The sequence below is a fragment of the Streptomyces sp. NPDC040589 genome, assembly GCF_055594445.1.
This window is the reverse complement of record NZ_JBVIWP010000001.1, coordinates 696,519-752,630: the sequence shown is the minus strand read 5'-3', so window position 1 is coordinate 752,630 and position 56,112 is coordinate 696,519. Positions and strand designations below refer to the sequence as shown.

General features: G+C 70.3%; 57 protein-coding genes (2 of these 57 running past the window's edge). 36 read left to right on the top strand and 21 right to left on the bottom strand.

The features are described 5' to 3' along the window. From ACZ58V_RS03390 to ACZ58V_RS03380, 3 genes are all read right to left on the bottom strand, one after another. A protein-coding gene (locus ACZ58V_RS03390; RefSeq protein ID WP_471288086.1) for an NACHT domain-containing protein crosses the window boundary here: on the bottom strand, nt 1-1,668 show its 5' portion. Its footprint begins 1,518 nt before the window's first position; the window shows 1,668 of its 3,186 coding nt (coding positions 1-1,668); it begins with the start codon at nt 1,666-1,668; the stop codon falls past the left edge of the window. Further along, nucleotides 1,631-2,014: a hypothetical protein gene (locus ACZ58V_RS03385; protein WP_423570171.1), complete on the bottom strand. Its 384-nt coding sequence runs from the start codon at nt 2,012-2,014 to the stop codon at nt 1,631-1,633. The genes ACZ58V_RS03390 and ACZ58V_RS03385 overlap by 38 nt, the downstream gene beginning before the upstream one ends. A gap of 239 nt (nt 2,015-2,253) precedes the next feature. Further along, nucleotides 2,254-3,921, bottom strand: a complete 1,668-nt coding sequence (locus ACZ58V_RS03380; RefSeq protein WP_471288084.1) for a fumarate hydratase — start codon at nt 3,919-3,921, stop codon at nt 2,254-2,256. A 213-nt stretch (nt 3,922-4,134) separates the two neighbouring features. Here ACZ58V_RS03380 and ACZ58V_RS03375 point away from each other — a divergent pair, with 213 nt between their 5' ends. Further along, complete coding sequence (locus ACZ58V_RS03375) at nt 4,135-4,815, top strand: DUF1707 SHOCT-like domain-containing protein (RefSeq protein WP_471288081.1); 681 nt, start codon at nt 4,135-4,137, stop codon at nt 4,813-4,815. 174 nt (nt 4,816-4,989) lie between these two features. Then, nucleotides 4,990-5,367: a WhiB family transcriptional regulator gene (locus ACZ58V_RS03370; protein WP_184590908.1), complete on the top strand. Its 378-nt coding sequence runs from the start codon at nt 4,990-4,992 to the stop codon at nt 5,365-5,367. Between the two features lie 86 nt (nt 5,368-5,453). Here ACZ58V_RS03370 and glpX read toward each other — a convergent pair whose 3' ends face one another. Further along, entirely contained in the window at nt 5,454-6,488 is a 1,035-nt protein-coding gene (gene glpX / locus ACZ58V_RS03365; RefSeq protein WP_382831521.1) for a class II fructose-bisphosphatase, read from the bottom strand. Between the two features lie 127 nt (nt 6,489-6,615). Between glpX and ACZ58V_RS03360 the strand changes: the two genes are divergently transcribed. Continuing rightward, on the top strand, nt 6,616-7,140 hold the full coding sequence (locus ACZ58V_RS03360) for a DUF4245 domain-containing protein (RefSeq protein WP_468187671.1): 525 nt from the start codon (nt 6,616-6,618) through the stop codon (nt 7,138-7,140). Nucleotides 7,141-7,212: 72 nt separating this feature from the next. Here the strand turns inward: ACZ58V_RS03360 and ACZ58V_RS03355 are convergent, their stop codons facing one another. The 3 genes from ACZ58V_RS03355 to xseA all read right to left on the bottom strand — a co-directional run bounded on the left by ACZ58V_RS03355 (nt 7,213) and on the right by xseA (nt 9,401). Further along, nucleotides 7,213-7,803, bottom strand: a complete 591-nt coding sequence (locus ACZ58V_RS03355; RefSeq protein WP_193481165.1) for a malonic semialdehyde reductase — start codon at nt 7,801-7,803, stop codon at nt 7,213-7,215. Nucleotides 7,804-7,937: 134 nt separating this feature from the next. Next, entirely contained in the window at nt 7,938-8,183 is a 246-nt protein-coding gene (locus tag ACZ58V_RS03350; RefSeq protein ID WP_468187673.1) for an exodeoxyribonuclease VII small subunit, read from the bottom strand. A 9-nt stretch (nt 8,184-8,192) separates the two neighbouring features. Next, nucleotides 8,193-9,401 (bottom strand): exodeoxyribonuclease VII large subunit, encoded by a 1,209-nt coding sequence (xseA, locus tag ACZ58V_RS03345; protein ID WP_468187675.1) that lies wholly within the window; start codon nt 9,399-9,401, stop codon nt 8,193-8,195. Between the two features lie 509 nt (nt 9,402-9,910). On the opposite strand from xseA, the gene ACZ58V_RS03340 reads away from it, so the two are divergent. Both ACZ58V_RS03340 and ppgK read left to right on the top strand, forming a co-directional pair. Continuing rightward, the gene (locus ACZ58V_RS03340; RefSeq protein WP_468187677.1) at nt 9,911-10,948 is read left to right on the top strand and encodes a 4-hydroxy-3-methylbut-2-enyl diphosphate reductase; all 1,038 of its coding nucleotides are present in this window, start codon (nt 9,911-9,913) and stop codon (nt 10,946-10,948) included. Nucleotides 10,949-11,039: 91 nt separating this feature from the next. Continuing rightward, nucleotides 11,040-11,786: a polyphosphate--glucose phosphotransferase gene (ppgK, locus tag ACZ58V_RS03335; RefSeq protein WP_471288079.1), complete on the top strand. Its 747-nt coding sequence runs from the start codon at nt 11,040-11,042 to the stop codon at nt 11,784-11,786. 58 nt (nt 11,787-11,844) lie between these two features. Here the strand turns inward: ppgK and ACZ58V_RS03330 are convergent, their stop codons facing one another. Further along, nucleotides 11,845-12,414, bottom strand: a complete 570-nt coding sequence (locus ACZ58V_RS03330) for a DUF6542 domain-containing protein (RefSeq protein WP_468187681.1) — start codon at nt 12,412-12,414, stop codon at nt 11,845-11,847. A 170-nt stretch (nt 12,415-12,584) separates the two neighbouring features. Between ACZ58V_RS03330 and ychF the strand changes: the two genes are divergently transcribed. Further along, nucleotides 12,585-13,673, top strand: a complete 1,089-nt coding sequence (gene ychF / locus ACZ58V_RS03325) for a redox-regulated ATPase YchF (RefSeq protein WP_468187683.1) — start codon at nt 12,585-12,587, stop codon at nt 13,671-13,673. A 125-nt stretch (nt 13,674-13,798) separates the two neighbouring features. Beyond that, nucleotides 13,799-15,238 carry an ATP-binding protein gene (locus ACZ58V_RS03320; RefSeq protein WP_471288075.1) on the top strand — a complete coding sequence of 480 codons (1,440 nt, stop codon included), beginning with the start codon at nt 13,799-13,801 and terminating at the stop codon, nt 15,236-15,238. A gap of 56 nt (nt 15,239-15,294) precedes the next feature. Here the strand turns inward: ACZ58V_RS03320 and ACZ58V_RS03315 are convergent, their stop codons facing one another. Both ACZ58V_RS03315 and ACZ58V_RS03310 read right to left on the bottom strand, forming a co-directional pair. Next, the gene (locus ACZ58V_RS03315) at nt 15,295-15,708 is read right to left on the bottom strand and encodes a (R)-mandelonitrile lyase (protein ID WP_468187687.1); all 414 of its coding nucleotides are present in this window, start codon (nt 15,706-15,708) and stop codon (nt 15,295-15,297) included. A gap of 44 nt (nt 15,709-15,752) precedes the next feature. Next, the gene (locus ACZ58V_RS03310) at nt 15,753-16,073 is read right to left on the bottom strand and encodes a carboxymuconolactone decarboxylase family protein (RefSeq protein ID WP_468187689.1); all 321 of its coding nucleotides are present in this window, start codon (nt 16,071-16,073) and stop codon (nt 15,753-15,755) included. Between the two features lie 152 nt (nt 16,074-16,225). Between ACZ58V_RS03310 and ACZ58V_RS03305 the strand changes: the two genes are divergently transcribed. Then, on the top strand, nt 16,226-17,128 hold the full coding sequence (locus tag ACZ58V_RS03305) for a helix-turn-helix transcriptional regulator (RefSeq protein ID WP_471288072.1): 903 nt from the start codon (nt 16,226-16,228) through the stop codon (nt 17,126-17,128). Nucleotides 17,129-17,158: 30 nt separating this feature from the next. Here ACZ58V_RS03305 and arsM read toward each other — a convergent pair whose 3' ends face one another. Further along, on the bottom strand, nt 17,159-17,908 hold the full coding sequence (gene arsM, locus ACZ58V_RS03300; RefSeq protein WP_468187693.1) for an arsenite methyltransferase: 750 nt from the start codon (nt 17,906-17,908) through the stop codon (nt 17,159-17,161). Between the two features lie 81 nt (nt 17,909-17,989). Between arsM and ACZ58V_RS03295 the strand changes: the two genes are divergently transcribed. The 3 genes from ACZ58V_RS03295 to ACZ58V_RS03285 are packed head-to-tail and all read left to right on the top strand — an operon-like array spanning nt 17,990 to nt 19,584. Beyond that, entirely contained in the window at nt 17,990-18,364 is a 375-nt protein-coding gene (locus ACZ58V_RS03295) for an ArsR/SmtB family transcription factor (protein ID WP_468187695.1), read from the top strand. Nucleotides 18,365-18,366: 2 nt separating this feature from the next. Continuing rightward, a complete protein-coding gene (locus tag ACZ58V_RS03290) occupies nt 18,367-19,125 on the top strand; it encodes an aquaporin (protein ID WP_471288730.1) in 759 nt (252 codons plus the stop codon). A gap of 30 nt (nt 19,126-19,155) precedes the next feature. Next, nucleotides 19,156-19,584, top strand: coding sequence for an arsenate reductase ArsC (locus ACZ58V_RS03285; protein ID WP_468187697.1), 429 nt, complete (start codon nt 19,156-19,158; stop codon nt 19,582-19,584). Between the two features lie 20 nt (nt 19,585-19,604). On the opposite strand, the gene ACZ58V_RS03280 is transcribed toward ACZ58V_RS03285, so the two are convergent. The 3 genes from ACZ58V_RS03280 to ACZ58V_RS03270 all read right to left on the bottom strand — a co-directional run bounded on the left by ACZ58V_RS03280 (nt 19,605) and on the right by ACZ58V_RS03270 (nt 22,772). Beyond that, complete coding sequence (locus ACZ58V_RS03280) at nt 19,605-21,194, bottom strand: S8 family peptidase (protein ID WP_471288070.1); 1,590 nt, start codon at nt 21,192-21,194, stop codon at nt 19,605-19,607. Between the two features lie 374 nt (nt 21,195-21,568). Then, nucleotides 21,569-21,793: a DUF2283 domain-containing protein gene (locus ACZ58V_RS03275; RefSeq protein WP_328343035.1), complete on the bottom strand. Its 225-nt coding sequence runs from the start codon at nt 21,791-21,793 to the stop codon at nt 21,569-21,571. Between the two features lie 94 nt (nt 21,794-21,887). After that, nucleotides 21,888-22,772, bottom strand: coding sequence for a DUF4258 domain-containing protein (locus ACZ58V_RS03270; protein WP_471288067.1), 885 nt, complete (start codon nt 22,770-22,772; stop codon nt 21,888-21,890). 240 nt (nt 22,773-23,012) lie between these two features. On the opposite strand from ACZ58V_RS03270, the gene ACZ58V_RS03265 reads away from it, so the two are divergent. The 9 genes from ACZ58V_RS03265 (at nt 23,013) to ACZ58V_RS03225 (ending at nt 32,242) form a co-directional block, all read left to right on the top strand. Then, a complete protein-coding gene (locus ACZ58V_RS03265; protein ID WP_471288066.1) occupies nt 23,013-23,687 on the top strand; it encodes a response regulator in 675 nt (224 codons plus the stop codon). 8 nt (nt 23,688-23,695) lie between these two features. Then, nucleotides 23,696-24,919: a sensor histidine kinase gene (locus tag ACZ58V_RS03260; RefSeq protein ID WP_471288064.1), complete on the top strand. Its 1,224-nt coding sequence runs from the start codon at nt 23,696-23,698 to the stop codon at nt 24,917-24,919. Between the two features lie 120 nt (nt 24,920-25,039). Continuing rightward, on the top strand, nt 25,040-26,158 hold the full coding sequence (locus tag ACZ58V_RS03255; RefSeq protein ID WP_471288062.1) for a DUF4190 domain-containing protein: 1,119 nt from the start codon (nt 25,040-25,042) through the stop codon (nt 26,156-26,158). A gap of 147 nt (nt 26,159-26,305) precedes the next feature. Further along, nucleotides 26,306-27,058 (top strand): GntR family transcriptional regulator, encoded by a 753-nt coding sequence (locus tag ACZ58V_RS03250; protein WP_382831459.1) that lies wholly within the window; start codon nt 26,306-26,308, stop codon nt 27,056-27,058. 341 nt (nt 27,059-27,399) lie between these two features. Further along, nucleotides 27,400-27,585: an SPOR domain-containing protein gene (locus ACZ58V_RS03245; protein WP_184590840.1), complete on the top strand. Its 186-nt coding sequence runs from the start codon at nt 27,400-27,402 to the stop codon at nt 27,583-27,585. Nucleotides 27,586-27,657: 72 nt separating this feature from the next. Beyond that, on the top strand, nt 27,658-28,110 hold the full coding sequence (locus ACZ58V_RS03240; RefSeq protein ID WP_471288060.1) for a (deoxy)nucleoside triphosphate pyrophosphohydrolase: 453 nt from the start codon (nt 27,658-27,660) through the stop codon (nt 28,108-28,110). Nucleotides 28,111-28,233: 123 nt separating this feature from the next. Further along, entirely contained in the window at nt 28,234-28,677 is a 444-nt protein-coding gene (locus tag ACZ58V_RS03235; RefSeq protein ID WP_468187714.1) for an ATP-binding protein, read from the top strand. Between the two features lie 252 nt (nt 28,678-28,929). Next, entirely contained in the window at nt 28,930-31,617 is a 2,688-nt protein-coding gene (locus ACZ58V_RS03230; protein WP_468187716.1) for a SpoIIE family protein phosphatase, read from the top strand. Between the two features lie 31 nt (nt 31,618-31,648). Next, nucleotides 31,649-32,242, top strand: coding sequence for a GNAT family N-acetyltransferase (locus ACZ58V_RS03225; RefSeq protein ID WP_471288057.1), 594 nt, complete (start codon nt 31,649-31,651; stop codon nt 32,240-32,242). Here the strand turns inward: ACZ58V_RS03225 and ACZ58V_RS03220 are convergent. From ACZ58V_RS03220 to ACZ58V_RS03205, 4 genes are read right to left on the bottom strand one after another with little or no spacing between them, the layout of a single operon-like run. Continuing rightward, nucleotides 32,231-33,007 carry a succinate dehydrogenase/fumarate reductase iron-sulfur subunit gene (locus ACZ58V_RS03220; RefSeq protein ID WP_471288055.1) on the bottom strand — a complete coding sequence of 259 codons (777 nt, stop codon included), beginning with the start codon at nt 33,005-33,007 and terminating at the stop codon, nt 32,231-32,233. The two genes, ACZ58V_RS03225 and ACZ58V_RS03220, sit on opposite strands and share 12 nt — an antisense overlap. Then, nucleotides 33,004-34,941, bottom strand: a complete 1,938-nt coding sequence (locus ACZ58V_RS03215) for a fumarate reductase/succinate dehydrogenase flavoprotein subunit (RefSeq protein ID WP_471288054.1) — start codon at nt 34,939-34,941, stop codon at nt 33,004-33,006. The genes ACZ58V_RS03220 and ACZ58V_RS03215 overlap by 4 nt, the downstream gene beginning before the upstream one ends. A gap of 16 nt (nt 34,942-34,957) precedes the next feature. Beyond that, nucleotides 34,958-35,794: a hypothetical protein gene (locus ACZ58V_RS03210; protein ID WP_468187724.1), complete on the bottom strand. Its 837-nt coding sequence runs from the start codon at nt 35,792-35,794 to the stop codon at nt 34,958-34,960. A gap of 55 nt (nt 35,795-35,849) precedes the next feature. Beyond that, on the bottom strand, nt 35,850-36,140 hold the full coding sequence (locus ACZ58V_RS03205) for a hypothetical protein (protein ID WP_189723040.1): 291 nt from the start codon (nt 36,138-36,140) through the stop codon (nt 35,850-35,852). Between the two features lie 290 nt (nt 36,141-36,430). On the opposite strand from ACZ58V_RS03205, the gene ACZ58V_RS03200 reads away from it, so the two are divergent. From ACZ58V_RS03200 to ACZ58V_RS03160, 9 genes are all read left to right on the top strand, one after another. After that, nucleotides 36,431-38,557, top strand: coding sequence for an ABC transporter family substrate-binding protein (locus ACZ58V_RS03200; protein ID WP_471288053.1), 2,127 nt, complete (start codon nt 36,431-36,433; stop codon nt 38,555-38,557). Between the two features lie 366 nt (nt 38,558-38,923). Further along, nucleotides 38,924-39,280: a hypothetical protein gene (locus ACZ58V_RS03195; protein ID WP_471288052.1), complete on the top strand. Its 357-nt coding sequence runs from the start codon at nt 38,924-38,926 to the stop codon at nt 39,278-39,280. A 152-nt stretch (nt 39,281-39,432) separates the two neighbouring features. Next, nucleotides 39,433-41,340, top strand: a complete 1,908-nt coding sequence (typA, locus tag ACZ58V_RS03190) for a translational GTPase TypA (protein WP_184590819.1) — start codon at nt 39,433-39,435, stop codon at nt 41,338-41,340. 609 nt (nt 41,341-41,949) lie between these two features. After that, nucleotides 41,950-43,563, top strand: a complete 1,614-nt coding sequence (locus ACZ58V_RS03185) for a peptide ABC transporter substrate-binding protein (RefSeq protein ID WP_471288050.1) — start codon at nt 41,950-41,952, stop codon at nt 43,561-43,563. A gap of 132 nt (nt 43,564-43,695) precedes the next feature. Next, nucleotides 43,696-44,625, top strand: a complete 930-nt coding sequence (locus ACZ58V_RS03180) for an ABC transporter permease (RefSeq protein WP_189723044.1) — start codon at nt 43,696-43,698, stop codon at nt 44,623-44,625. Beyond that, a complete protein-coding gene (locus ACZ58V_RS03175; RefSeq protein WP_471288047.1) occupies nt 44,618-45,580 on the top strand; it encodes an ABC transporter permease in 963 nt (320 codons plus the stop codon). Before ACZ58V_RS03180 ends, ACZ58V_RS03175 begins: the two co-directional genes overlap by 8 nt. 11 nt (nt 45,581-45,591) lie before the next feature. After that, nucleotides 45,592-46,650: an ABC transporter ATP-binding protein gene (locus ACZ58V_RS03170; RefSeq protein WP_468187736.1), complete on the top strand. Its 1,059-nt coding sequence runs from the start codon at nt 45,592-45,594 to the stop codon at nt 46,648-46,650. Further along, nucleotides 46,643-47,791: an ABC transporter ATP-binding protein gene (locus ACZ58V_RS03165; protein WP_468187738.1), complete on the top strand. Its 1,149-nt coding sequence runs from the start codon at nt 46,643-46,645 to the stop codon at nt 47,789-47,791. The genes ACZ58V_RS03170 and ACZ58V_RS03165 overlap by 8 nt, the downstream gene beginning before the upstream one ends. Before the next feature lie 83 nt (nt 47,792-47,874). Continuing rightward, a complete protein-coding gene (locus ACZ58V_RS03160; RefSeq protein ID WP_468187740.1) occupies nt 47,875-48,285 on the top strand; it encodes a VOC family protein in 411 nt (136 codons plus the stop codon). A 124-nt stretch (nt 48,286-48,409) separates the two neighbouring features. On the opposite strand, the gene ACZ58V_RS03155 is transcribed toward ACZ58V_RS03160, so the two are convergent. After that, nucleotides 48,410-50,530 carry a S9 family peptidase gene (locus tag ACZ58V_RS03155; protein WP_471288046.1) on the bottom strand — a complete coding sequence of 707 codons (2,121 nt, stop codon included), beginning with the start codon at nt 50,528-50,530 and terminating at the stop codon, nt 48,410-48,412. Between the two features lie 178 nt (nt 50,531-50,708). On the opposite strand from ACZ58V_RS03155, the gene ACZ58V_RS03150 reads away from it, so the two are divergent. Beyond that, complete coding sequence (locus ACZ58V_RS03150) at nt 50,709-50,903, top strand: hypothetical protein (protein WP_189190144.1); 195 nt, start codon at nt 50,709-50,711, stop codon at nt 50,901-50,903. Between the two features lie 22 nt (nt 50,904-50,925). On the opposite strand, the gene ACZ58V_RS03145 is transcribed toward ACZ58V_RS03150, so the two are convergent. Beyond that, nucleotides 50,926-51,135, bottom strand: a complete 210-nt coding sequence (locus tag ACZ58V_RS03145; RefSeq protein WP_468187745.1) for a DUF397 domain-containing protein — start codon at nt 51,133-51,135, stop codon at nt 50,926-50,928. Next, on the bottom strand, nt 51,132-51,995 hold the full coding sequence (locus ACZ58V_RS03140; RefSeq protein WP_468187747.1) for a helix-turn-helix domain-containing protein: 864 nt from the start codon (nt 51,993-51,995) through the stop codon (nt 51,132-51,134). Before ACZ58V_RS03140 ends, ACZ58V_RS03145 begins: the two co-directional genes overlap by 4 nt. A gap of 143 nt (nt 51,996-52,138) precedes the next feature. Between ACZ58V_RS03140 and ACZ58V_RS03135 the strand changes: the two genes are divergently transcribed. The 6 genes from ACZ58V_RS03135 to ACZ58V_RS03110 form a co-directional block, all read left to right on the top strand. Further along, nucleotides 52,139-52,621, top strand: coding sequence for an ATP-binding protein (locus ACZ58V_RS03135; RefSeq protein ID WP_471288045.1), 483 nt, complete (start codon nt 52,139-52,141; stop codon nt 52,619-52,621). 230 nt (nt 52,622-52,851) lie between these two features. Further along, nucleotides 52,852-53,775 (top strand): helix-turn-helix domain-containing protein, encoded by a 924-nt coding sequence (locus tag ACZ58V_RS03130; protein ID WP_471288043.1) that lies wholly within the window; start codon nt 52,852-52,854, stop codon nt 53,773-53,775. 52 nt (nt 53,776-53,827) lie between these two features. Next, the gene (locus ACZ58V_RS03125) at nt 53,828-54,448 is read left to right on the top strand and encodes a Uma2 family endonuclease (protein WP_471288041.1); all 621 of its coding nucleotides are present in this window, start codon (nt 53,828-53,830) and stop codon (nt 54,446-54,448) included. 50 nt (nt 54,449-54,498) lie between these two features. Further along, a complete protein-coding gene (mshB, locus tag ACZ58V_RS03120) occupies nt 54,499-55,359 on the top strand; it encodes an N-acetyl-1-D-myo-inositol-2-amino-2-deoxy-alpha-D-glucopyranoside deacetylase (RefSeq protein ID WP_471288040.1) in 861 nt (286 codons plus the stop codon). Beyond that, complete coding sequence (locus ACZ58V_RS03115; protein WP_471288039.1) at nt 55,356-55,766, top strand: DUF6113 family protein; 411 nt, start codon at nt 55,356-55,358, stop codon at nt 55,764-55,766. Before mshB ends, ACZ58V_RS03115 begins: the two co-directional genes overlap by 4 nt. A gap of 155 nt (nt 55,767-55,921) precedes the next feature. Next, nucleotides 55,922-56,112, top strand: partial view of a hypothetical protein gene (locus tag ACZ58V_RS03110; protein ID WP_471288037.1) — the 5' end (the start) only. 2,350 nt of this gene lie beyond the right edge of the window; only the first 191 of its 2,541 coding nucleotides appear in the window; its start codon is at nt 55,922-55,924; its stop codon lies off the right edge, out of view.

Genomic DNA, 56,112 nt, shown 5'->3' with positions numbered 1-56,112 from the left:
CTCCTCGCCCACCAGGGATCCGTACGACGACCAGCTCAGCTCAGTGACGACGGGCACGTGGGGACGTTCCGCGGCTGCCTGGGCCGTCTGGTACCGGACCAGCTCCCTCTCCAGGATCCCGGCGAGTTCCGCGAGGAGCGGAGCGACGACCTCCGGCAGGCCGTCCTGGAGCACGGTCACGGCCGTCTCGCGCCAGCGGCCGTGGGCGGCGAGGTCCTGGGCCGACAGGGCGGACGGATGCTCGGCGACATAGCGGCTCGCGAAGTACTCCTTGACGAGCCGGTGGCAGAAGAAGACCCGGCGTTCTCCGTACCCCTCACCCGAGGACGCCAGGAGCCTCGACCTGGACAAGGCGCCCGTCAGCGCCTCGGTCAGGGCCCGGTCGCCGCCCGCGTGCTCGGCGAGGGCCTCCCGGTACCTTCCCTCCGTCACCGACAGACCGCGGCCGGTGGACGTCAGCTGAAAGGCGAACCGCTCGAGGAAGCTCTCGGTCAGCCGTAGCTCGGCCACGGAACCGCCGTCGGCGTCGCCCGCCGGGTCGGCCTCCGCCCACGCCGCGCACAGCCGCTCGGTGACATGCTCCTTGAACAGGTCGCCAGGACGATCCGGCAGGGTTCTCCTGGTCCGTACGTAGGCGGCGAGCAGCTTGACGTTCAGCGGATTCTGCAGCTCCGTCACGAAGCCGTGCCGGGGGTCGGTCAGCAGGGGCTGGACGAGTGCGATGCCCTGCCGGTCGAGACCCAGCCGGCGCAGGAACGTCTCCTGCAGGAGCGGTGACAGGCCGAGGATCTTCAGCCTGGTCCAGCCGGCCGCCGAGGGGCCCTTGTACTCCCGGGAAGCGAGCACACAGCGGCCGCCTCCGCCGACGAGTTCGATGACCGTCTGCACGTAGGGGTTGACCGCCTCCTTAATGGTCGCGCTGCCGAGGACCGACGGGATCTCGTCGAAGGAGTCCAGCAGCAGGATCACCCGGCGCTCGCGGAGGTCCTCGGCGAAGTGGTGGGCGAAGTACGCCGTGACCTCGGGGCTGCCCTTGGGGCCGGTCTGCTGCTCGATGTACCGGCGCAGCACCGTCACGTTGATCTCGTTGGGCCTTGCCCGCAGCTCGCGCAGGTTGACGTAGATCGGCAGCGGCGCGTCCGGGGTCTTCCCGGCGGCGATCTGTTCCAGTGCGAGCCGGGCCTGCTGGCGCAGTGCCACGCTCTTGCCCGCTCCCGGCGCGCCTTGGAGCAGGACCAGATCCGACTGCGGACGGGCCAGGACCTCGGTGAGGGGCCGGGTGGCCTGCCGGCCGTACCGGCGCCGGAGCCCCCGACGGCCGGTGTTCTGGTACTGGTCCACGTCCTCGACGATGACGGACAGGTCGATCAGCCTGTGGTCGAGCCAGTGGATCTCGTCCATCGTCGACGTCAGCTTGCGCAGCAGGAGCGTGGCCAGATTCCTGCGGAACGCGCGGTCGTTCGCCGGCGCGGGCGGCACCGGCGGAGCCGCGAGGTCGGCGGCGGACCGGAGTGGTGCCCCGTCGACGTTGATCAGGTTGTTGATGACGTTCTTGACATTCCAGCCCGCCTGGTCGAACCCCGGCTCCGGCTGTCTCGCAGGTGAGCCCCACGTCTCGGCGCGGGGCGGATCAAAAGTGAGTACCGGCCCACTGCGCCAGCTGGTCAAGGGAGTTGCCCGCCTCGGCGACCGCGTTGGCCGATCCGCCCAGCGCCCGCAGCCGGTCGGCGATCCGGGTGAGACGCCCGGCGACGACGTCCCCGTCCTCATCGGCGTCGCCGTCCCCGTCGCCTTCCCCCTCTGCAGCGGGGTCGACCACCTGGGCCAACTCGGCGTCCACCCGCGCGAGTTCCTCGGCCGGGACGCCCTCCAGCTCCCGGATCCTCGACCGGAGCTCACCGAGCACCTCGGCGAACTCCCGCGGCCCGCTGGCTTCCGTCAGATGCAGGTCGCCCGCGATGGTGTAGATCCGGGCATTGCCGTGGAACTGCCACCCAGGCTGATTGATGGTCACCGACATTCCCCCCGATACGTCCCCCGACATGATCTGCCGTCAGAATAGGGTCGACAAACGCCCGTTGTCAGTAAATCGGACAGGACGGCTGTCAGTGGGAAGAATGTTACGGATGGCATCAGGTGCCCAGAGCAACCGAATCGGGGTGCATCCGGGCGGAATCGGCTCCGGCGGAGTCGGCTCCGGGGTGGAGCCGGCGGGCGGCGGAGACGAGGACCGCCTCCACCGCCCGAAGAGCACTACGCCAGCCCAGGGCCCCGTACGGGAATGGACGTGAACGTCGGCGCCGGGGCCGGGTCCTGGAAGAAGTCGTTGCCCTTGTCGTCCACGACGATGAACGCCGGGAAGTCCTCGACCTCGATCTTCCAGACGGCCTCCATGCCGAGCTCCTCGTACTCGACGACCTCGACCTTCTTGATGCAGTCCTGGGCGAGGCGGGCGGCCGGGCCGCCGATGGAGCCGAGGTAGAAGCCGCCGTGGCTGCCGCAGGCGTCCGTGACCTGCTTGCTGCGGTTGCCCTTGGCCAGCATCACCTTGGAGCCGCCCGCCGCCTGGAACTGCTCCACGTAGGAGTCCATACGGCCGGCCGTCGTCGGGCCGAAGGAGCCGGACGCGTACCCCTCCGGCGTCTTCGCGGGACCCGCGTAGTACACCGGGTGGTCCTTCAGGTACTGCGGCATCTCCTCGCCCGCGTCCAGCCGCTCCTTGATCTTGGCGTGCGCGATGTCACGGGCCACGACCAGCGGACCGGTGAGGGACAGGCGGGTCTTCACCGGATACTTGGTGAGCTCGGCCAGGATCTCGTCCATGGGCTGGTTCAGGTCGATCTTGACGACGTCGCTCTCATCGAGATGCTCGTCCGTCGTCTCCGGCAGGAACCGCGCCGGGTCCTTCTCCAGCTGCTCCAGGAAGACGCCCTCGGCCGTGATCTTCGCGACGGCCTGGCGGTCGGCGGAGCAGGACACCGCGATGGCGACCGGGCAGGACGCCCCGTGCCGCGGCAGCCGCACCACACGCACGTCGTGGCAGAAGTACTTGCCGCCGAACTGCGCCCCGATCCCGATCTTCTGCGTCAGCTCGAAGACCTTCTGCTCCAGGTCCTCGTCGCGGAAGCCGTGCCCGAGCTCCGAACCCTCCGACGGGATCTCGTCCAGGTAGTGCGCGGAGGCGTACTTCGCCGTCTTCAGCGCGTACTCGGCGGACGTGCCGCCGACCACGATCGCCAGGTGGTACGGCGGGCAGGCGGCCGTACCGAGCGAGCGGATCTTCTCCTCCAGGAACTTCATCATGGAGGCCTCGTTCAGGACGGCCTTCGTCTCCTGGTACAGGAACGACTTGTTGGCCGAGCCGCCGCCCTTGGCCATGAAGAGGAACTTGTAGGCGCCGCCGTCGGTCGCGTACAGCTCGATCTGCGCCGGGAGGTTGGAGCCGGTGTTCTTCTCGTCCCACATGGTCAGCGGGGCCATCTGCGAGTACCGCAGGTTCAGGTTCTGGTACGCGTCGTAGATGCCGCGCGAGAGGGCCGCCTCGTCGCCACCCTCCGTGAGCACGTTCTGCCCGCGCTTGCCCATGACGATCGCCGTGCCGGTGTCCTGGCACATGGGGAGGACGCCCGCTGCCGCGATGTTCGCGTTCTTCAGCAGGTCCAGCGCGACGAACTTGTCGTTGCCGGACGCCTCGGGGTCGTCGATGATGCGGCGCAGCTGCGTGAGGTGGGCCGGGCGCAGGTAGTGCTGGATGTCGTGGATGGCCTCCTCGGCGAGCTTGCGCAGCGCCTGAGGCTCCACCTTGAGGAAGGTCCGCCCGTCCGGCCCCTCGACCGTGGAGACACCCTCGGAGGTCACCAGCCGGTACGGCGTGGTGTCCTCCCCTTGGGGGAGCAGATCGGTGTACGCGAACTCAGGCATCTCGCCCATTCCTCACTCGACAGACGCGACCCGCCTCCTTTGGCGAGCGTCCACCAGCGTAGAACCTGCCTCTGACGGCGAGCTTGTGAGGTAAGGCTCAGTTCGTCACGGTCGGGGGCGAGGCCAGGGGCGAGGCCGGGGTCGGGGTCAGGCGGCCGCAAAGGACACCGGCGGAGGGTGTCGCGATCTATCGTGTTTCGGTACGCTGCTGCCGTGGACCTTCAGAAGCAGACCGCGCCCGCCGGCTCCGAGTTCCGCGCCTCCGACGCCGAGCGTGACCGTATCGCCGAGATCCTGCACGACGCCCTCGCCGAGGGCCGTCTCACCGCGGACGAGCATGCCGAGCGTGTCGACGGGGTGCTGCGCGCCAAGACGGTCGGCGAGCTGGAGGTGTTCATACGGGACCTGCCCGCCGCCCACCGCCAGGACCGGGCGCCGTCCCCCGCCCCGTACCGCCCGACCGCCGGTGCCATTCCCATGGACCCGGACGACAGCGTGGTCGCGATCTTCAGTGGAGCCGTCCGCAAGGGGCGTTGGCGCGCGGGCCGCCGTATCCACGCGTACGCGATCTTCGGCAGTGTCGAGATAGACCTCAGCGAGGCCCTCTTCGACCACCAGCAGGTCGTGATCAAGTCGTTCGCGGTCTTCGGCAGCGTCGACATCCGTGTCCCGGAGAACGTGTCGCTGCGCGGCATGGGCGGTGGCGTGCTCGGCAGCTTCGAGGTGGACACCCTCGACTCGGACGACCCGGAGGCCCCCGTCGTCTACGTGGACGGCTGGGCCGTCCTGGGCAGCGTCGAGGCGCGGCCCCGGCGCGGCACGTTCGTCGCGGACATCCTGGACCGGGTGCAGCGCAAGGTCGACAAGAGTTTGCGCAAGCACCTGGATCATTGACAGTCGCGAATCCGCCCCGGGGTTGGAGCAAACCGGTGCACCGGTGACGGGGGCCCACGGACCTTGCGAACGGGGCGAATCCAGCGGTTCGGAACTCAGTGCATAGGCGCGCGTACAGCGGGTAGGCCTTGCTGCATCGTCTCTCGCTCGCGAAGCCGTCGTCAGGAGTAGACCGTGCTGCAACCGCCGCATTCGTCCCTGCAGGTAGCTGCCGTTCCGGCCCCGCGGGTGCCAGCGCGAGACAGGGATCAAGACGCCCCGTGGCACACCGAGGCGGTGTGCCGGCGGGATGAAGCGGGCCTGTTCTTCGCACCCTCCAAGGAGCCCACCGCGGCCCGGCTCTCCCGCGAGGAGGCGGCGAAGCGGGTCTGTGCCCGCTGTCCGGTGATGGTCGAATGCCGCGAACACGCCCTGCTCCAGCCCGAACCGTACGGCGTCTGGGGTGGCCTGACCGCCGCGGAACGCCGCGTGGTCCTGGCCCGGCGTCGCCGCCGTGACCTGGAGCTGAAGAAGGCGGCCCGTTCGTCGGACCGCATAGCCGCGGCAGGCTGAGCGACAGCGGAAGAGGGCGCCCCCACCGCACCGGGGGCGCCCTCTTCTTCAGCGTTTCCTCGACCCTCGACTTTCGGGACGTGGGGCTACTTCCCCTTGTCGAAGTCGATCGCGCTGTACGCCCGCAGCTTGCTCAGCCGGTGCTCGGAATCGATTCTGCGGACCGTGCCCGACCGTGACCGCATCACGATCGAGTCGGTCGTGGCGGTCTCGGCACGGTAGCGAACCCCCCGCAGCAGCTCCCCGTCCGTGATCCCCGTCGCCACGAAGAACACGTTCTCGCCGGTGACCAGGTCCTCCGTGGTCAGCACCCGGTCCAGATCGTGCCCGGCGTCGAGCGCCCGCTGCCGCTCCTCGTCGTCCTTGGGCCACAGCTTGCCCTGGATCGTGCCGCCCAGGCACTTCACGGCGCAGGCCGAGATGATGCCCTCCGGCGTACCGCCGATGCCGAGCAGCAGGTCGACGCCCGTGCCCTCGCGCAGCGCCAGGATCGAGCCGGCCACGTCGCCGTCGGAGATCAGCCTGATCCGCGCACCGGCCTCACGGATCTCCTTGATGATGCCCTCGTGCCGCGGCCGGTCCAGGATCACCACCGTCACGTCCTCCGGAGCGGACCGCTTGGCCTTGGCGACCCGGCGGATGTTCACCGCCACCGGCGCGTTGATGTCGACGAAGTCGGCCGCCTCGGGGCCGGTGACGAGCTTGTCCATGTAGAAGACCGCCGACGGGTCGAACATGGAGCCGCGCTCGGCCGCGGCCAGTACCGCGATCGCGTTCGTCATGCCCTTCGCGGTCAGCGTGGTGCCGTCGATCGGGTCCACGGCGATGTCGCACTCGGGCCCGGTCCCGTCCCCGACGCGCTCCCCGTTGAACAGCATGGGGGCCTCGTCCTTCTCCCCCTCGCCGATGACGACGACGCCGTTCATCGAGACGGTGGAGACGAGGGTCCGCATGGCGCGCACCGCGGCGCCGTCGGCGCCGTTCTTGTCACCGCGTCCCACCCAACGGCCCGCGGCCATGGCCGCTGCCTCGGTCACCCGGACCAGTTCCAGGGCGAGGTTGCGGTCGGGGGCCTCGGAGGGCACATCCAGTTCGGACGGCAAGTGATGATGCTCGGTCATCGGAGCGCACCTTTCTGTACGACGACGGCCGGATGAGGGCTTTGTCGCCTGACTCTATCGCCGAGGCGGCAAAATGAGCAGGGGCCCCCACGGATGAGCGCTCCGGAGACCTGCGACGATAGGGGGCGTGGCAGGCACGAACGGCAAGCAGAAGACGGCACGGGACATGATCCTCTCCATGGGTGTCATCGTCCTCGTGGCGGGCTTCGTGTATCTCTTCATCCCGCACGACGACACCCCGCCCGAAACCAAGGTGGTCGACTACCGGGTCGAACTGCTGACGGCACGCCGCGCCGCCCCGTACCCCGTGGCCGCGCCCGAGGGCCTGACCGACTCGTGGAAGGCCACCTCCGTCCGCTATCAGGGCGACGAGTTCGACACCTGGCACCTCGGCTTCCGCGCTCCCGAGGGGGAGTACGTGGCGGTCGAGCAGTCCACTCAGCGGCGCCCCGTCTTCCTCGACGAGGCGACCCAGGGCGCGCGGGAGACCGGGAAGACCGAGAAGATCGCCGGCCGGACGTGGACCCGCTACGAGGGCGGCCGCTACGACGCGCTGGTACTCGAGGGCACCAAGGGCTCGACGACGGTCGTGACGGGCACCGCGTCGTTCGCGCAGCTGTCGAAGATGGCTGAGGCGCTGCAGACCAAGTGAGCCGCCTGCCCGCGTAGGCACGGCGAAGGCCCCCGGCGTGATGCCGGGGGCCTTCCGTTGTCCGGGAGGGGCTCAGACCGTGGTGACGACCTGGTCGAACTCCAGGCGCGGGGAGCGCGGGTACCAGGCGTCGGGGCCCGGACGGCCGATGTTGACGATCATCAGCGGGGTGTGGTCGTCGTCCAGGAACTCCTTGCGCACGCCCTCGAAGTCGAAGCCGGTCATCGGGCCGGCGGCGAGACCGGCGGCGCGGACGCCGACGATGAAGTACGCGGCCTGGAGTGCGGCGTTCAGGCCGGCGGCGTTCTCACGGACCGGGCGCTCGGTGAAGAAGACGTCCTTGATCTGCGGCGCGGCCGGGAACAGGTGCGGCAGCTCCTCGTGGAACTCGTTGTCCGCGGAGAGGATCGCGACCAGCGGGGCGCTCGCCGTCTTGGCGCGGTTGCCCTCGGCCAGGTGCGGCACGAGGCGCTCGCGGGCCTCGGGGGAACGGACCAGGGTGATGCGCAGCGGGGTCTGGTTGAAGGCCGTCGGACCGTACTTGACCAGGTCGTAGATCGCCTGCACCTGCTCATCGGTCACCGGCTCGTCGGTGAAGGCGTTGGCGGTGCGGGCCTCACGGAACAGCAGGTCCTGGGCGGCGGGGTCAAGAACGAGGGACATGGATGCACTTTCTCGCGACGGTCGGTCCGGAAGATCGGCTGACGTCTTCGACCGTACGCCAGTGAAGTTCAACGTTCAACTAACCTGAGGGTGTCGTGTGTCACGCCACACCGACCGGCCCGGTCCCGGTCGGTCTACTCGGTGTCCTCGTCCTCCGCGGTCTCCTCGGCCAGCGCCGCGTCCAGTCGTGCCCGCGCCCCGTCCAGCCAGCGCCGGCAGACCTTGGCCAGCTCCTCGCCGCGCTCCCAGAGCGCGAGGGACTCCTCCAGCGTCGTACCGCCCGCCTCCAGGCGCCGGACGACCTCGATCAGTTCGTCCCGCGCCTGCTCGTACCCGAGCGCCTCGGACGTGCCCGGCGTCTCATCAACCTCGCTGGTCATCCACCCACCCTATGTGTCCACTCGTACGGAGAACTCACCCTCGGAGACCCGGGCGCGCAGCGCCTCGCCGGCCTCCACCTCGCCCGGATCGCGGACGGCGTGCCCGTCCGCCTTCTGCAGCACGGCGTACCCGCGCTTCAGGGTCGCGGCGGGGGAGAGGGCCACCACGCGCGCGTGCGTGTGCGTCAGCTCCGAGTCGGCCCGGTCCAGCTGGTGCCGCAGACAGCGCCGGCCCCGGTCGAGCAGGTTCGCCACGTGGTCGGCGCGCTCGTCGATCATCCGGTGCGGGTCCTCTATCGACGGCCGCGCGAGGGCATGGGCGAGCCCGCGCTCCTCCCGCTCGACCAGCGCCGCCACGCACCGCCGCGCCCGGTCCCGCAGCAGCCGCACGCGCTCGTACTCCTCGCCGACGTCCGGTACGACCTTCTTGGCGGCGTCGGTCGGGGTGGAGGCGCGCAGGTCGGCGACGTGGTCGAGGAGCGGGTTGTCGGGCTCGTGCCCGATCGCGGACACCACGGGCGTACGGCACTGGGAGACCGTCCGGATCAGCTGCTCGTCGGAGAACGGCAGCAGGTCCTCCACACTGCCGCCGCCCCGCGCGACGATGATCACGTCGACGTCCTCGATCGCGTCGAGCTCCTTCACGGCCTGCACGACCTGCGGCACGGCGTGCACGCCCTGCACGGCGACGTTGCGCACCTCGAAGCGGACGGCGGGCCAGCGGTGCCGGGCATTCTCCAGGACGTCACGCTCGGCGGCCGAGGCCCGACCGCAGACCAGTCCCACGAGCTGCGGCAGGAAGGGCAGCGGCTTCTTCCGCTCCGGAGCGAACAGTCCCTCCCGCGCGAGGGCCTTCTTCAGCTGCTCCAGACGCGCGAGCAGCTCACCGACGCCGACGGGCCTTATCTCGGCGGCCCGCAGCGACAGCTGCCCACGCGGGGCGTACCACTCCGGCTTCGCGAGGACGACGACCCGGGCGCCCTCGCTCACCACGTCCGCGACGGCGTCGAACACCTGCCGGTAGCAGGTGACGCCGACGGAGATGTCGTGCGACGGGTCGCGCAGCGTCAGGAACACCACACCGGCGCCCGGCCGCCGCGACAACTGCGTGATCTGCCCCTCGACCCACACCGCCCCGAGCCGGTCGATCCATCCCCCGATGAGCCGCGACACCTCACCGACGGGGAGCGGGGATTCCGCAGACGTGTTCACAGCCATGCCGCGAGGGTAGTGGGCGCCGCTGACAACGAGGCTCAGCAACCGACGCCGCTCAGCCGCTCGGCGAGGTGTTCCTCAGGCTCAGGGCGGGGGCGCCCCGACCCGCCGGCTGCCCTGCGGGGGCAGCAGGGCCAGGCTGAGCGCCAGCCGCACCGCGCCTACGGCTTGCGGGGTCCGGGCGGGCTCCATGACCACGACCCTGCGGATCGCGGGGGGTCCTGTACAGCTGGCTCGGCAGCCCGAGCGCCTCCCACGCCGCCCCCACCGCCCGCGCGGACTCCGACGCCTCCGCGATCACTACGCCGCGTCCCGCCGGCTGCCCCGCACCTTCAGCACCACCGACCCGACGAGCGTGTTCCCCGTCGGCCGCGGGCCCGCCGTCGTCCCGGTCTCCGGCATCGTGTCCCCTCCGTATCCCCCTCCGCCCGCCTCACTCACCTCGCGTCCCGTCAGTCTTCCCGGGGACTCCACACCGACGCGATCTCTGACCCGCCGAACGCGGCCTTACGATGGGACGCATGTCTGCTTCGCCTGGCCGTCGTGTCCTGCTCGCCGCCCCCCGTGGCTACTGCGCGGGTGTGGACCGCGCCGTCATCGCCGTCGAGAAAGCGCTGGAGCAGTACGGGGCTCCGGTCTACGTCCGGCATGAGATCGTCCACAACAAGTACGTCGTGCAGACCCTGGAGAAGAAGGGCGCGATCTTCGTCGAGCAGACGGAGGAAGTGCCCCCGGGGAACATCGTCATGTTCTCCGCCCACGGCGTTGCCCCTGTCGTCCACGAGGAGGCCGAGCGCGGCCGCCTCGCCACCATCGACGCCACCTGCCCCCTCGTCACCAAGGTCCACAAGGAAGCCGTCCGGTTCGCCAACGAGGACTACGACATCCTCCTGATCGGCCACGAGGGCCACGAAGAGGTCATCGGCACCTCAGGCGAGGCCCCCGAGCACATCCAGCTGGTCGACGGGCCGGGCGATGTCGCGAAGGTCGAGGTCCGCGACCCGTCCAAGGTCGTCTGGCTCTCCCAGACCACGCTGTCCGTCGACGAGACCATGGAGACCGTCGACGCGCTGCAGGACAAGTTCCCGCAGCTCATCTCCCCGCCCAGCGACGACATCTGCTACGCCACGCAGAACCGTCAGCTGGCCGTGAAGCAGATGGGTGCCGAGTCGGAGCTGGTGATCGTGGTCGGCTCCCGCAACTCCTCCAACTCCGTGCGGCTCGTGGAGGTCGCCAAGCTCGCGGGTGCGCGCGAGGCGTACCTCGTTGACTTCGCCGACGAGATCGACGAGGCCTGGCTGGAGGGCGTCTCCACGATCGGTGTCACCTCGGGTGCCTCCGTCCCGGAGGTCCTGGTCGAGCAGGTCCTGGAGTGGCTCTCGCAGCGCGGCTTCGAGGACGTCGAACTGGTCAAGGCGGCCGAGGAGTCCATCACGTTCTCCCTGCCCAAGGAGCTTCGCCGCGACCTGCGCGAGGAGGCGGCGGCGCTGGCCGCCGAGCGCGGTGGGGCCGGGGCCGGGACCGCCACCGGTGAAAATTCCGGGGAGTGATCGCGAAGCGGCCGGGGAGTGCTCGGGGAGTCACTGCGTGAGGACCGCCATCCGGCCCGTGACTGTCAGTCCTACGTCGTAACGTAGGGCCATGCAGATCTTCGGTGTGGACATCGGCGGTTCCGGGATCAAGGGCGCCCCGGTGGACCTGGACAAGGGTGACCTGGCGCAGGAGCGCCACAAGGTCCTCACCCCGCACCCGGCCACGCCCGACGGGGTGGCCGACGGCGTCAAGGAGGTCGTCGACCACTTCGGCTGGACGGGCCCGATCGGGGTCACGTTCCCGGGCGTGGTCACCGACGGAGCCGTGATCCGTACGGCGGCCAACGTCGACGACAGCTGGATCGACACCGACGCCCGCGCGCTGCTCGGCGAGCGGCTGGGCGGCCTGCCGGTGACGGTGGTGAACGACGCGGACGCGGCGGGCGTCGCCGAGATGCACTTCGGCGCCGGCCGCGGCCGCCAGGGCACGGTGATCGTGCTCACTCTCGGCACGGGTATCGGCAGCGCGGTCTTCGTCGACGGCGTCCTCGTCCCCAACACCGAGCTGGGCCATCTGGAGCTGGACGGGCACGACGCGGAGAAGCGCGCCTCCAGCAAGGCCCGGGAGGACCACGACATGACGTGGGAGCACTGGGCGGCGCACCGCGTGCGCACGTACCTCGCCCATGTCGAGATGCTGTTCTCGCCGGAGCTGTTCATCATCGGCGGCGGCGTCAGCCGCAAGTCCCACAAGTTCCTGCCCCACATCGAGGGCATCAAGGCGGAGATCGTCCCGGCGCAGCTGCAGAACAACGCGGGGATCGTGGGGGCGGCGATGCGGGCGGCCGGACACTAGGGCCCGGCGGGTGTCACACGGGTAGGCGTCCCATAGGCGGTTGTCCCACCGGCAGGTGTCATACCGGCGGACGGGGCCCGGCCGCTGCCGTCGCCCGCCGCCGGTGCACCAGCCGGATCCGCCGGACGATGACGATGAGCCCGGCGACGAGCGTCCCCCCGTACAGCCACCCGGCCTGTGTGGCGAGCGCCGTCACCAGTCCCATCAGCCTGCCGCCGGTCCCGCCGTCGCCGTCGGCCATCGGCAGCAGCCCCATGGCGAACGCGATCGGCACGACGACGGGCGCGATCATCAGATCCCCCCGGCGCACCCAGACGGCGGTCAGCACACACACCGGCAGGAACAGCACGCCGTACGCCGTCAGCGACGCCCCGAACAGCACGGCACACAGCCCGCCGAGCAGGAACATCACCGCTCCGCAGAACAGTCCGCTGCCCAGCCCGGTCAGCCGGGGATTCGGCAGCCGTCCCGCGGTGGACGCGGATGCCGCCGACGCGGGCCCGGTCCGCCGTACCGTCGCCTCACTCCCCGCTCCTCCCGCGCCTCGTTTCGCCTGGGGTGGCAGTGACGATCCCGGCCGGTCGCGTCGCGGTCCGTACCGGGCAGGTCGCGTCCTGTATTGCTCCACTGCACCAACGTAGGTCGTTTAATGTGCCGAATCGCCCCTCAGACACGCCGTGGACCGGTGCTTGGCCAAGCATTCGACAGGTCGCCGGGCCGGTTGCGGGTACGCCGTAGACTGGTGGATCGGCCGGTCCCCTGGCCCCCTGGCCCTCTCCACTCACGGGAAGTCGCAACGTGTCGCTCACGATCGGAATCGTCGGTCTGCCGAATGTCGGCAAGTCGACCCTGTTCAACGCCCTGACCAAGAACGACGTGCTGGCGGCCAACTACCCGTTCGCCACCATCGAGCCGAACGTGGGCGTCGTCGGCGTCCCCGACCCGCGGCTCGGCAAGCTCGCCGAGATCTTCAAGTCGGAGAAGGTCCTCCCGGCCACGGTCGACTTCGTCGACATCGCGGGCATCGTGCGCGGCGCGTCCGAGGGTGAGGGTCTGGGCAACAAGTTCCTGGCGAACATCCGTGAGTCGGACGCGATCTGCCAGGTCATCCGTGCCTTCGCGGACGAGAACGTCGTGCACGTGGACGGCAAGGTCTCGCCCAAGGACGACATCGAGACGATCAACACCGAGCTGATCCTGGCGGACCTCCAGACGATCGAGAAGGTCCTCCCGCGCCTCCAGAAGGAGTCGCGCATCAAGAAGGACATCGCCCCGAAGGTCAAGGCCGTCGAGGAGGCCAAGGAGATCCTGGAGAAGGGCGACACCCTCTTCGCCCACGGGATCGTCCAGGGCGGCGAGCGCAACGAGCTCCTGCACGACCTGCACCTTCTGACCACCAAGCCGTTCCTCTACGTCTTCAACGTCGACGAGGACGAACTGGTCGACGAGGACTTCAAGAACGAGCAGCGGGCCCTGGTCGCCCCCGCCGAGGCGATCTTCCTCAACGCCAAGCTGGAGGCGGACCTCGCCGAGCTCGACGAGGACGAGGCCCTCGAACTCCTCCAGTCCGTCGGCCAGGACGAGCCCGGCCTCGCCACCCTCGCCCACGTCGGCTTCAACACCCTCGGCCTCCAGACCTACCTCACGGCCGGCCCCAAGGAATCCCGCGCCTGGACCATCAAGAAGGGCGCCACGGCCCCCGAGGCGGCCGGCGTCATCCACACCGACTTCCAGAAGGGCTTCATCAAGGCGGAGGTCATCTCCTTCGACGACCTGGTGGAGACGGGCTCGGTGGCGGAGGCCCGCGCGAAGGGCAAGGCGCGCATGGAGGGCAAGGAGTATGTGATGCAGGACGGGGATGTGGTGGAGTTCCGCTTCAACGTGTGACCGGGTGAGAACAAGCGGGGCCCGACTCTTGGGAGTCGGGCCCCCTGCTTTTGCCAGTAGGCCGCCGGGGCTGAAGTAAGATTCAATCTACGTAAGAATCTATCTACGTCACCCTGGGGGTTGCCGTGGAGTTCCAAGGTCGGGTCGGAGATCTTGAACTGCTGGCCGAGCAGTACCGGACTGTGGCAGAGGGTGCTGGAGCCGTTCCAGGGCGGGCTGTGATCATGACGGGTCGGCGCCGGGTGGGGAAGTCGCGACTGGTCCAGGAGTTCTGCGACCGCTCGGGAGCGCCGTACGTGGTCTTTCAGGCCACCCGGGGACGTAACCCTGTGACGGAGCGTGCCGACTTTGCCGCGACCCTCGCGCAGTCGCTGCTGCCGGGGGCGGAGCTGGTGGCCGGTCTCCAGGCGCAGGACTGGAACCAGGCCCTGCGCTCGCTGGCGCTCGCGGTACCCGATCACGCACCCAGCATCGTGGTGATCGACGAGGTGCCCTGGCTGGTCGAGCAGGATCAGGAATTCGAGGGCGCACTCCAGACTGTCTGGGACCGTCACCTGTCTTCCAAGCCCGTGCTTCTGCTGCTGGTCGGCAGCGATACCTCGGTAATGGAGGCGCTGCAGTCGTACGGGCGCCCGTTCTTCGGCCGGGCAGCGAAAATGACCGTCCGTCCTCTGAACCTGGCCGACGTGCAGGCGATGACCGAACTCGACGCCGCAGGGGCCGTCGACGCCCAGTTGATCACTGGAGGATTCCCGGAGATCGTGCAGTCATGGCGGCCGGGTATGGACCGTACGGCCTTCTTGCAGGCTTCGGTCGCCCATCCCCTTTCGCCCCTGCTGGTGGCCGGCGAGCTGACCCTGCTGGGCGAATTCCCCGAGGCTTCGCACTCCCGTGCCGTGCTGGAAGCGGTGGGCAGCGGTGAGCGCACGTTCAGCGCGATCGCGGCCCAGGCCGGCGGTGCCAGTGCGCTGCCGTCCGGCACTCTCTCCCCGCTGCTGGCCACACTGCAGGCCAAGCGAGTCCTGGCCGCTGATCTCCCACTGTCCGCCAAGCCGGACAGCAAGAACAAGCGCTATCGGATCGCCGACCCGTATCTGCGGTTCTGGCTGGCCTTCCTGGCGCGCGCGATCCCGCTCATCGAGCGTGGCCGCGGTGACTTGGCACTGGAACGTATCGAGCGGTCATGGACCACTTGGCGCGGGCGAGCGGTCGAGCCACTGATCCGCGAGTCCTTGCTGCGTCTGATGCCCGCTGACGAGTGGCCGGAGACCGAGGCCGTCGGCGGTTGGTGGAACCGTCAGAACAACCCCGAGATCGACCTCATCGGCGCGGATCGCGAGCCGGTGGCCCGGCAGGTGCACTTCGTGGGGTCGGTCAAGTGGCTGGAGACTCAGCCCTTTGGCCGCCATGAGTACGACGCCTTGGTACGCGACATGCTCGCCGTCCCCGGCACCGCCCCGGATACCCCGCTGGTCGCGGTCTCCCGTTGCGGGGTGGCAGATGATCTGCCGCTGACCGCGCATTGGGGTCCGGAGGACCTCGTACGGGCATGGCAGCCCCGATAACCGCGGAGCTTGACGGTGCTGGGATGACCCGGCCTCGGTTCAGCGCGAAGGGATCGTCAGCCTTCGACGCCGGCGAGTGCCGCGTCGTACTGCTCCTCCGTCACCGGCTCCAGCCAGGTCGTGCCGTCGCCCGTGGGGGTGCCGACGACCAGGGCGATGTGGGCCAGGAGGTTGGTGTCGGTGGCGCCGTGCCAGTGTTCCTCGTTCGGGGGGCACTTGACGGTTTCGCCGGCGCTGACGCGGATGACGTGGCCGTCCCGGGTGCCGACGAGGCCGATGCCGTCGGTGATGTGCAGGACCTGGCCGAGGGCGTGGGAGTGCCAGTTGGTGCGGGCGCCGGGGGTGAAACGGACCAGGGCGGCGGCCAGGCGGGCCGGTTCGGTGGGGGTCTCGATCATGTTGAGGTAGACGTCGCCGGTGAAGCGCTCGGCCGGGGCCTTGAGGGTGGGGGTGTCGGTGATGTGTTCCATGGTTCGCTCCTGTCTCAGGCGTCGCGTCGTCAGGCGTCGCGTCGTCAGGCGTCGCGCGCGTCGGCGATCTGCTTGAGCCGGGTGATCGCGGTCATGGCGTTGGGCCAGCCCGCGTAGAAGGCCAGGTGGGTGATCGCCTCGGACAGCTCCTCTGTAGTCAGGCCGTTGTCCAGGGCCACGCCGAGGTGATAGCCGAGCTGCTCGCCGCGGTACAGGGCGGCCAGCACACTGACGGTCACCAGGCTGCGGTCGCGCGGGGACAGCCCGGGGCGTTCCCAGACATCGCCGAACAGGACCTCGTCGGTGATCTCGACGAGCTTGGGCGCGATCCCGGCCAGCTCCTGGGGTGCGGACTGCTTCGGCATGGAAATTCTCTCCTCGATCACGACGGACTGTGCGGGCTTCGACCGCTGTCGCTATCGAGGAGAACGCAGCCCGGTGTGGTGGAGAAGGGACTGCCGTTACAGGTACTGACAGGGCCCCCCACCCGTGGCACGCCCGGCCTAGCCTGGAACGTGTGAGTACCGAGAGCGACGCCCGCGAGTTCCTGGCATCCCGCCGCGCCAAGATCACGCCGCAGCAGGCGGGGCTGCCCGCCTACGGGGGCAATCGGCGGGTGCCGGGCCTGCGTCGCGAAGAGGTCGCGCTGCTCGCCGGTGTCAGCATCGACTACTACGTCCGCCTCGAACGCGGTCACCTCGCCGGCGCCTCCGAGGAGGTCCTCGACGCCGTAGCTCACGCTCTCCAGCTCGACGACGCCGAGCGCGCCCATCTGTTCGACCTGGCCCGCGCCGCCGCCAAGCGCCCGGCCCGCCGCCCCCGACGCGCCCGCGGCCCGCTGCCGGACAGCGTTCTGCGCGTCCTGCGGTCGATGGCCGACTCCCCGGCCTTCATCCGCAACGGCCGCCTGGACATCCTCGCGACCAACCACCTCGGCCGGGCCCTGTACTCGCCGCTGTTCCCCGACCGCACCGCCGGGACGGTCAACATCGCCCGGTTCCAGTTCCTCGACGCCCGTGGCCGCGACTTCTTTCCCGACTGGGAGGAGTCCCTGAACACCACGGTGTCCCTGCTGCGGACCGAGGCCGGACGCGCCCCTCACGACACCGAACTGACCGGCCTGATCGGCGAGCTCGTCACCCGCAGCGAGGAGTTCCGCACCGCCTGGGCCAGGCACAACGTGCGCCTGCACCACACCGGCCGCAAGTCCTTCCGCCACCCCGAGGTCGGTGTCCTCACCCTCGACTTCGACGCCATGGAACTGCCCGCCCAGCCCGGCCTCACTCTTACCGCCTACAGCGCCGCACCCGGTTCCGCCGACCACGACGCCCTCCGGTTGCTCGCCGCGTGGGCCGCCACCGAGGAGGCGCAGTTCACCGGTGATACCGCCGCCGCCCCCGACCAGCGGCGGCAGGGCTGAGCATGCCGGACCGCGCGCGGTACCGGCCGGTCAGCGCGGTTTGGTCGCGCGGACGATCGCCGAATGCATGCCGTCGGCCACCGCGTGGGTCGGGGTGATCTCCACGTCGGTGAAACCCGCGGCCTCCAGGCCCTGCCGGTACTCGGCGAAGGACAGCGCGCCGGCGACGCAGCCGGCGTAGTCACCGCGCTCGGCACGCTGAGCGGGCGCGAGGGCGTCGTCGGCGACGACATCGGAGACGCCGATCCGGCCGCCGGGCCTCAGCACGCGGAACATCTCGGCGAACACGGCCGGCTTGTCGGTGGACAGGTTGATCACGCAGTTGGAGATGACCACGTCGATGGTGTGCGCGGGCAGCGGGACCGCCTCGATGGTGCCCTTGAGGAACTCGACGTTCGTCGCGCCCGCCTTCTCGGCGTTGGCCAGGGCGAGTTCGAGCATCTCGTCGGTCATGTCCAGTCCGTACGCCTTGCCGGTCGGGCCGACGCGGCGGGCGGAGAGCAGGACGTCGATGCCGCCGCCGGAGCCGAGGTCGAGCACGCGCTCGCCGGTGCGGAGCTCGGCGACGGCGGTGGGGTTGCCGCAGCCGAGGGAGGCGGCGACCGCCGCGGCGGGCAGGGCGTCGCGCTCGGCGGTGGCGTAGAGGGTGGAGCCGAAGTGCGCGTCGACCTCGACCGGCTCGGGGCCGCAGCAGCCGGTGCCGCCGGTGGTGACCGACACGGCTGCCTCGGCGTATCGGCGGCGGACGGTTTCGCGCAGGTCGGTGGAGTGTTCGCTCATGACGGTTGCCTCCGAACGGGCTGTATTGACGTTCGTTGATGCAACCTTGCGCCTTGAATCGAAAAACGTCAACATAGAGGTATGTCGAAACAAGAGCTCGAGGTGATCGACCAGGACGCCGCCTGCTGCGCGGGCCTGGCCACCGCGCCCCTGGACGAGGAACGTGCCCGGGAGTTGGCGAAGGTCTTCAAGGCGCTGGGCGACCCGGTGCGGCTGCGGCTGCTGTCGATGATCGCCTCACGGGGGGAGGGCGGCGAGGTCTGCGTCTGCGAGCTGACCCCGGCCTTCGACCTGTCCCAGCCGACGATCTCCCACCACCTCAAGCTGCTCCGCCAGGCCGGTCTCATCGACTGCGAGCGCCGCGGAACGTGGGTGTACTACTGGGTGCTGCCCGGCGTCCTGGACCGGATCGCCGCGTTCCTGAGCGCGCCGGAGTCCGCTGGAGCTGTTGCGTGAGCATGTCGCGGACCGCAGGAGCCGCTGCCGCACCCCCGCCCCTCGGCCGCCGCCTCGCCGCCGAAGCCCTCGGGACCGGGCTCCTGGTCGCCGTCGTCGTCGGGTCGGGGATCCAGGCCGCCCGGCTGTCGCACGACGCCGGCGTGCAACTGCTCGCCAACTCCCTCGCCACCGTCTTCGGCCTGGCCGTGCTGATCACGCTGCTCGGGCCGGTATCCGGCGCGCACTTCAACCCCGCCGTCACCCTCGCCGTCTGGTTCACCGGCCGCCGCGACGGCACCGGCCCGACCTGGCGGGAGGCCGCCGCGTACATGCCCGCGCAGGTCGCCGGGGCGATCGGCGGCGCGGTCCTGGCCGACGCCATGTTCGGGAAGCCGCTGGTGAGGTTCTCCGCCCAGGACCGCTTCGCCGGGCACCTGTGGCTGGGCGAGGCCGTCGCCACCGCCGGGCTGATCCTGCTCGTTCTCGGCCTGGGGCGCATCGGCCGCACGGCCCTGGCCCCCGCCGCCGTGGCCTCGTACATCGGGGCCGCCTACTGGTTCACGTCCTCCACGAGCTTCGCGAACCCCGCGGTGACCGTGGGCCGTGCCTTCACCGACACCTTCGCCGGGATCGCCCCCGCCTCCGTCGCCCCGTTCATCGCGGCCCAGTTGCTCGGTGCCGCGCTCGGGCTGGGCGTCGTGGCGGTGGTCTACGGACGTCCCGCTCGTGCGGCGCACGTCGTCGTCCCGCGCGGCGAGCCCGAAGTCGCCCACTCCTGACCGACCGTCCCCGTCTGCAAGGACACCGCCATGAGCGCTGCCGCCCCGCGTCCCTCCGTACTCTTCGTCTGCGTCCACAACGCCGGCCGCTCCCAGATGGCCGCCGCCTTCCTCGCCCGCCTCGCCGGGGACCGGGTCGAGGTGCGTTCGGCGGGATCGGCGCCCGCCGCGACGGTGAACCCGGCCGTGGTGGAGGCGATGCGCGAGGCCGGTATCGACCTCTCGGCCGAGACCCCGAAGGTCCTCACGCCCGAGGCGGTCCAGGCGTCCGACGTGGTCATCACCATGGGCTGCGGGGACGCCTGCCCGGTCTTCCCCGGCAAGCGGTACCTGGACTGGCGGCTCGACGACCCGGCGGGACAGGGCGTCGACGCCGTCCGCCCGATCCGGGACGCCATCGAGCAGCGCGTGCGCGGTCTGCTCGCCGAGCTCGGCGTCCCGGACGGGTCAGCGAACTGACGGACCATCATGCATGGGGCTCAGAACTGAAGCGCCCAGGCGTCGATCCGCCCGGTGTCCAGGCGGGCGTTGTCGCTCACCCGGAGGGTCCATGTGCCGTTGGCGGCCTCGGCCGAGGCGTTCACGGAGTACGTGGTGTCGATGTTGTCCGCGCTGCCGCCGGTGCCGTACGCCTTCAGCGTGTACGCCGTGCCGTCGGGGGCGATCAGCTGGACCTGGAGGTCGCCGATGTACGTGTGGACGATGTGGACCTCGACGGCCAGGGCCGAGGGCGCGTTGCCGGTGACGCCGGAGACGGTCACCGGGGACTCGGCGGTGGTGTTGTCGGCGATGGCCTGGTCGGCGGTGTTCTCGAAGCGCGGGCCGGGCGGGGTGGTCGTACCGCCGCCGACGTTCAGGAGCCGGTTGGGCGAGCCGCTGCCGGGGCTGGTGACGACGCCGGTGGTGGCGGCGGCGGTCAGCGCGGCGGAGACCTGCGCGGGAGTGGCCGTGGGGTTGCCGGCCAGGTGGAGGGCGGCGGCTCCGGCGACGTGCGGGCTCGCCATCGACGTACCGGAGATGGTGTTGGTCGCCGAGTCGCTGGAGTTCCATGCCGAGGTGATGGACGAGCCGGGCGCGAACAGGTCGAGAACCGTCCCGTAGTTGGAGTAGCTCGCCTTCGCGTCGCTCGACGTCGTGGCGCCGACGGTGACGGCCTCGGTGACACGGGCCGGGGACCGGGTGGAGGCGTTGGTGGACTCGTTGCCGGCCGCGACCACGAAGGTGACGCCCGAGGTGACGGCGTTGCGTACGGCGGTGTCGATGGCCGTGTCGGCGGGGCCGCCGAGGGACATGTTGGCGACGGCCGGCCGAGCCGCGTTCCGCGCGACCCAGTCGATGCCCGCGACGACCTGGGCGGTGGTGCCCTGGCCGGAGTTGTTCAGCACGCGGACCCCGACGACCTTGGCCTGCTTGGCGACGCCGTAGGCACTCCCGGCGACCGTGCCGGCCACGTGTGTGCCGTGGCCGTGGCCGTCCTGGGCGGTGTTGTCGTTGTCGACGGCGTCGTAGCCGTAGGAGGCGCGCCCGCCGAAGTCGCTGTGGGTGATGCGGACGCCGGTGTCGATGACGTACGCCGTGACGCCCTGGCCGGCCGAGTCCGGGTAGGTGTAGGAGCTGTTCAGCGGCAGGTTCTTCTGGTCGATGCGGTCCAGGCCCCAGGAGGGCGGGCTGGGCTGCGTCCCGGTGATGCCGTAGGTCCTGTTCTGTACGACGGAGGCGATGGCCGGGTCGGCGGCGAGACGTTTCGCCTCGGACGCGGACGCCTCGACGGCGTAGCCGTTCAGGGCCTTGGTGTACGTCCGCTCGATGTGGGCGCCGTACTTGTGCGCGAGGGCACGGCCCTCGGCGGAACCGGCCTTCGCAGTCTTCAGGGTGACGATGTAGCTGTCGGCGACGGCGTTCGCGGCGCCCTCGTACTGGACGCGTCCCTCGGCGGCGACCGGGGCCGCGCCGGCGGGGAGGGCGGAGACGAGGCTCGCGACGAGCGCCGCGGTGGCCGTCGCGCCGAGCGCGGCCAGTCTTCGCCGGGTGGATCCGTGGGGGGTGCGGGGAGTACGCGTCACTGCCATCTGAGGGGTCCTCCTCATCGGTGGTGCGCTGTGGGGTGTGGTGCACGCCCGTCGGAGCCACCCGGAAGCCTGGAGTCATGGTCATGTCAACCAGAGGGTGACTCCTGTGCGTCAGCCGAAAGATTGAGGCCTCCACAGGAATTGCACAAGGGCCCTGCACGGACGTGCAGGGCCCTTGTGACGCGCCGTCAGTCGTCGAACGCCGTGTTCCGGGTGCGCTTCTCCCACGCCACGACCTCGTCCCGGGCCGGACGCGGTCACCGCCGGCGACGGCCCCACGGGTCTCGCCGGCCTTGCCGTACACCCCGGTGTCCGCGCTGGCGCCGGCCCGTCCGGTCGCGAGTGCCGCTCATCCGCGAGGGCCTCCCGGCCCGTCAGCCCGACGAGGAGGACTGCTCCAGCACTTCGGCCGGCAACGCACCGCCGGCCCCGATGACCTCGATGCCGAGGAGCCGCCCCGACGCGTCCACGTCGAGGAACACCTCGGCGTCCGCCCCGACCCCGGCGACGGGGATCTGCCGGACGGCGGCGCCGTCCGCGATGTGCGCGACGAGCGACACATAGGCGGTGTCGTTCTCACGGTCGTACTCGATGTGCATGGTTCGCCTCTCGGGAACGGGCTCAGTTGCGGCCGACGGACACGACGTTCCCGGCCTTGTTGACGACGACCCAGACCTTGCCGGTGGTGTACTTTCACGTGCCGGGCGACTTGCCCTTGGTCTTCTTGCCGGTCTTCACCGTACGCGCGACCATCTCCTGGCTGATGCCGCGCTGGGCCATGCGCTGGGCCGCGTGCTTGGAGATGCTCTTGACGCCCTGGGTGAGCAGCAGCCGCCCGGCGACGATCGCGATCGGGATGAACCACGCCGGGTCCGCCACCACCGGGAAGGCCGTGCCCGGCCCGGGCCGCACGGTCTGGATCAGGGCGCCGCCCTCGACGCGGTACTCGGTGGGCACGGCCTCGCCGCGCGCGTCCTTCGCCCAGGGCGCGTCGAACGTACCGAGGTACTCCTCGCCGCGGCTGACCAGGATGGAGCCGTCCTCGAGGACCTCGGTGGTCGCGTCCGCGGGCAGTCCGAGCGGGAAGCGGTACTCGGTCGGGGCGTCCGCGTCCTTGAGCGTGACGAGTGTGCGCACGCCGTCGCGGTTGGGCTGCACGGCCAGGTCGATGTCCTCGCCCGCGCCGGGGTAGACGACGGTGCCGTTGGCGCCGGCGGTGGCCCGGGAGTCGGCGCTGCCGGGCAGGGTGAGGCGCAGCACATCGGTGCCGTAGGCGAACTCCACGGCTCCGTCGGCGGTGCCGGGCGCGGTGATGCGGGCCGGGGACGCCTCGGTGGACACCTCCGCGCGGGTGGCGCCGCCGCCGAGCGGCGTTCCGGGAACGAGGTCGGAGGTCCCCGTGACACGCTCGACCGTCTCGGCCGCCTGCACGGCCAGGGACGACCGGGACTCGGCGCCACCGGTCTCCGCGTGCGCGCCCGCTGCGGTCAGCAGCACCGCTCCGGCGGTGCAGCCCGCCACGAGGATGCGGGCGTGGAGGCGTCGGCGTCGGGCGGGGCGGTCCTGGGTGTGGTGCATGTGCGTCCTTGCTGAAGGCCCGTTCGACGGGCGGGTGGTGATCGGCGACCTGACGGATCGTGACAGCGGGACACCCGCCGGGGACATCCGCCCGAGGGCGGGAACCGACCCCGCCGACCGGCGGGGGTCGGCCCGGCCGCCGTGTGTCGGGTGGCACACGGCGCCCGTGCAACGTCTCGCGGGGGAGGACCGTCGTAACGAGCGGTGACCGCGCCGGTCGGGGGGCCGGTGGAGCGACGGGTGGGGGAAGCGGAAGTGATACGGGTCGCGGTGGTGGACGACGAGCCTCTGGTGCGTGCCGGGCTGCGGGTGATCCTCGGTTCGGCGGAGGACATCACCGTGGTCGCCGACTGCGGGGGAGCGAGCGCCGTGGAGGCCGTGCGGAGCGGGCGGGTGGACGTCCTGCTGCTCGACATCCGGATGCCGGTCCTGGACGGGCCGTCCGTGCTGCGCCAGGTCGTCGGCCTGCCCAAGGCTCCGGCGGTGGCGATGCTGACCACCTTCGACGCCCGAGAGCACGTGGACGAGGCGTTGCGGCTGGGGGCGGCCGGGTTCCTGATGAAGAACACCGCTCCGGAGCAACTGATCGAAGCGGTAAGGGCGTTGGCGGCGGGCCGCAGGGTGCTGGCGCCCGAGGCGGTGGGGCAGGTGATCGACGGATACCTGCTGGCCGGCCGTGACGAGGAGGCCGTACGGCAGGTGCGGGCGCTCACCGGCCGGGAGCGCGAGGTGCTCGCACTGGTGGGAGAGGGGCTCAGCAACCGTGCCATCGCGGGCCGGCTGCACCTGGCGCACTCCACGGTCAAGGACCATGTGAGCGCGGTGCAGGCGAAACTGGGCGGTCTCAACCGGGTGCAGGCGGCGGTGGTCGCCGACCGGGCGGACCTGGTCGAGGCGGGGGCGGGGCGGGGGTGAGAGGGCCGATGCCGTCTCAAGCGCTCTCGGACGGTGCTCCCCTGGCCGATGCCGGTGCCGGTGCCGGTGCCGGTGCCGCACGCCGGATCGCTTCCCGCGCCCTCCCGGTCCTGGTCGCCCTCGTCGACGGGCTGGTGGTCAACGGTCTGACCGCCGGTCACGGGACGTTGCTGGCCCTCGTCGCCGCCGGCGCGCTGCTGCTGCGGCAACGGGCCCCGGAGGTGGCCGTGCTCGCCGGACTGCCGGGGCTGTACCTCGGCCACATCGCCTTCGCCCCGCTGATCGCGCTGTACTGCGTCGCCGTACGGCGCGGTCGTCTCCTGGTCGCCGTGACGGGCGCGGCGGCGGTCGCGGTGGCGTGGTTCCTGCCCCACCCGGCGGCCGGCGTCCGCGCCCTCGTGCTCGACCGGGAGACCGCGCTGCTGGCCCTGGACTGCTGCGGGCTGGCGGCGGGCGTCGTCGTACTCGGCCGGTCGGTACGGTCACGGCAGGAGCGCCTGCGGGAGGCGACGGCGCGGCGGGCCTGGGAGAACCGGGTCCTCACCGAGCGCGTACTGGCCACCGAACGCAACCGGCTGGCCCGGGAGATGCACGACGTGGTCGCGCACAAGGTGAGCCTGATCAGTCTGCAGGCCGGCGCGCTGCAGGTGGGCCGGCCCGGGGACACCGACGTGCGGGCGACGGCCCGTTCGATCCACGAACTCTCCGCGCAGACCCTCACCGAACTGCGGCATCTGGTGGGGGTGTTGCGCACGGCCGGAGGTACGGACACGCACGCCGCCCCCCGGGCCGGACTGGCCGACATCACCGACCTGGTCCGCGACAGCGGCCTCCCGGTGGACCTCGACGTGCCGACTCCCCCCGGCGCGGTGCCCGAAGCGGTCGAACGCGCCGCGTACCGCACGGTCCAGGAGGCCCTGACCAACATCCGCAAGCACGCTCCGGGCGCCCGTGCGCGCATACGCGTCCACTTCGCGGCAGGCCTGCACGTCGAGGTGCACAACACAGCCCCCGCCCGGATCACCCCCCACCCGGCTCTCCCCGGGGGCGGCCACGGCCTGGTGGGTCTACGAGAGCGCGCGCACCTCCTGTCCGGCGCGTTCCACGCGGGCCCGACGCCGGACGGCGGCTTCACCGTACGGGCGGTGTTTCCCGTCGGGTGGGCGACGTCCGACGACCCGGTGAAGCCCGGGCCACTCACAGGGGCAGCGCAGGCCGGCCCGGCGACCTGAACGCCGCCTTGAAGCCCTCTGCGCTGAACGCGGCCGTCATGTTCCGCCGCACCCGCTTACGATGCGCGCAGCCGTACGACAGACCTCCGACCCACCGCCTCAGCCAGGAGCACCGTCCCCGTGTCGATACCCCCGCCCCCTGGGAGCCCGCAGCCCCAGGACCCGTACGGCCGGCCTCCTGCCGACTGGCCCCAGGCACAGCGTCCGTACGGCACCCCCGTCTCCGTCAACGCGCTCGCCGTGGCCGCTCTCGTGCTCGGCGTGCTCTGCTTCCTGCCCGTCGCGGGGCTCGTCCTGGGGCTGGTCGCGCTGTGGCAGATCCGGAGGTCCGGGCAGAGCGGGCGGGGCATGGCGATCGCCGGGGTGGTGCTGTCGTCCGTCGGAGCCGTGCTGTGGGGGGTGGTGCTGGCCACGGGCGCCGCGTCCGAGGTCTGGGCGAAGTTCGAGGACGGCGCGCGGGGCAACGAGAGTCTGTCGCTGCGCACGGGCGACTGCTTCGACGCGCCCGACGGTCTGGAGGGCGACACCTACGACGTCGACCCGGTCTCCTGCGAAGTCGGGCACGACGGTGAGGTGTTCGGGGTCGTCACACTCCCGGGCGGCGCCTTCCCGGGCGACGGCAAGGTCACCGACATCGCCGACGAGAGGTGCTACGCGCTCCAGAGCCAGTACGCCATGGACTCCTGGGCGATGCCGACCGACGTCGACGTGTACTACCTCACGCCGTCCCGGGAGAGCTGGCGCTACGGCGATCGCGCGATCGTCTGCGTCTTCGGCAGCACCGACGCGAAGGCCGAACTGACCGGCTCCCTGCGCGGCGACCCCACCACTCTCGACACCGACCAGGTCGTCTTCCTGTCCGCGGCCAACGCCGTCGACGCGGCGCTGTACGAGGAGCCGGAAGAGCCCCCGGAGGACGACCTCGCCGGATCCCGGGCCTGGGCCGCGCAGGTGCACGACGTACTCGGCGAACAGATCGAGGCCCTGCGCGGCCACTCCTGGCCCTCGGCTGCCCAAAAGCCCCTCGCCGACCTGGTCGAGGACATGGAGGACTCCCGCGAGCAGTGGTCGAAGGCGAGCGAGGCCGGTGACGTGGACGCCTACTTCACGCACTACGAGAAGGCGCACGCGTACGTCGACGGCCCGGCGACCGTCACCGCGCGCAAGGCCCTCGGGCTGGCCACCACCCCGCCCTCGTTCGACGACAGTGAGAGTGGGAACTCCGAACTCGAGGTGTGACGGCGGCTATAGCGGGGAGAAAGTGCCTGCGTAAAGCCCCCAGGGCCACCATGTCATCACATCGAGTGATTCTCTGGCCTTTGCTTGCACCGCACAACCTACGGTTGCCACGCTGTTGCTGTCTGTACAACCTGATGGGAGCGGCCAGTGACATTCGGTGAGCAGCCGGCGTACCTGCGCGTCGCGGGTGATCTCCGCCAGAAGATCGTCGACGGTCAGCTGCCACCGCACACCCGGCTCCCTTCGCAGGCCAGAATCCGCCAGGAGTACGGCGTCTCGGACACCGTCGCCCTGGAGGCCCGCAAGGTGCTCATGGCGGAGGGGCTGGTCGAGGGCCGCTCCGGCTCGGGGACGTATGTGCGCGAGCGGCCCGTCCCCCGGCGCGTCTCCCGCTCCGGATACCGCCCGCCCGGCGGGGCCACGCCGTTCCGCCAGGAGCAGGCCGACGGGGAGGGGCGCGGCACCTGGGAGTCGAGCAGCGAGCAGTCCGAGGCGAGTGTCGCGGTCGCCGAGCGGCTGGACATCGAGCCGGGCGACCGGGTGATGTGCACGAAGTACCTCTTCCGCGAGGGCGGCGAGGCGATGATGCTCTCCACGTCCTGGGAGCCGCTCGCCGTGACGGGCCGTACGCCCGTGATGCTGCCGGAGGAGGGGCCGCTCGGCGGCATGGGCGTCGTCGAGCGCATGCGCGCGATCGAGGTGATCGTGGACAACGTCACCGAGGAGGTCGGCGCCCGTCCGGGGCTCGCCGAGGAACTGCTCGTCCTGGGCGGCGTCCCCGGTCATGTGGTGGTGGTCGTCCAGCGCACGTTCTACGCCTCCGGCCGCCCGGTCGAGACGGCCGACGTGGTCATTCCGGCCGATCGCTACCGGGTCGCCTACCACCTTCCGGTCAAGTAGCGAACGCTCACATCCGTCCCGGGGCGCGCTCCCTGCGCGCCCCGCTCACACGATCACCGAGGCGGCCGTCGTCGAACGGGACGGTCCGTATTCCCTTGCCGGTCGTCGTCTTCGCAGGTCGCCAGTGGTGTCTGCGGTATGCCTCCGGCCGGATGCGTCGAGGCACTCAGACGGCGCGTTCACTGGCGCGCGCCCCCTGCGTTCTGGCTGGTTGCGTACCTCTTTGTGAAAACCCGTATTCGCTGCGTGAAGGTTAGGCGTAGGCTCGGGCATATGCGCATTGCGGTTTCCTTAGCGGGTGGGGCGCGGCACAGGCCGCGGGTGGGAAGTGGAGGGGCGCGATGAACGACAGCACGATCACTCTTCCCTGGCTCGTGATACGAGAAGACGACAACGGCAACCGCTACCGGGTGGGCCGGTACGCGACCAGGTCCGAGGCCCAGAAGATCGCGGACAGCCTCGATGGCCGCGGTCACAAACAGCTGTACTGGGTCGAGCGGCTGGGGCAGAACGGGGCGGGCGCGTGATGCGCGACTGAGCCCCCCCCAGGTGCCTGCGCCCGGAGTCGGTGTCCGGCCGTGCTCCCGTAGGCTCCCCGCATGAGTGAGCGGATCGTCGTCGTAGGTGCCGCGCTGGTCGACGAGGGGCGGTTGCTGGCGGCCCGGCGCAGTGCGCCCGTCGAGCTGGCCGGGCGCTGGGAGTTGCCCGGTGGCAAGGTCGAGCCGGGGGAGACGGCCGACGCGGCGCTGGTGCGGGAACTGCGCGAGGAACTCGGCGTCGACGCCGAGGCCGGCGGCCGCGTTCCGGGGGAGTGGCCCCTGAAGTCGCCCTACGTCCTGCAGGTGTGGACCGCGCGGCTGCGCCCCGGCTCCGCCGCGCCCGAGCCCCTCGAGGACCACGACGAACTGCGCTGGCTCGGCCCCGGCGAGATCTGGGACGTGAACTGGCTCGACCAGGACGTTCCGGCCGTACGGCAGACCCTCGCGCACCTCGGAGCCGCGGAAGGTCTCGCCCCTTCCGGCCCCGGCGCGGAAGAAGTGCCCGGCGCCTGAGGCCCTCCGGGGGCGTGCGGTGTCGGGCAATTGCTGTACGGGCGCCCCCTATGCCTTTCGTGCCACTGTGCGCTGCCTCCGCGGTACTCCGCCCCGGATATCGGGTATGTGCCCATTAACCCCATGAAACCGGACATGGGCGGGTCTCCTGTCTGGGAAGTGATCGGCGTGTTCGACACCGAAGGTGACTGCGCCGAGTGGACCTTTCCCGCCGAACCGGGCGCCGTGCGCACCGCCCGCCAGGTCGTCCGCGGCCAACTCCGCGACTGGAACCTCGACAGCCTGGCCGACCTCGCGGCGTTGCTGGTCAGCGAGTTGGTCACCAACGCCCTGCGACATGCCACGGGCCCCATCGGGGTCCGCCTGGTCCGCCCGTCCGACCTGGACGGCGTCCTGCGGGTCGAGGTCTCCGACCCGCTCCCGGACCCGCCCCGCGAGCGCGCCGCCCGGCCCGAGGACGAGAGCGGCCGCGGACTGCAACTGGTCGCCTCCTCCTGCCGCCGCTGGGGCACCCGGCCCGGCGCCGCGGGCAAGACGGTGTGGTTCGAACTCGCCGTGCCGGGGTGAAAAATCGGTGTACGTACGCCCTGCCACTGTCGAGCGATTGGTTCAGGCCAGTGGCGGTTGTCGAAAGACGTGATTCGACGACGTGTCCCCTGGTTAGAAGACTGGAAGTGTTGTCACGGTCCGGACCGAAAACCATCGGGACCGTGCTGTGATCGTGAACACCGTGTTGTGCGGCACCGTAGTGCTGGATACTGCGGGCAGCCGCCCCCGGTGACCGGTGCCGGACGCGGTGAGCTGGAGGGGACGGTTCGCGTGAGCGAGATACCAGCGAAGGCCACGGAGTCCGAGGACCCGTCGGACGGCGCGAGGGCCAGGGCCGCGGACGGCCTGGCTTTGGCGGTGGGAGGTGCGCTCGCGGCCGACGGGGTGCAGCCCGGGGACGCCATGTGGCAGAGCAGTCCCCCGGGATCCATCTACGACTACATCAAGGTCGCGTCCTTCTCGATCGGCCCCGACGGGCTGGTCGACCAGTGGAGTCTGCGCGCCGAGCACCTCTTCGGCATCTCGGCCGCGACCGCCGTCGGCATGGACCCGATCGAGGCCTTCATCGATCCGCGCCATCACGAGCGGGGCATGCGCAAGATGGCCGAGATCCTCGACGGCCGCGAGTGGACCGGCGTGGTGCCCTTCCGGATGCCCGCGGGCGCCGAGGGCGGCGAATGCGGTCATGAGGGACTCGCCGAGGTGTACGTCATGCCGACGCGCACCGAGGACGGCGAGAAGGCCGCCGTCTGCATCGTCGTCGACGTCCGCACGCTGCGCAGCATCGAGACCGACCTTGCCGCCTCGCAGGCTATTTTCAGTCAATCCCCTTTCGGTTTCCTGCTGATCGACTCCGACCTGCGGGTCCGCCGCGTCAACCAGCGGTTCGCGTCCATCTTCGGTGGCGAGCCCGACGAGCACCGCGGCAAGGGCGTCCACGACTACCTCCAGCGCGGGGAGGCCGAGCGGGTCGCGGCAACGCTGCGCCGGGTGCTGGAGACCGGCAGCTCCATCACGGACATGCACGTCACGGGTTTCGTGCCGGGCTCGGACGAGCGCCGCCACTGGTCCGTCAACCTCTACCGTGTGCACAGCGGTTCGGGCCGCCCCATCGGGGTCGCCTGGCTCGGGATCGACATCACCGCCCGCCGCGCCGCCGCCCGCGAGGCCGCCGCCGCCCGGCGCAACCTCGCCCTGCTGAACGAGGCCGGTGCCCGCATCGGCAACTCCCTCGACCTGGAGACCACGGCCAGGCAGCTCCTCGACGTGGTCGTGCCCGGCTTCTGCGACCTGGCCACCGTCGACCTGTACCAGGGGCTGCTGGTCGGCGACGAGACCCCGCCCGGGCTCGCCGACGGCAGCGCCGAACTGCGCCGGGTGGCCTTCGCCAGTGCCGTCTCCGACGAGCCCTTCGCCGGCACCGGTGTGCCCGTCTCGGTCGGCGCCGTCCACCACTACCCGTTCAACTCGCCCTGGGCGGACGCCCTGCGCACGGCCCGTCCCCAGTCCGTCCCCGGCGAGGACGGGGGGCTCGTGCAGTCCACGCTCGCCGTGCCGATGGTCGCCCACGACACCGTCGTCGGGCTCGTGCAGTTCGCCCGTACGAAGGGGAGCGAGCCGTTCGGCGACCGGGACCGGGACCTCGGCGTGGAGCTGGCGGCGCGCGCGGCCGTCTGCATCGACAACGCCCGCCTGTACCGGCGCGAGCACGAGCGCGCGTTGATACTGCAACGGTCCCTGCTCCCGCCCGGCGACCCGGAGGCCTCCGGCCTCGACATCGCCTGCCGCTATCTGCCCGGCAACGCCAACACCGGCCGGCCCAGCGAGGTCGGCGGCGACTGGTTCGACGTCATCGAACTCCCCGGGCACCGCACCGCGCTCGTAGTCGGCGACGTCATGGGCCGCGGCCTGCGCGCCGCCGTCGCCATGGGCGAACTCCGTACGGCGGTCAGGACCCTGGCGCAGCTCGACCTCGAACCGGCCGAGGTGCTCTCCCAGTTGGACGAGATCGCCCGCGGCCTCGGCGCTCCCGGGGGTGTCACGCAGGCGACCCGGGCGGCCCGCCGCCCCCGCGAGGCGGACCTCTCGGAGGTCTACCTCGCCACCTGCGTCTACGCCGTCTACGACTCCGTCACCCGGCGCTGCACCTTCGCCAACGCGGGCCATCTCCCGCCCGTCCTGGTCGAACCGGGCGAGTCGGCCCTGATGCTGGACGTGCCGCCGGGCATGCCGCTCGGTGTCGGCGGCGAGCCCTTCGAGGAGGTCGAGGTCGAACTCCCCGAGGGCGCTCTGCTCGCGCTCTACACGGACGGACTGGTCGAAAGCCGCGACCATCCCCTGGACGAGGGCCTCCAGGCCTTCGTCAGCGCCCTGTCCGCCCGCCCGTCGCCCGGCCACCACCCCTCAACGGCGGCGCTGCGCGCCGACCCCTCTCAATACCTGGAGGACGTCTGCGACCACGTCCTCAACACCCTCGATACCCACCACGGCGAGGACGACATCGCGTTGCTGATGGCACGTGTACAGGGCCTGCCGAACGAGTCCGTGGGCGACTGGACCCTGCCGCGCGAGCCGCGCAGTGTGGGCCGGGCCCGTGAGTACGCGCGTGCCCAGCTGATCAGCTGGGACATGGAACCTCTGGTCGACACCACGGAGCTCCTGGTCAGCGAGCTGGTCACCAACGCCCTGCGCTACGGCGAGGGCGAGATACGCCTCCGGCTGCTGCTCGACCGCACCCTGGTCTGCGAGGTCTGGGACTCCGGCCTGGTCCAGCCGCGCCGTCGCCGGGCCCGCGACACCGACGAGGGCGGCCGCGGCCTGCAACTCGTCGGCCTGCTCAGCGCCGCGTGGGGCTCCCGGCGCACGCCCCTGGGCAAGACGGTCTGGTTCGAACTCCCCCTGCCCGGCGGCGAAACGCGACTGACGGATCCCGCGGAGGCGCTGCTGAGCCTGTTCTGAGCACGGCCCGCCGCCACCGTACGCTCACGCCATGCCGATCCCCACCGCACGGCTCCGAGCGACCGCCACACCGACGGCCCCCGCCCTGATCCTGCGCCCCTGGACCCCCGGGGACGCCGCAGGGCTGGCCGCGCTGGGCCGGGACGAGGCCCTGCGGCGCTGGACGTCCTTCGCCGTCGACGACGAGACGAGCGCCGCGCGGTGGCTGCGCGCGCAGCAGCAGGGCTGGGAGCAGGGCTGCCGCTACGCGTTCGCCGTCGAGGAGGTCCAGCCCTCCGGCGCGGACGGGCTGTTGGCCGGCCACGTGGTCCTCAAGGACATCGCCCCCGGGACCACGTCCGCCGAGGTCGGCTACTGGACAGCGGCACACGCACGAGGCCGGGGCATCGCCCCCCGCGCCCTGCACGCCCTGACCGACTGGGCCTTCACCACCTTCGCCCCCACCGGCCTGACCCGCCTCGAACTCCTGCACCAGACGGACAACACGGCCTCCTGCCGAGTGGCGGACAAGAGCCACTACCCCCTCACGGGCATCCTCCCGGCGCAGCCGCCAGACCATCCGCTGGAGGGCCATGTGCACGTACGGCACCTGGCAGAGCGCGCCGGCCCGCCCTCAGCCTGCTGAAGAGCGCCTCCTGATCTTCGAGCCCAGCCATACCAGCGGGTCGTACTTGCGGTCGACCGCTCGTTCCTTCAGGGGGATCAGCGCGTTGTCCGTGATCTTGATGCCCTCGGGGCAGACCTCAGTGCAGCACTTGGTGATGTTGCAGTAGCCCAGGCCGTGTTCGTCCTGGGCGGTGGTCTTGCGGTCCAGGCCGGATTCCGAGGCCGCGTCGAGGGGGTGCATGTCGAGTTCCGCCACCCGCATCAGGAAGCGGGGGCCCGCGAACGCCTGTTTGTTCTCCTCGTGGTCGCGGACGACATGGCAGGTGTCCTGGCACAGGAAACACTCGATGCACTTGCGGAACTCCTGCGAGCGGTCGACGTCCTCCTGCATCATGCGGTACTCGCCGGGCGCGACCCCGGCCGGCGGTACGAAGGCCGGGACCTCCCTGGCCTTGGTGTAGTTGAAGCCGACGTCGGTGACCAGGTCGCGGACGACCGGGAACGCCCGCAGCGGCGTCACCGTGATCGTCTCCTCGCGGTCGAAGACCGACATGCGGGTCATGCACATCAGCCGCGGCCGGCCGTTGATCTCGGCCGAGCAGGAACCGCACTTGCCCGCCTTGCAGTTCCAGCGCACGGCGAGATCGGGGGCCTGTGTGGCCTGGAGGCGGTGGATGATGTCGAGGACGACCTCGCCCTCGTTCACCTCGACCCTGAAGTCCTCCAGGCCGCCGCCTCCGACATCGCCCCGCCACACCTTGAAGCGGGCCTCGTAGCCGCTCACTCGTACAGCTCCTCTTCGGCCAGGTACTTCACCAGCTCCTCCTTGTCGAACAGGGCGAGCAGGTCCGCACGGACGGGTTCGGTGGTCTCGCTGGTGAGGGTGATCTGACTGCGGACCGGGTCAGCCGCCAGCCCGCCCGTCGGGTCGGTGAGCGCGCACAGCAGGTTGATACGGCGCCACTTGCGGTCCATCCCCGGATGGTCCTCACGCGTGTGCCCGCCGCGCGACTCGGTGCGCTCCAGCGCGGCCCGCGCCACACACTCGCTGACCAGCAGCATGTTCCTGAGGTCCAGGGCGAGGTGCCAGCCCGGGTTGAACTGCCGGTGCCCCTCGACCCCGGCCCGGCGCGCCCGTACCCGCAGCTCGGCCAGCTTCTCCAGGGCCTGCTTCATCTCCGGTTCGCGGCGGATGATGCCGACCAGGTCGTTCATCGTCTGCTGGAGTTCCTGGTGCAGGGTGTACGGGTTCTCCGGCGGGCCGCCCGAGGGCTCCTCGATCTCCGCCTCGGCGGAGAAGGGCCGCAGGGCCTCGGCCGCCGCCGAGTCGACCTGGACGTCGTCCACGACGGGCCGCGCCCCGGCCAGCCCCGCCGCGTACTCGGCCGCGTGCCAGCCCGCCCGGCGGCCGAACACCAGCAGGTCGGACAGCGAGTTGCCGCCGAGCCGGTTGGAGCCGTGCATGCCGCCGGCCACCTCACCGGCCGCGAACAGCCCCGGCACCCCGCGGGCCGCCGCCGTGTCGGACTCGACCGCGACCCCGCCCATCACGTAGTGACAGGTGGGCCCGACCTCCATCGCCTCCGCCGTGATGTCGACGTCCGCCAGCTCCTTGAACTGGTGGTACATCGACGGCAGCCGGCGCTTGATGACCTCGGCGGGCATACGCGTCGACACGTCGAGGAACACGCCCCCGTGCGGCGAGCCGCGCCCCTCCTTCACCTCGGCGTTGATCGCCCGCGCGACCTCGTCGCGGGGGAGCAGCTCAGGGGGACGCCGGTTGTTGTCCGGGTCGTCGTACCAGCGGTCGCCCTCGTCCTCCGACTCGGCGTACTTGTCCTTGAAGACGTCGGGGATGTAGTCGAACATGAACCGCTTGCCGTCGGAGTTGCGCAGCACACCGCCGTCGCCGCGCACCGACTCGGTGACGAGGATGCCCTTCACCGAAGGCGGCCAGACCATGCCGGTCGGGTGGAACTGCACGAACTCCATGTTCAGCAGGGGAGCGCCCGCGAGGAGGGCCAGGGCGTGGCCGTCGCCGGTGTACTCCCATGAGTTCGACGTCACCTTGAAGGACTTGCCGATACCGCCGGTCGAGATCACGACGGCCGGTGCTTCGAGCACGAAGAAGCGGCCGGACTCGCGCTCGTAGGCGAAGACCCCCGAGACCCGGCCGTCCTCCTTCAGTACGCGCGTGACCGTGCACTCCTGGAAGACCTTCAGCCGGGACTCGTAGTCGCCGGTCTCCTTGAAGTCCTCCTGCTGCAGCTGGACGATCTTCTGCTGGAGGGTGCGGATCAGCTCCAGGCCCGTGCGGTCGCCGACGTGGGCGAGACGCGGGTACTCGTGGCCGCCGAAGTTGCGCTGGGAGATCCGGCCGTCCTTGGTGCGGTCGAACAGCGCGCCCCAGGTCTCCAGCTCCCACACCCGCTGCGGCGCCTCCCGCGCGTGCAGCTCGGCCATCCGCCACTGGTTGAGGAACTTGCCGCCGCGCATGGTGTCGCGGAAGTGGACCTGCCAGTTGTCGCCGGTGTTGACGTTGGCCATCGCCGCGGCGATGCCGCCCTCGGCCATCACGGTGTGGGCCTTGCCGAACAGCGACTTGCAGATCACGGCCGTACGGGCACCCCGCTCGCGGGCCTCGATCGCGGCGCGCAGTCCGGCCCCGCCCGCGCCCACCACGACGACGTCCCACTCCTGCCGGTCGACCACGGACATCAGAACGCCCCCCTCATCAGAAGAACCGCGGATCGTCGAAGGCGCCGGAGGCGACCAGATAGACGTAGAAGTCGGCGAGCGCCACGCTCACCAGCGACGCCCAGGCGAGCTGCATGTGCCGGGCGTTGAGCTTCCCGGCCCACTGCCACATCCGGTAGCGCACGGGATGCCTGGAGAAGTGCTTGAGCTTGCCGCCGACGATGTGCCGGCACGAGTGGCAGGAGATCGTGTACGCCCAGATCAGCACGATGTTGACCAGGAACACCAGGGTGCCGAGGCCCATGTGGCCCCACGCGTAGTTCTCGTCGCGGAAGGCGAGCACGGTGTCGTAGGTGAGGATCCCGGCGACGGCGATCGCGGCGTAGAAGAAGTACCGGTGGATGTTCTGCAGCACCAGCGGGAAGCGGGTCTCACCGGTGTACTTCTTGTGCGGCTCGGCCACCGCGCAGGCCGGCGGGGACGCCCAGAAGCCCCGGTAGTAGGCCTTGCGGTAGTAGTAGCAGGTCAGCCGGAAGCCGAGCGGGAAGATCAGGATGATGATGGCGGGCGAGATGCCCCACCAGCTGCCGAAGATCTCCCAGTTCGGGCCGGCCTTCATCGGCTCGCACCGCTCCGCCAGGCACGGGGAGTAGAAGGGCGAGACGTACGGCGCCGCGTAGTAGTGGGCGTCGGCGAAGGCCCGCCAGGTCGAGTAGACGATGAAGGCCAGCAGGCCGGCGGCCGTGCCGGCCGGGGCCAGCCACCAGCGGTCGGTGCGCAGGTGCGGGGCGGAGATAGCGGCGCGCGTACCCGCCCGTACGCCGCCGCTTCTGGGTTGGGGTTCGGTGGCGGGAGGTTCCGTACCAGTGGTCACGTGACGACTCCGGTCGGGGTTCGGGGGAGGTGCCGGTCGTACGACTCCTGACCGGTCAGGGAGCGCGCCGGTCGCGGGCGCCGAGCCCCTCGTCGTCCGAGTCGCGCCACAGGGCGGAGTCGTACGGCGCGTCCGAGATGGTGACGAGCTCGGGGCGCTTCGGTGCGGCCGGCGAGGCGGCGGCGTCGCGCAGCAGGGCGACGCTCTCGCGCAGATGGTTGGCGTCGGCACGGACGCGGCGCATCTCCAGGCCGCCGGTGCCGAGCTGCTTCTCCAGGCGCCCCACCGACCGGAGCAGGTCGTCGAGACTGCGCTGGACTGACGTCAGTTCGTCGTGAACGGACATGACTTGCCCTCACTTCCGCGGGTCCTTCGAGGCCCAAGGCGGCAACGTTCATGCGCCTGCGAGTGTTGCGCGTCACACCTTGTGCTGTGAAGGGATGTGCATCGATTGGCCGAGGCGCATGGGTGCGCTTTTGCCGTGTATTGCTCCGCACGGGTGACTCTCCGCCCGTGACCGCCGTGTCGCCCTGTGTTGCCGAACCCTTTCCTCTTCAGTGGGCCGCATACATCAGATGAAATCCAAATACCGCCAAAAGTGATCATAACGCCCGCGGCTTTCCGGAGGTAGCACAGATGTCCCAGCACGGCGTCGGCCCGCGTGCGGTCTCGCGCTCGGTCGCCTTCCTCCTCACCGCGGGAGTGCTCGCGGTTCCCGCGCTCGCCGGATGCGGCTCCGAGGACCCGGCCGGCAAGCCGCTCGCCGGGCAGGACATCCAGCCCGCCCCCCGCGACCGGATCACCGACGGCGGAACCCTGCGCTGGGCCGTCGACTCCGTGCCCGACACCCTGAACACCTTCCAGTCGGACGCCGACGCCACCACCACCCGCGTGGCCCAGGCCGTCCTGCCGTCGATGTTCCGGATGAACGCCGAGGGCCGCCCGGAGGCCAACCCCGCCTACCTGGAGTCCGCGAAGGTCGTCGAGACGGAGCCCAAGCAGGTCGTCCTCTACAAGCTCGACCAGCAGGCCGTCTGGAGCGACGGCAGGGAGATCAGCGCCGCCGACTTCGCCGCCCAGTGGCGCGCCCTGTCGGGCAATGACACCGCCTACTGGACCGCCCGCAACGCCGGCTACGACCGCATCCAGAAGATCGAGCGCGGGGACAACGCCCTGGAGGTCCGGGTCACCTTCAGCCGCCCCTACGCCGACTGGCGCTCCCTGTTCTCGCCGCTGTACCCGAAGGACGTCATGGGCACCCCGAACTCCTTCAACGACGGGGCACGCAAGAAGCTCAAGGTCACCGCGGGTCCCTTCCTGGTGAAGAAGCTCAGCCGCAAGGACGAGCGCATCACCCTCACCCGCAACCCGCGCTGGTGGGGCCGGCCGGCCAAGCTCTCCGAGATCGAGCTGCGCACGGTGCCGCGCGACGAGCGGGCCAAAGAGCTGGCCGCCGGCACCCTCGACCTGGCCGAGATCGCCCCCTCCGAGGCCCGCCGCATCACCGTCGCCGCCCGCCCCCGGGGCTCCAGCAGCCCGGTGATGGGCCCCGAGGCGGACCAGAAGCCGCGCAAGGCGGCCGCCAAGCACGCCCGGCAGCAGCAGGCCCTGCGCGGCTTCGAGGTGCGCAAGTCCCTGGAGCCGGCCTTCACCCAGCTCGCCCTGAACGGGGCCGAGGGGCCGCTCGCCGACGAGCGCGTCCGCAGGGCCGTCGCCCGCGCCCTGGACCGCAAGGAACTGGCCAAGGCCGTGCTGAAGCCCCTCGGACTGCCCGCCGTACCGGTCGGCAGCCACCTCGCCCTGTCCGGGCAGGCCGCCTACGCCGACAACAGCGGTGCCCTCGGCGGCCAGGACACCAAGGAGGCCCAGGCGCTGCTCGCGGACGCCGGGTGGGTGCGGGGCGGCCCGATCAAGGAACAGAAGAAGAAGGGGGAGAAGGCGGCCGGCGCCGAGGGCGAGAAGGCCGGCAAGTCCTCCGGGGACGAGTCCGGGAACGACGACGGCGAATACATCGTCGGCTCGGACGGCAAGGACCAGCAGGACGGCAAGGCGCACCGCGAGAACGACCCGGCCCACCTCGCCCAGGACGGCAAGCAGTACAAGCAGCCCCACCAGGGCGGCGCCCCCGGCGCGTACGCCCCCATGGGCACCGCCGCGCCGGCGGGCCGCGAGGCCGCCCCGCTCGCCAAGAACGGCAAGCCGCTCACCCTCCGCTTCGTGCTCCCCTCCGGGCCCGGCTCCCAGACGCTGCGCACGGTGGCCGACCGCATCGCCCGCATGCTGGAGCGCGTCGGCATCGGCACGGAGATCTCCAAGGTCTCCGACGAGTCCTACTTCAAGGACCACATCGCGTCCGGCCAGTACGACCTCGCCCTGTACTCCTGGCCCGCCTCCCCCTTTCCCGCCACCGACGCCCGCCCCGTCTATGCCAAGCCCGTCCCGGCCGCCGACGGTTCGCTGAACGTCGAGCAGAACTACACCCGCGTCGGCACCGACCAGGTCGACCAGCTCTTCGACCAGGCCGTGGCCACCCTCGACGAGGGCGAGTCCCGCTCCCTCATCCGCAAGGCGGACTCCCGCATCTGGGCGGCGGCCGGCTCGATCCCCCTCTTCCAGCGCCCCCAGCTCATCGCCGCCCGCAAGAACCTGGTCAACACCGGCGCCTTCGGATTCGGCACGCCGGTCTACGAGGACATGGGCTTCCTGAAGAAGGGCGCGAAGCCGGCGTCGGGCCCGTCGGCGAAGGGCTCCGCCACTCCGTAGCTCCCTTGCCACCTCCGCAGGGCGCCCGCATCATGAACGCGACAGTGATCATGATGCGGGCGCCCGGGCGCCCGGGCGTCCGTACACGGGGACGGGGGCCGGCGTATGCGCGGCACGGTACGGCTGACCCGCGCGGCAGGACTGGTCATCGGGGTGCTGATGACGGGCTGACGGCGTGCACGGGGGAGCCGGGCGGCGGCGGGGACGACAAGGCCGACGCCTGTGCGGACGTTGCGTACGCCTGGTCCGGCGTCCGGCGGGAGCAGCGTCTGACCGCGCTGTCCGACCCGATCAGGATCAAGAAGAGGACCGCCTCCCGCACGGCCCGCCTCAAGCCCCTCGGCGACACGGTGTACCGGCCCTTCGGTGACCGGTACGCCCAAGGGTGCCGACGCGGCCGGTGTGATCAAGGCCCTGGGCAGGCATCTGAAGGTCGATGAACCGCTCGCGGGCCCGTCGGAGACGGTGCGGCCCCAGGACGACCACTACTTCGAGTCGGCGACCGGCGACCACCACGGCGCCTACTACGCCTGGGCGGCGATCGACCTGGTCGAGGCCGACTTCACCTACACCTGTGGGGACAGCGAGCCGGCCAAGGGGCAGGTGCGGACCTGGGAAGGCACCGGCGCCGGTTTCCTGTCCTGTTCCGAGGAGCCCTCGGACGAAGCGGCCGGCCTAGTCGCCGCCCAGCGGACCTGTCCCGCCCGATCCGAGGCCGCGTAGAAGGCCTGACCTGCGCCGACGTATCCCGGCTAACCTCTGCGGCCGCAGCCCCGTACCATGGGGAGCGGCCGTGGCATGTTGAGCCCGGCAGGGCCCGCGCACCGCAGACGTCCGCGCAGGGCATTCCTCACACTCCGGGAGAACGCCGCAATATGGCCACGCGCCACGACATCCGCAACGTCGCTATCGTCGCCCACGTCGACCACGGCAAGACCACCATCGTCGACGGCATGCTGAAGCAGGCCGGTGCCTTCGCCGCCCACCAGCTCGAGGGCGTCGACGACCGCATGATGGACTCGAACGACCTGGAGCGTGAGAAGGGCATCACGATCCTGGCCAAGAACACGGCGGTGAAGTACCACCCGAAGGACGGGGGGGACGTCATCACCATCAACATCATCGACACCCCCGGTCACGCCGACTTCGGTGGCGAGGTCGAGCGCGGTCTGTCGATGGTCGACGGTGTCGTCCTGCTCGTCGACGCCTCCGAGGGCCCGCTGCCGCAGACCCGCTTCGTGCTGCGCAAGGCGCTGCAGCAGCGCCTGCCCGTCATCCTGTGCATCAACAAGACGGACCGCCCGGACTCCCGGATCGACGAGGTCGTCAACGAGACCTACGACCTCTTCCTCGACCTGGACGCCGACGAGGAGCAGATCGAGTTCCCGATCGTCTACGCCTGCGGCCGCGACGGCATCGCCTCGCTGACCAAGCCGGACAACGGCACGGTCCCCGCCGACTCCACCAGCCTGGAGCCGTTCTTCTCCACGATCCTGGAGCACATCCCGGCGCCGACGTACGACGAGGCCGCCCCGCTCCAGGCCCACGTCACCAACCTGGACGCCGACAACTTCCTCGGCCGTATCGCGCTGCTCCGCGTCGAGCAGGGCGAGCTGCGCAAGGGCCAGACGGTCGCGTGGATGAAGCGCGACGGGTCCGTCAGCAACGTCCGCATCACCGAGCTGATGATGACCGAGGCGCTCACCCGCAAGCCGGCCGAGATGGCCGGCCCCGGTGACATCTGCGCGGTCGCCGGTATCCCGGACATCATGATCGGCGAGACCCTGGCCGACCCGGAGAACCCGGTCGCGCTGCCGCTGATCACGGTCGACCAGCCCGCGATCTCCATGGTCATCGGCACCAACACCTCCCCGCTGGTCGGCCGTGGCGCCACCGGCAAGGGCGCCGACAACAAGGCGGCCGTCAAGGACCGCAAGGTCACCGCCCGCCAGGTCAAGGACCGCCTCGACCGCGAGCTGATCGGTAACGTCAGCCTCCGCGTGCTGGACACCGAGCGGCCGGACGCCTGGGAGGTCCAGGGCCGTGGTGAGCTCGCGCTCGCCATCCTGGTCGAGACGATGCGCCGGGAAGGCTTCGAGCTGACCATCGGCAAGCCGCAGGTCGTCACCAAGGAGGTCGACGGCAAGACGCACGAGCCCGTCGAGCGCATGACGATCGACGTGCCCGAGGAGCACATGGGCGCGGTCACGCAGCTCATGGGCGTGCGCAAGGGCCGCATGGACAACATGTCGAACCACGGCTCCGGCTGGGTCCGCATGGAGTTCGTCGTCCCCTCCCGCGGTCTGATCGGTTTCCGTACGGAGTTCCTGACCCAGACCCGCGGCACGGGCATCGGCCACTCCATCCACGAGGGCTTCGAGCCCTGGTTCGGCACGCTCCAGACCCGTAACAACGGCTCCCTGGTCGCCGACCGCGCCGGTGCGGTCACCGCGTTCGCGATGACCAACCTCCAGGAGCGCGGCGTGCTGTTCACCGAGCCGGGCACCGAGGTGTACGAGGGCATGATCGTCGGCGAGAACTCCCGCGCCGACGACATGGACGTCAACATCACCAAGGAGAAGAAGCTCACCAACATGCGGTCCTCCTCGGCCGACTCGTTCGAGGCGATCGTCCCGCCGCGCAAGCTGTCGCTGGAGCAGTCCCTGGAGTTCTGCCGCGACGACGAGTGCGTCGAGGTCACCCCGGAGGCCGTGCGCATCCGCAAGGTGAACCTGGACGCCCGCGAGCGCGCCCGCGCCGCGAGCCGCGCCAAGCACGGCTGACGCCTGCCGCCGCACGACGACGCCGGGCACCCCGCGATGCGGGGTGCCCGGCGTCGTCGTCGTGAAGAAGAGGCGACGCGAAGGGAAGGGTGAGGGAAAACCCTCGATTTGGCGGGGAAAGCCGTCCGGAACGCCCCGCTCCCACTAGCCTGTCGCGGAAGTGCTTCGCCCTGCCCGGATTCGGTGCCGTACAACGGCCCTGCGGCGGAGGCCTTTTGAGAGGGCGACAGCTGCCCGGGGCACCCTGCACGGCAGCCACGGGAGCCGCAACCCGTTTATCTCATTCTCGCGTCCGGAATGCGGACACCTGCCACCGATAGATGTGTAACAAGTCCGTTTCGCAGGGATCTTTCACCAAACCCTTTGTCCGGATTTTGGAAGATGTATACGCGAGCTGTGATCGAACCGAGACCTCGAGGGTGTGGTTCGGTCCCAGTGTTTGGCAGATAGTTAGGCGCGTAGAGCTCGGATGTACGGGTCAGTAGCCGGCAGCGGCGCGACTCACGAGCGCGGGGGCACTCGACGAATTCCGGCACCGGCGACGGGCGGGGGCCGTGATGTGTCGTGTGCTCCCTTCGCGGTGAACCAATGACTTCATAGGAGGAACCCATGCGCGGTGCCAAGAGCGCCAAGTGGGTCGCGGGGGCGATAGTCGTCGCTCTGGCCGCCACTGCCTGCGGCGGCGACAGTGATGGTGAGGGAAAGAGCAAGGGTTCCGGACCTGCCGGCTATGTGTCGATCGACGTCGGCGAGCCGCAGAAGCCGCTCGTCCCGGCCGACACCAACGAGGCCAACGGCTCGTACGTCATCCAGGCGCTCTTCACCCAGCTGCTGGACTTCGACGCCAAGGGCAACATCGTCTACACGAACGCCGAGTCGGTCACCACCAAGGACTCCAAGACGTGGACGGTCAAGCTCAAGAAGGGCTGGAAGTTCCACAACGGCGAGGAAGTCACCTCCAAGTCGTACATCGACGCTTGGAACTGGTACGCCAACATCAAGAACAACCAGCAGAACTCCTTCTGGTTCCAGGACATCAAGGGCTACGACGACGTCCACCCGGAGAAGGGTGACCCGAAGGCCGAGGCCATGTCCGGTCTGAAGGCCGTGGACGACCACACCTTCACCATCGAGTTGAAGAACACCATGCCGTACTTCAACTACAAGCTGGGCTACACCACGTGGGCCCCGCTGCCCAAGGTCTTCTACGACGACCCGAAGGCCTTCGGCCAGAAGCCGGTCGGCAACGGTCCCTACAAGTTCGAGAAGTGGGACCACAAGAAGCTCATCCAGGTCAAGGCCTGGGACGAGTACCAGGGCCCGAACAAGGCGAAGAACAAGGGCGTCCAGTTCAAGGCCTACACGACGCTCGAGGCCGCCTACAAGGACGTCGTCTCCGGCAACCTGGACATGATCCGCCAGGTCGGCCCGACGGACCTGCCGAAGTACAAGCAGGACCTGGGCGACGGCGCCATCGAGCAGCCGTACGCGGCCATCCAGACGCTGACGCCGGCGTTCTACTCCAAGACCTTCAAGGACATCGACCCGAAGGTCCTGCAGGGTCTGTCGATGGCGATCGACCGTGACACGATCACCAAGACGGTTCTGAACAACACCCGTACGCCGGCCAAGGGCTTCACGCCTCCTGGCGTCAAGGGCAACCAGAACCTGGACACCGACGTGTTCACGTACAACCCGGCGAAGGCCAAGCAGCTCATCAAGGAGGGCGGTGGCGTTCCGGGCAACAAGTTCACCGTCCAGTACAACACCGACGGTGGGCACAAGGAGTGGGTGACCGCGGTCTGCGAGTCCATCCGCAAGGCCACCGGCGTCGACTGCGTCGGCGACCCGAAGCCCGACTTCGCCACGGACCTCGAGGCCCGTGACAACGACCAGGTGAAGGGCATGTACCGCGGTGGCTGGGTCGCCGACTACCCGGTCAACGCCAACTTCATGAAGGAGCTCTACCACACCACCGCCGAGGCCAACAACGGTCGCTTCTCCAACAAGGAGATCGACGGGCTGATGAACAAGGCCGACAAGGCCAAGTCCCTCGACGAGTCGGTGAAGGCCTTCCAGGAGGTCGAGAAGAAGCTGGTCGAGCACATGCCGGCCATCCCGCTCTGGTACTACCGCATCAACGGCGGCCACGGTAAGAACGTCGACAACGTCAACGTCGACTTCCACGGTGACCTCGAAGTGTGGGCCGTCACCACCAAGTAAGAGGAGCCTCGCAGGCTCTTCCCACTAGGCCGTAAGCCCGCCGCCGCTCCGGTGGCGGTGGGAGGTGCGTGGGGCCGTCTCGTCACCAAGAGACGGCCCCCGCACCTGCGTTAACCCCTCACGGAGGCACCTATGGGGCGCTATGTCGCACGACGACTGCTCCAGATGATCCCGGTCTTCATCGGGTCAACCCTGCTCATCTTCTGCATGATGTACGCCCTGCCCGGCGATCCCGTCCGGGCGATGATGGGGGATCAGGCGTACGACCCGACGGTGGTCGCGAGCATCAAGAAGGACCTCGGCCTCGATCAGCCGCTCATTCAGCAGTACGCGAACTACATGATCGGGCTGTTCCAGGGCGACTTCGGTACCCAGATCGCCAGTCAGCGGCCCATCGCGGACGTCATCGCCGACGCGTTCCCGGTGACGATCAGACTGACGCTCTTCGCCTTCACCTTCGTCACGGTCGTGGGCATCGGCCTCGGTGTCGTCGCCGGCCTGCGCCCCGACACGCTGCGGGACCGCGGACTGCTGACGCTGACGCTGATCCTCGTCTCGATGCCGTCCTTCGTGCTGGGCTTCCTGCTGCAGTACCTGCTCGCGTTCAAGTGGTCGGTGACCACGCCCACGGTGACCGACTCGACGGACTTCTCCCAACTCGCGCTGCCCGCGACGGTATTGGCGTCGCTCTCACTGGCCTACGTCGCCCGGCTGACCCGGACGTCGATCGCGGAGAACCTGCGCTCCGACTACATCCGCACCGCCGTGGCCAAGGGGCTGCCGCGCCGCCGTGTCGTCGGTGTCCACCTGATGCGCAACTCGCTGATTCCCGTGGTCACCTTCCTCGGTATCGAGATCGGCAGCCTGATGACCGGCGCCATCGTGACCGAGGGCATCTTCAACGTGCGGGGTATCGGTATCGAGATCTACGACGCCCTCAGCCGGCGCGAGGGCGCCACGGTCGTGGGAATCGCCTCGCTGATGGTGCTCATCTACCTCGCTGCCAGCTTGATCGTGGACCTGCTCTACGCGGTCCTGGACCCGAGGATCCGGTATGCCTGACAAAACCGTCGAGAAGAAGGTCGAAGCCCTTCCCGGTGACACCGTGAGCACCGCGGGCGTCGTCGTGACCGACTCCGGCCCGGCTCCCGAGAAGGCGCGCAGCCTGTGGTCCGACGCCTGGCACGACCTGCGGCGCAACCCGCTGTTCCTGATATCGGCCGTGCTGATCGTGTTCCTGCTGGTGATGTCGCTCTGGCCGGGACTGTTCACCAGCGCCTCGCCGCGCGACGCCGATCTGGCCAAGCACTACCTCGGGAAGCCGAACTGGGGCCACCTCTTCGCCCCGGACTGGTTCGGCTACGACGTCCAGGGCCGCTCGATCTACGCACGGGTCGTCTACGGTGCCCGCGCCTCGATCACCGTCGCCGTGGGCGTCACCCTCGCCGTCACCGTCATCGGCACGGTCATCGGCATGATCGCCGGCTACTTCGGCGGCTGGACCGACACCCTGCTCTCGCGGGTGACCGACATCTTCCTCGGCATCCCGTTCCTGCTCGGTGCCCTGGTGGTGCTCAACTCCTTCGACGACCGCACCGTCTGGGTCGTCATCATGGCCCTCGCCTTCCTCGGCTGGACCCAGATCGCCCGTGTCGCCCGCGGTGCTGTGATCACCATCAAGCAGGCGGACTACGTGGTGGCCGCCAAGGCACTCGGCGCGTCGACGTCCCGGATCCTCTTCCGGCACATCCTGCCCAACGCGCTCGCGCCCATCATCGTCGTGGCGACCATCGCGCTCGGCGGCTACATCGCGGCCGAAGCCACCCTGTCCTTCCTGGGCGTGGGCCTCGGTGACACGGCGGTGTCCTGGGGCGGCGACGTGGCGCGTGGACGTGAGCAGCTCCGTATCGCCCCCCACACCCTGATCATCCCGTCGGTGATGGTCTCGATCACGGTGCTCTCGTTCCTGATGTTCGGCGATGCGGTACGCAACGCCCTCGACCCCAAGCTGCGCTGAGGGAGGCGTACGTGACCACCATCGATGAAACGGCCGAGAGTCCCGCGCCCAACGGCGCCGAGGACTCGGGCCGCCCGCTGCTCGAAGTCCGCGACCTGCACGTGGAGTTCCGCACCCGTGACGGGGTCGCCAAGGCCGTCAACGGCGTCAACTACTCCGTCGCCGCGGGCGAGACGCTCGCCGTGCTCGGCGAGTCCGGCTCCGGCAAGTCCGTCACCGCCCAGGCCATCATGGGCATCCTCGACATGCCGCCCGGCCGCATTCCGAAGGGGGAGATCCTCTTCCGCGGCCAGGACATGCTGAAGATGTCCAACGAGGAGCGCCGGAGGATCCGCGGCAGCAAGATCGCGATGATCTTCCAGGACGCGCTGTCCTCGCTGAACCCGGTGCTCACCGTGGGTTACCAGCTCAGCGAGATGTTCCGCGTCCACCAGGGCATGTCCAAGAAGGACGCCAAGGCCAAGTCGATCGAGCTGATGGACCGGGTGAAGATCCCGGCCGCCGCGGCCCGGGTGAACGACTACCCGCATCAGTTCTCCGGCGGTATGCGCCAGCGCATCATGATCGCGATGGCGCTCGCCCTGGAGCCGGACCTGATCATCGCCGACGAGCCGACCACGGCCCTCGACGTGACGGTCCAGGCCCAGGTCATGGACCTGCTCGCGGAGCTGCAGCGCGAGTACAACATGGGTCTCATCCTGATCACCCACGACCTCGGCGTCGTCGCCGACGTCGCGGACAAGATCGCGGTGATGTACGCGGGCCGGATCGTGGAGACCGCCCCGGTGCACGAGCTGTACAAGCGGCCCGCGCACCCGTACACCAAGGGTCTGCTGGACTCGATCCCGCGCCTGGACCAGAAGGGCCAGGAGCTGTACGCGATCAAGGGTCTGCCGCCCAACCTGCTGCGCATCCCGACCGGTTGCGCCTTCAACCCGCGCTGTCCCCAGGCCCAGGACGTCTGCCGTACGGACGTTCCGGCGCTGCACCCGGTCGCCGAGCGGGACGGCACCGAGCTGGCCGGCCGCGGATCGGCCTGCCACTTCTGGAAGGAGACGATCCATGGCTGAGCTCAGCAAGACCGACGAGCCGCAGGACGCCACGCCGAACGTCTCCGAGGTCGAGGTCGTCGACGCCCACTCCGAGACGGAGGCGGTCGCCGCGATCGAGGCGCCGGTCGAGCGGGGCGAGCCGATCCTGCAGGTGCGCAACCTGGTGAAGCACTTCCCGCTCACCCAGGGCGTCCTCTTCAAGAAGCAGGTCGGGGCGGTCAAGGCGGTCGACGGCATCTCCTTCGACCTCTACCAGGGCGAGACGCTCGGCATCGTGGGCGAGTCCGGCTGTGGCAAGTCCACGGTCGCCAAGCTGCTGATGATGCTGGAGAAGGCGACCGCGGGCGAGATCTTCTACAAGGGCCAGGACATCACCAAGCTGTCCGGGCGTGCGCTGAAGGCGGTGCGCCGGAACATCCAGATGGTGTTCCAGGACCCGTACACCTCGCTCAACCCCCGTATGACGGTGGGCGACATCATCGGCGAGACCTTCGAGATCCACCCCGAGGTGGCTCCCAAGGGCGACCGCCGTCGCAAGGTCCAGGACCTGCTGGACGTCGTCGGCCTCAACCCCGAGTACATCAACCGCTATCCGCACCAGTTCTCGGGCGGTCAGCGCCAGCGCATCGGCATCGCCCGCGGCCTCGCGCTCAACCCCGAGATCATCATCTGCGACGAGCCGGTCTCCGCGCTGGACGTGTCCGTCCAGGCGCAGGTCATCAACCTGATGGAGAAGCTCCAGGACGAGTTCAACCTCTCCTACCTCTTCATCGCGCACGACCTGTCGATCGTCCGGCACATCTCGGACCGGGTCGGGGTCATGTACCTCGGCAAGATGGCCGAGATCGGAACCGACGAGCAGATCTACGACCACCCGACGCATCCCTACACCCAGGCGCTGTTGTCGGCGGTCCCGGTGCCGGATCCGGAGGCCCGTGAAGGCCGCGAGCGGATCATCCTGACCGGCGACGTGCCGTCCCCGGCCAACCCGCCCTCCGGTTGCCGGTTCCGTACCCGCTGCTGGAAGGCGCAGGACAGGTGCGCCGAGGAAGTGCCCCTGCTGGCGATCCCCGCGCGCTTCGAGGACGCGGACACCCCGGCGGCGCACGAGTCGGCCTGCCACTTCGCAGAGGAGAAGGACGTGGTCCACGCGGCCTGACGGCCACGCACGACGTCCCTTCCGGTTCCCGGTGCCCTCGTCCGAGGGCACCGGGAACCGGCGTTTTCCGACAGGGGTCAGGAATGCTGCACCACATCGAACTCTGGGTCCCCGACCTGCCCCGGGCGACAGGCGAATGGGGCTGGCTCCTGGCCCGCCTCGGCTACGGCCCCTACCAGGAGTGGGAGCACGGCCGCAGCTGGCGCTTGGGCGTGACGTACCTCGTCGTCGAGCAGTCACCTGCCCTGCGAGGAGCCGAGCACGACCGCATGCGGCCCGGCCTCAACCACCTGGCGTTCCACGCCGGGACAGCCGCGGAGGTCGACGTGCTGGCCCGCGAGGCGCCCGCACACGGCTGGACGCCCCTCTTCGCCGACCGCTATCCCCACGCCGGGGGCCCGGAACACCACGCCGCCTACCTCGTCAACACCGACGGGTTCGAAGCCGAGCTGGTGGCCTCCCAAGTGCCCACAAACCACCGCCAACTGCGTTAACACGCAAGCAACTTCGCCGACCCGGTCCCGATATACGGACGCGTCAGGCTGGACAGCGTACGGCCGTGCGGGTGCCGTAAGCGGGCCGGGGCGCGCCATGTCGCCCCGGCCCGTTGCCGTGCACTCAGGTGGAGATGCCCAGGGAGCGCTTCAGGAAGTCGACCTGGAGGAGGAGCAGGTTCTCCGCGACCTGTTCCTGGGGGGTGATGTGCGTGACCCCGGACAGCGGCAGCACCTCGTGCGGGCGGCCGGCGGCCAGGAGGGCCGAGGAGAGGCGCAGGGCGTGGGCGACGACCACGTTGTCGTCGGCGAGGCCGTGCACGACCATCAGGGGGCGGTGCGGCTCGGCGGGGGAGGACAGGCCGTCGGCCGTGACGAGGGAACTCGTCGCGTACGACTCCGGGTGCTCCGCCGGGGTGCCCAGGTAGCGCTCGGTGTAGTGCGTGTCGTAGAGGCTCCAGTCCGTCACCGGCGCCCCCGCGATGCCCGCGTGGAAGACATCGGGGCGGCGCAGCACCGCGAGGCCCGCCAGCCAGCCGCCGAAGGACCAGCCGCGGATCGCCACCCGGGACAGATCCAGGGGATACCGCTCCGCGAGGTCCCGCAGCGCCTCCACCTGGTCGTCGAGCGACAGCGTGAAGTCGTGGTGGATCCCCTTCTCCCACGCCGGGGAGCGGCCCGGCGTGCCGCGGCCGTCCGCGACGATCACCGCGAAGCCCTGGTCCGCGAACCACTGCGAGGTGAGGTGCGGGTTGTGCGCGGCGACCACCCGCTGCCCGTGCGGTCCGCCATAGGGGTCCATGAGCACCGGCAGGGGGGTGTCACCGGCGTAGTCCCGAGGCATAAGCACGGCGCACGGGATGCGGCGTGCGCCCCCCTCGGTAAGCGTCACGCGGGGGGACATACCAGGGTCTTCGGCGTAAGAGGGGACACTCGCCGTCGGTTTCCCGTCGCGCAGCACCTGCACCCGCACACCTGGCCGATTCAGCGTCGCCGAGACCAGAACCGTGACGTCCCCGGCCCGCACCGCCGAGTGCACGCCCGGCTCCTGCGACACCCGCTCCAGGCCCAGCTCGTTCACCCGGTACACATGCGTCTGGCCCGTCTCCGCCTCGCCGGCCTCCTCGCCCGCCGACGCCGAGACCAGCACGTCGTCGTCGGAGACGTCCAGCACGGCCCGGACGTGCAACTGCGCTCCCGTGAGCGGCCGTTCCCCGACCGCCAGCACCCGCGCACCGCCCTCGTCCGCGATCCGGACCAGCTGCCCGGACGGGCTCCAGCACGGCACCCCGGGGAAAAGATCAAGCCATGTTCGATCTTCGTCGGCGTGCACCATCCGCGTCGCGCCCGACTCCGGGTCCACGGCCAGGATCAGCTGGCTGCGCTGGTCGCGCGCCTGTACGAGCAGCAGCGGCGCGCCCGCCGCTGACCAGTGGACATGCGCCAGATACGGATACCGCGCCCGGTCCCAGGCGACCTCCGTGCGCAACCCGTCCAGACCGATCACGAACAGCCGCACCTCCGCGTTGCCGGTGCCCGCCGCCGGATACGCCACCCGCTGCGGCTCCCGCCCCGGATGCGCCGGATCGGAGATCCACCACCGGTCCACCGGCGTGTCGTCCACCCGCGCCACGAGCAGCCGGTCCGACTCCGGCGCCCACCAGAAGCCGCGCGAACGCCCCATCTCCTCGGCCGCGATGAATTCGGCGAGTCCGAATGAGACATTCTCCGACTCCGGCTCGGCGAGCGCCCGGTCGCCGTCCCCCTCGGCGCCCACCACGCGCAGGGCGCCCCGCGCGACGTAGGCGATGTGCCGCCCGTCGGGCGACGGACGCGGGTCGATCACCGGCCCGGGCGTGGGCAGTCCACGCGCCGTCCCGGCCCGCAGCTCGGCCGCGAAAAGCCGCCCTGACAAGGCGAAAGAGGCCAACTCGACGGCCGAGTCGGTGGCGTACCCGACGATGCCCGCCCCGCCCTCGCGGCTGCGCTCACGCCGCGCCCGCTCCTCGGGCGACAGGTCCTCCGAGGCGCCGCCCAGCAGGGCGTGCGGGTCGGCGGCGACGCGCTCTCCGCCCCCCTCCGTGTCGAGGACCCACAGCGAACTCGCCCGGTCCGTACCGGAGCTGGAGCGCAGGAACACAACACGTGAACCGTCGGGCGCCACACTGAACGAACGCGGCGCACCGAGCGTGAAGCGCTGGGTGCGGGCGTGCCGGCGGGGGAAGGAGTCAGGCTCGGTCGTCATGCCCTGACCATATTGGCCATGCGCCCCCTTGTGCGGCAGTGCGCCGATCGATGCGCACGGACGGATAGTTATGATCAATGTCGCATAGTGGGTATGAACCTGCTGGCTGCTGTACGGATTTAATGCCCCCATAGTCCGACCCCCCCCGCGACCTTGTGGATCATTGGAGGTGACCGCCGTGGCACTCTCGATTTCGGCGGTGGTGCTGCTGGCGATCATCGTCTTCTTGCTCATCAAGAAGTCGGGACTGAAAGGCGGGCATGCGGTCGTGTGCGTGCTGCTCGGCTTCTACCTCGCCTCCTCGACCGTCGCTCCCACGATCAACGAGCTGACGACGAACATCGCGGGCATGATCGGCAGCATCAAGTTCTGACCGCGCCGCGGGAGCCGAAGGTTCAGCCCTCGACCGCGTACGGCACGAAGGTGCCCCACGCGGCGGGGGCGAAGGCCAACCGGGGCCCCTCGACGTTCTTCGAGTCACGGACGTGGACGGTGCCGGGCTCGGTGGCGACCTCGACGCACGAGTCGCCCTCGCTGCTGCTGCTGTAGCTGCTCTTGAACCAGGCCAGGTCGGAGGCGTCTCCGGACGAGGTCTTGCGGATCATGTCTCCCCCAGCAGTTGCTCGATGAATGAGGCCGACTCGCGCGGCGTGAGGGCCTGCGCCCGGATGATGCCATACCGGAGTTCCAGGATACGGAGCTGCCTGAGTTCGGAAACCGGTCGGCCGTTGGCAACTGCCGGTGAGCGCCCCACCATCGAGCCGTCCTCGAACTTCAGCACCTCGATGCCGCCTGCCAGGCCGGCATGCTCCTCACGGTCCATCGGCATCACCTGCAACTCGACGTTCCGCGACTGACCGATCTCCAGCAGATGTTGCAGTTGCTGGCGCAGCCTTGCCGTTCCGCCGAGCGGGCGCCGCAGCGTCCACTCCTCCAGGACGAAACTGAGTTCAGGGGCAGGGTCCCGTTCGAAGACGGCCTTGCGGGCCACACGAGCGGAGATGAATCGCTCCACCTCCTCCGCAGAGTAGGCAGGGCGCCTCATGAGGAGCAGCCCACGTGCGTAATCGGGCGTCTGCAACAGCCCATGGATGTTCAAGGGGTCGTAGAGCTGAAGCTCCACCGCCCGCGCCTCCAGCTGCGCCAGATCCCGCACCTTCTTCGGGTACCTGACCTTCTTCACGTCCTCCTTCATCGCCGCGACAAGACCCCCGGCATCCAATGCCTTGTCCGCCGTGTCCAGATAGTCGGGCCGGGGAATCCGCTTGCCGCTCTCGATCTTGTAGACGAGGTCCTCGCCGTACCCGACCGCCGCCGCGAAGTCGCCGACCCGCAGCCCGGACGCTTCCCGGCGGAGCCTCAACTGCCGTCCCACCGTGGCGACCACGGCGAGCGCCCAGTCGTCGTCCGGGTCCACCTCCCAGCCCGGCTCCTCCGTCTGCTCCACCTCACCGTTCACCGACATGCGTACCCCTCCGTAGTGCGTCACGCCCTGCCTGTGGGAACAGCGTCGACAGTCCGGACAGCACCGGACAGACCTTGGACGGTTGCTCTACGTAACAGGGCAATCACGCATCACGGTAAGGCTGGTCGGCCACGCTGAGTGACGTGAATCAGGAAACTCAGGAAATCGCCGGACCTGGGACCCGACCCGAACCCAGGGGCGAGGTCCGCAACTTCACCGTGCTGCTGTCGTCCACACCGCGCGGTGCCCGCCTCGCCCGCCTGCTCGCGGTCGACGCGCTCCGGAGCTGGGGGCTTCCGCACGAGAGGGCGAGCCACGTCGTCGCCGAACTGGCGGCCAACGCGGCCACCCACGGCCGTCTCCCCGGCCGCAGCTTCCGCCTGACGCTCTACGTGGTCGGCGCCACGGTCCGCATCGAGGTCACCGACACGCGCGGCGACCGGCTGCCCGTGCTCCGAGCGCCCGACGCCGTGGCTGAGTCGGGCCGAGGCCTGCTGCTCGTTGAGGCGCTGGCCGACCGCTGGGGAGTGACAGAGGGACTGTCCCCGCGCAAGACCGTCTGGGCCGAACTGAGCTTCACGGCACCGGAACCCGCACCCTCACGCTCCGGTGCCGTCGGCGACTGAAAGACAAAGAACCGAGGGGAGAAAGGACCCCGCCAAGCCCACCCCTCCCGCCCGCGGCCCGCGCTCACTCGGGCGGGTGAACATCCCCGAACCGGCTGGATTTCGCGACCCCCGAGGCCCGACGCTCAGCGCAACGCACCACCACCACAACCGCAGACATGAAACGGCCCCCGCCGGGACGCCAATCCCAGTGCGAGGGCCTGACCACCGAGGAAGATCGGACCTTCCTGATGGATATGCAGAACCCTAGCGCGCCCCCGCACGCCCAGGCCCGCGTTGCGGGCAACATGCACCCGAACCGGCGGCCCGGCACTGCCCACCGCACCGGCGGGCTCCAGCACGACAACACCCGCCACACCACCCGCTTCACGGTGATCGGCAACCACCTCACCCAGCACCCCGAGCTGTCCCTCCTCGCCATCGGCCTGGCCTGCCACCTCCAGTCGCTGCCCAAGGGCGCCCGGGTCGACATCAAGGCCCTCGCCGCCCGGTTCCCCGAGGGGGCTACCCGGATCGCCGCCGCCCTGCGCGAACTGGAGGCCCACGGGTATCTGCGCCGCGAACGCGTCCGCACGCCCACCGGCCGCATCGTCACCCGCACGACCTCCTGCAATCAGCCCGTGGCGGCGTGCCACCCCGCCGAGGCGACCCTGGCGGCCACGGAACCGCAGCCTCCCGAGGCCTGCGAAGAGCGCGCACCAGCACCGCACGGGACGCGTGAGCGACGAGCACCCCGCAAACCGCTCCCGGACGTACCCCGGCCCGCGTATCCCGCCCCCGCCCTCCTCCAAGCCGCCACCGACCTCCTCGCGGACCTCCACCGGCACGACCCCCGGCTGCTGCTCTCCGCCCGCGACACGGCCCACCTGGCCCCCGGCGTCGCCGCCTGGCTGGAGCGGGACGTCGCCCCCGCCGCCGTACGCCGGGCCCTGAGCGCCGACCTGCCGCCCGAGGGCGTACGCCGCCCCGCGGCCTTCCTGGCCCACCGCCTTGCCGACCGGCTTCCGCCTCCGCCACCGTTCCGGGCACCGGCCGTACCGCGGCCGTCCCCGTCGGCGATGCGGAACTGCGACGGCTGCGACCGGGGCTTCCGCTCATCCGACCCCGCGGCCCGCTGCCGCGACTGCCGCTCCGACCAGCAGGAGGCCGCCTAGCATGAACGTGACGATCCTTGCCCCTGGGCACAGACGACGAGGAGCGAGCGCCATGACCACCGCATCCGGCAACGCGCGGCAGGACGGCTCCCATCTGTACCGGTCCATGAGGGATGTCGTGCGGTCGCTGGACGACACCCTCCCCGGGAAGTTCGAAGTCACCAAAGAGGGGATCGTGCACGACATGATGTCGCCGGGAGGCCCGCACGAGGTCACGGCCGCGCACGTCAGCCGCCGTCTGGAGAAGGTCATGCCGGACGACCTGCTGGCCCACAACGGCACGCCTGACGTGGAAGACGTGCCCGAGGGCATCATGCGGCATCCGGACGTGATGGTGATCGCCTGGGCCGACCTCGACGTCGAAGGCTCCGTCGACCCCCGTACGGTCGTCGCCGCCATCGAGATCGTCTCCCGGTCCAGCCCGGAGAACGACTGGGTGGGCAAGATGCGCGACTATCCGCTGCTCGGCATTCCGATCTACGCGATCTTCGACCCCCGTACCGGCACCGGTGCCGTCCTCACCGACATCCACTCCACACCGGAGGGCCCTCGCTACGCGGTGCGCAAGAACTTCGTCTACGGCGAGGACGTCACCATCGGCGAGTGGACCATCTCCACGAGCGGCCTGCCGCGCTACCGGACCGACGACGCGGAAGAGCACGACGAGGGATGACGGCCCGGGGGCGCGCCGACCAGCCGCCCCGGGCCTCATAGGCTGGCCCCATGACGGAACTGCCCTCCCGTCGTCTGCTGCTCGTGCACGCGCACCCGGACGACGAGTCGATCAACAACGGCGCCACCATGGCCAGGTACGCGGCCGAGGGTGCCCACGTCACCCTGGTCACCTGCACCCTCGGCGAACGCGGCGAGGTCATCCCGCCCGAGCTCGCGCACCTGAGCGGCCCCGCCCTGGGCCAGCACCGCCGGAGCGAGCTCACCGCCGCCATGGCCGAGCTGGGCGTCCAGGACGTCCGCCTGCTCGGCGGCGCCGGACGCTACAGCGACTCCGGGATGATGGGCCTGCCCGACAACGACGACCCCGGCTGCTTCTGGCAGGCCGACGTCGACGAGGCCGCAGCACACCTCGTCGAGGTGATCCGCGAGGTACGCCCCCAGGTCCTCGTCACCTACGACGACAACGGCGGCTACGGCCATCCCGACCACATCCAGGCCCACCGCGTCGCCATGCGCGCGGCCGAACTCTCCGCCGAGGCCGGCCGGCCGGTCCCGAAGGTCTACTGGAACCGGGTCCCCCGGCCCGTTGTGGAGGAGTCCTTCGCCCGGCTCCGTGACGACCTGCCCGGCCTCCCCTTCACCAAGGCGGCCGCGGTCGACGACGTACCCGGTGTGGTCGCCGAGGAGCAGATCACCGCGGTGATCGACGGCACCGCCCACGCCGCCGCCAAGGCCGCCGCGATGCGCGCCCACGCCACCCAGATCACCGTTGCCGAGCCGTACTTCGTGCTGTCCAACGAACTCGCCCAGCCGATCCTCACGACCGAGTACTACGAGCTGGTGCGAGGCGAGCGGGGTCCCGGTGAGCGGGAGACGGACCTGTTCGCCGGTGTCGAGGAGGCCTCATGAGTGACCGGAGTCCGATGCTCGCCCAGCCCATGCGGCCGCCGTCCGCCGCACGGGTCACCGCCTGCCTGGGGTTCTTCCTGCTCGGCGCCGTGGTCGGCGTGGCCGGGGCACTGGTGCAGCCCGCGTGGTTCCCGGGCGGACTGCTGCTCGCCCTCGCCGGGGAGGCCGGAGCCGTCCTGGGCGCGGCACGCGTCACCCGCGGCCGGGTCGGAGGCGTCGCGGCCGCCGCCGGCTGGATGCTCGCCGTCATCCTGCTCACGGCCAGCCGCCCCGAGGGCGACTTCCTCTTCGCCGCGGGGAGCGGCTCCTATCTCTACCTGCTCGGGGGCATCGGTGTGGCTGTGATGTGCGCCACCCTTGCCCCGGGGCGGCAACCAGACGGCGGTCCCGTCCGACTTGCCAAGTGACGTACCACTTCGCCAGGACGCGCCCGTGGGGGTCCGGTGTGGGATTCCCGGCGGTCGTGGGATACGGGCCAGAAGTGGCCAGTATGGTGGTGCGCGCCGCCGAGCTGCCCGCGTGAGGTTGTGTCGGGCGGCGGAGCCAACCGGGAGAACCTGCCTTGAGTCGTGAAACTGACACTCCGTCCTCCGGGCCCAACGGGCGCGGTGGATCCGCCTACCCGTCGGGTACGCCGCCGTACGGGACCCCGAAGGTCTCCGACGGCGGTACGGACGCGGGCCGTTCGGCCGCGCGGCCGGAGGAACGCAAGACCGAGACCACGCTGACGACCCGGATCCGGATCAACATCCC

Coding starts and splice junctions, on each gene's coding strand:
- ACZ58V_RS03380 (WP_471288084.1), bottom strand. CDS start 3,921: ATGCCTGAGTTCGCGTACACCGATCTGCTCCCCCAAGGGGAGGACACC.
- glpX (WP_382831521.1), bottom strand. CDS start 6,488: ATGACCGAGCATCATCACTTGCCGTCCGAACTGGATGTGCCCTCCGAG.
- ACZ58V_RS03355 (WP_193481165.1), bottom strand. CDS start 7,803: ATGTCCCTCGTTCTTGACCCCGCCGCCCAGGACCTGCTGTTCCGTGAG.
- ACZ58V_RS03350 (WP_468187673.1), bottom strand. CDS start 8,183: ATGACCAGCGAGGTTGATGAGACGCCGGGCACGTCCGAGGCGCTCGGG.
- xseA (WP_468187675.1), bottom strand. CDS start 9,401: ATGGCTGTGAACACGTCTGCGGAATCCCCGCTCCCCGTCGGTGAGGTG.
- ACZ58V_RS03340 (WP_468187677.1), top strand. CDS start 9,911: ATGGGACGCATGTCTGCTTCGCCTGGCCGTCGTGTCCTGCTCGCCGCC.
- ppgK (WP_471288079.1), top strand. CDS start 11,040: ATGCAGATCTTCGGTGTGGACATCGGCGGTTCCGGGATCAAGGGCGCC.
- ACZ58V_RS03315 (WP_468187687.1), bottom strand. CDS start 15,708: ATGGAACACATCACCGACACCCCCACCCTCAAGGCCCCGGCCGAGCGC.
- ACZ58V_RS03310 (WP_468187689.1), bottom strand. CDS start 16,073: ATGCCGAAGCAGTCCGCACCCCAGGAGCTGGCCGGGATCGCGCCCAAG.
- arsM (WP_468187693.1), bottom strand. CDS start 17,908: ATGAGCGAACACTCCACCGACCTGCGCGAAACCGTCCGCCGCCGATAC.
- ACZ58V_RS03295 (WP_468187695.1), top strand. CDS start 17,990: ATGTCGAAACAAGAGCTCGAGGTGATCGACCAGGACGCCGCCTGCTGC.
- ACZ58V_RS03290 (WP_471288730.1), top strand. CDS start 18,367: ATGTCGCGGACCGCAGGAGCCGCTGCCGCACCCCCGCCCCTCGGCCGC.
- ACZ58V_RS03285 (WP_468187697.1), top strand. CDS start 19,156: ATGAGCGCTGCCGCCCCGCGTCCCTCCGTACTCTTCGTCTGCGTCCAC.
- ACZ58V_RS03280 (WP_471288070.1), bottom strand. CDS start 21,194: ATGGCAGTGACGCGTACTCCCCGCACCCCCCACGGATCCACCCGGCGA.
- ACZ58V_RS03275 (WP_328343035.1), bottom strand. CDS start 21,793: ATGCACATCGAGTACGACCGTGAGAACGACACCGCCTATGTGTCGCTC.
- ACZ58V_RS03270 (WP_471288067.1), bottom strand. CDS start 22,772: ATGCACCACACCCAGGACCGCCCCGCCCGACGCCGACGCCTCCACGCC.
- ACZ58V_RS03260 (WP_471288064.1), top strand. CDS start 23,696: ATGCCGTCTCAAGCGCTCTCGGACGGTGCTCCCCTGGCCGATGCCGGT.
- ACZ58V_RS03245 (WP_184590840.1), top strand. CDS start 27,400: ATGAACGACAGCACGATCACTCTTCCCTGGCTCGTGATACGAGAAGAC.
- ACZ58V_RS03240 (WP_471288060.1), top strand. CDS start 27,658: ATGAGTGAGCGGATCGTCGTCGTAGGTGCCGCGCTGGTCGACGAGGGG.
- ACZ58V_RS03235 (WP_468187714.1), top strand. CDS start 28,234: ATGAAACCGGACATGGGCGGGTCTCCTGTCTGGGAAGTGATCGGCGTG.
- ACZ58V_RS03225 (WP_471288057.1), top strand. CDS start 31,649: ATGCCGATCCCCACCGCACGGCTCCGAGCGACCGCCACACCGACGGCC.
- ACZ58V_RS03215 (WP_471288054.1), bottom strand. CDS start 34,941: ATGTCCGTGGTCGACCGGCAGGAGTGGGACGTCGTCGTGGTGGGCGCG.
- ACZ58V_RS03205 (WP_189723040.1), bottom strand. CDS start 36,140: ATGTCCGTTCACGACGAACTGACGTCAGTCCAGCGCAGTCTCGACGAC.
- ACZ58V_RS03200 (WP_471288053.1), top strand. CDS start 36,431: ATGTCCCAGCACGGCGTCGGCCCGCGTGCGGTCTCGCGCTCGGTCGCC.
- typA (WP_184590819.1), top strand. CDS start 39,433: ATGGCCACGCGCCACGACATCCGCAACGTCGCTATCGTCGCCCACGTC.
- ACZ58V_RS03185 (WP_471288050.1), top strand. CDS start 41,950: ATGCGCGGTGCCAAGAGCGCCAAGTGGGTCGCGGGGGCGATAGTCGTC.
- ACZ58V_RS03180 (WP_189723044.1), top strand. CDS start 43,696: ATGGGGCGCTATGTCGCACGACGACTGCTCCAGATGATCCCGGTCTTC.
- ACZ58V_RS03175 (WP_471288047.1), top strand. CDS start 44,618: ATGCCTGACAAAACCGTCGAGAAGAAGGTCGAAGCCCTTCCCGGTGAC.
- ACZ58V_RS03165 (WP_468187738.1), top strand. CDS start 46,643: ATGGCTGAGCTCAGCAAGACCGACGAGCCGCAGGACGCCACGCCGAAC.
- ACZ58V_RS03160 (WP_468187740.1), top strand. CDS start 47,875: ATGCTGCACCACATCGAACTCTGGGTCCCCGACCTGCCCCGGGCGACA.
- ACZ58V_RS03155 (WP_471288046.1), bottom strand. CDS start 50,530: ATGACGACCGAGCCTGACTCCTTCCCCCGCCGGCACGCCCGCACCCAG.
- ACZ58V_RS03145 (WP_468187745.1), bottom strand. CDS start 51,135: ATGATCCGCAAGACCTCGTCCGGAGACGCCTCCGACCTGGCCTGGTTC.
- ACZ58V_RS03140 (WP_468187747.1), bottom strand. CDS start 51,995: ATGTCGGTGAACGGTGAGGTGGAGCAGACGGAGGAGCCGGGCTGGGAG.
- ACZ58V_RS03130 (WP_471288043.1), top strand. CDS start 52,852: ATGGATATGCAGAACCCTAGCGCGCCCCCGCACGCCCAGGCCCGCGTT.
- ACZ58V_RS03125 (WP_471288041.1), top strand. CDS start 53,828: ATGACCACCGCATCCGGCAACGCGCGGCAGGACGGCTCCCATCTGTAC.
- mshB (WP_471288040.1), top strand. CDS start 54,499: ATGACGGAACTGCCCTCCCGTCGTCTGCTGCTCGTGCACGCGCACCCG.
- ACZ58V_RS03115 (WP_471288039.1), top strand. CDS start 55,356: ATGAGTGACCGGAGTCCGATGCTCGCCCAGCCCATGCGGCCGCCGTCC.